This is a genomic window from Deinococcus rhizophilus (assembly GCF_030271215.1).
GTDB classification, from domain to species: domain Bacteria; phylum Deinococcota; class Deinococci; order Deinococcales; family Deinococcaceae; genus Deinococcus; species Deinococcus rhizophilus.
Genome location: NZ_JASNGB010000007.1, coordinates 1 through 44,517 on the forward strand (window position 1 = coordinate 1; position 44,517 = coordinate 44,517).

The window sequence follows — 44,517 nt, forward strand, 5'->3', positions numbered from 1 at the left end:
CCGTGGAGGCGGTGACCGCCTGGGCGCGGGAGGCGCGGCTGCCCGCCGGGCTGGTCTGGAGCGACCTGCTGGGCGTGGGGTGGGAGGTCCGGCTGGAGCACCGGGTGCGGGCGGTGCCCGACGCGGACCTGGGGGCCTTCGGGTCGCACGTGCCGGGCGCCGCCTGGGCCGACGCCGCCGACTCCTCGCCCCCGCTGCTGGACGCCATCCGCGAGCAGGGGCTGCTGGAAGAGGCCTTCCGGCCTCGGCCCCGGTTGCGCGGGGTGGTGCGGGCGCGTCCGCTGGAGGAGGTGCCTGCCGCCGCCCGCACGGTGACCGTGCTGCGGGCCTCCGCCGGGCCGCCCCCCACCCTGACCCCGAAGGGCCGGGAGGCCTGGGCGTGGCTGGCCGGGCAGGGTCCCCAGCCCACCCTCGCGGCGTGGGCGCGGGGAGCGGGCGTGGGCAGCGGCGTGGTGAACGGGGTGCTGAACGCGGGCGGGGCGGCGTATGTCCGGGAGGAAGCTCCCCCGCCCCCCGCCTGGACCTGGCTACGTGAGCATGGTCCGGTGGACNACCCTGACCCCGAAGGGCCGGGAGGCCTGGGCGTGGCTGGCCGGGCAGGGTCCCCAGCCCACCCTCGCGGCGTGGGCGCGGGGAGCGGGCGTGGGCAGCGGCGTGGTGAACGGGGTGCTGAACGCGGGCGGGGCGGCGTATGTCCGGGAGGAAGCTCCCCCGCCCCCCGCCTGGACCTGGCTACGTGAGCATGGTCCGGTGGACTCGCTGAGCGCCTGGGCCTCCCTCGCCTCGGCGGACGGGGTGGGGCTGACTCCCACGGCGGCGGGCACCCTGGCCCTGCGCGGCTGGGCGGACACGGTGCAGGAGGTCGCGCCGCCCCCCAGCCTGACCCCTCCGGTCCCGGCCCCCGGGCACGCCGACCCCGACCGCCTCCCCGAAGCTCCCGCCTGGCGGCTGCACGGCGGGCGCCCGGCCTCGCGCTTCCGCACGCTGGCTCCCCGCATCGCCCGGTTGCTGGGGCAGGGACGCGGCGTCCTCGTCCTCGCGCCCGACCACGCCACCCTGCGCCGCGCCTGGGAGGGCCTCTCGGGGCTGGCCCAGGCGGCGGGGACGCGGGCGGTGCAGGTGAGCGGGGCGCTGAACCCCGAGGGACGCGAGCACACCTGGCACCTGATCCGCACGGGCGCGGCCCGGCTGGTGATCGGGAGCTACCTCGCCCTGGTGACCCCGCTGGAAGACCCCGCCCTGATCGTGGTGCTGGAGGAGGGCAGCGACGCCTACAAGCTCCAGTCGGGCTCGCGGGCCTTCGTCCCCGACGTGGCCGCGCGGGTGGCGGCCGCCCACGACGCGGCCCTGGCGCTGGTGGGGGCGGCCCCCGCCGCCGAGAGCGTGCCCCTGCCCGGCGCGGTGCTGCCCCCGCCCCGGCTGCGGCTGCATGTGGTGGATTACGCCCACCCGCCCGAGCAACCCGAACTGGGGCCGCTGTCCTCGGTTCACCTCACGCCCGGCGACCTGGGGTATCCCCTGAGCCACGACCTCGTGCGGCTGCTGCGGCAGGTGCAGGAGCGCGGACGGCAGGCAGCGCTCCTGGCCCCCCGGCGGGGCTACTCGGCCCTGCTGCGCTGCCCCAGTTGTGACCACACGCCGGGCTGCCGCAACTGCGACGTGCCGCTGCGCTTTCACCAGGGCACCCGGCAGCTCACCTGCCACCAGTGCGGCTACCACGAGAGCGTCCCCGACCGCTGCGACGAGTGCGGCGAACAGATGTGGAAGGCCCGTGGTCCCGGCACCGAGTGGATCGCCGCCGAGGTCGCCCGGCTGGTGCCCGGCCTCCCGGTCTACCGCTGCGACCGCGACCGTCAGGACGACCTCTCGCCCCTGCACTCGGGGGGGAGCGGCGTGGTGGTGGGCACCCAGCTGCTGCTCTCGGGCGAGGCCCCGCCGAACCTCGCCCTGATCGGGGTCACGCTGGCCGACACCTGGCTGAATGTCTCGGACTTCCGCGCCTCCGAGCGCTACCACCGCCTGCTGCGGCAGCTGGGCGAGTGGCACGCGGGGCGTCCGCCGCTGCTGGTGGTGCAGACCTTTCAGGCCGAGCACCCCGCCCTGCGGGTGATGGTGGACGGCAAGGACGCGCTGGCCTACCCCGCCGCCGAGGAACGCGCCCGTAAGGCCCTGGGTTACCCGCCCCACGCCCGCCTCGCCCAGGTGGAGGTGGCCGCCCGGGAAGCCCGCCGCTCGAAAGAGGTCGCCGCCGAGGTCTTCGACGCCCTGCACGGGGCCGGAGCCGCCGAGGGTGAGGTGCTCGGCCCGGCCCCCAGCCCGGTCGCCCGGCTGCGCGGCGTCTACCCCTACCACCTCTTGCTGCGGGCGCGGAACGATGCCCGCCTCTCCGAACTGCTCGCCACGCTGGACCGGCCCTGGCGGGCGCGGGTGCGGGTGGACGTCAATCCCCGGGGGGGGCTGTAGCCCAGGGGGTTCTGCCGCTCCCCCCATTGGGGGGGTCCTCATTTGCGCTGCCCAGCTGAGAACAACCTGAGACACTGCTGATGTGAGATTAAGAAGCCCACAGCGAGGTTCCTGGCGTCCGGTGCTTTTGGCGCTGGCGCTGGTCCTCCCCGCGCTGCCGCCTCTGTCGTTCGGTTCGGTGGCGCTGGCAGCGACCCAGACTGAGCAGTCGGTGCAGGTGCAGGGGCAGGCGCCCTTCACCGGGAATGTGGCGGCGGCACGGCAAGCGGCCATCAATGACGCGGTGCGGACGGCCATCGAGCAGGTGCTGGGTGCCTACATCAGCACGTCGAGCACCCTGCGCAGCACCGACGAGTTCGAGCAGTTCCAGCAGCGTCTGATGAAGCGCTCGGATGGCTTTGGTCGCGTGACGCAGGTGCTGGCCGAGGGTCAACAGGGCAGCCTCTACACTGTGACCGTCCGGGTGGTCGTGGCCCGCCCCAGCCTCGAACAAGAACTCAAGGTCTTTCTGGCGCAGAAGGGCGACCCGCGCATCATCGTGGCAATTCCCGAGGAGATCCTGCGCCGGGTCGTCCCTGACCCCGCCGCCGAGACCGAGGTGCAGCGGGCCCTCATCGCCGCCGGGTACCGGGTGGTGGACCTCAAGCAGACCGAGCTGAACGCCCTGCGAGACGTGCTGCGCGGCGGCAGCCTGAGCAGTCAGGCGCTCGGCGACCTCGCCACCCGGTTCAAGGCCGACCTGCTGATCACCGGGGAAGCCTTCGCGGAGGAATACGGCACCGTGCTCTCGCAGCGGGCCTACACGTCCCGACTCGAACTCAAGATCGTGGACCTTGCCACCGGGCAGATCATCTTCAGCGACGCTTTCACGGGGACGGGGACGGCGCCCACCGACGCGGTGGCCGGCAAGGCCGCACTGCAGAACGTCGCCAAGACGGCGGTGCCCGCTCTGCCCGGTGCCCTGCTCGGGTGGCTCAGCGGCAGCGGCAAGGCCGCCGGGCGCACTTTCAGCGTGCGGCTGGTCGGCGTGCCCAGTTTCCGTGCCCTCAACGACACCCTGGCCTCGCTGCGGGCCACGGCCGGGGTGAGTGCGGCCCTGAACCGCCACTTCGACGCGGCGGGTGCCCAGGTGGAAGTCGAGTACAGCGGCTCCCCTGAGGACCTCGCTGGCCTGCTCGAGGACCTCGGCCTGTCTGTCACCGGCCTCAGCGCGGGCGAGATCACCGTCTCGTACCGCTAATACGGATTCCGATTGAACAATTCTAAAAACTGTTCAATCCGGGCACAGCGAGCAGGAAATCGCATAAACCCTCACCCCAAGGAGAACCCATGCAGAAGGTGCTGATCACCGCCGCCCTGTGCGCCGGGCTCGCGCAGGCGCAGGCCGCCGACACGCCCGTCACCCCCCAGCAGTTCGTGAACACCGAGGGCGTGCAAGCTGCCTACACCGTGCGGGGCGACCAGCTCAGTCCGGTGGACGCCCTCGCGCTGATGCGGCAATGCACCCTGTCCGGCGCCTCGCCCGTGGACACCAACCGTGACGGTCGCAACGACACCCTGCGCGTCTACGGTTTCGGCATCGTGCCCGCGCAGGTGTATCAGGCGCGGGGAGTGACCGCGCTCGCTCCCGCCATGCAAAAGGCGGAGCTGCGGGCCAATGGCGCCGCCGCCGAGTTCTTCGGGGGCCTGCGGACGGCGGTCGCGCGGGGCCTGGACACCCAGGACACCACCGCCAGCGTCGTGGACGGCGGCGACCTGAAGCTCTCCAATCTCGCCGTGGAAACGGTGCGCGAGAGCATCCGTACGGGCGCCCAGGCCGTGCTGCGCGGCGGCCGGGTGACCGGGCACCGTCTCGTCAGCCTGGGGACCCAGGGGCTATGTGTGGTGGCCCGTTACGAACTGCCGCTCGATCAGCGCTCCGCTGCCGCCGCCTCGCCTGCCCCACGCGGTGCCCTGCCGGGTGGTCCGGCCCCGGTCGGTTCGGGCTTCCTCCTGCCCCCGCCCGGCACCAGCGGCGACTTCTGACCGTTTCTGTCCCTCGCCCTCTCAACTTCAAGGAGCCTCTCATGACCCACCTGCGCCTGCTCGCCCTGACCCTCGCCCTCGCCGCGCCCGCCGCCGCTCAGACCACGGCCACCCCGGCGGCTCCGGCCACGCCCGCGCCGGTCACTGCCGCCCCCGCCCTGCCGCAGGGTCAGGTCAACATCGCCGTGGGAACCTTCCGCTGCAAGGCGGCCAGGTGCTCGTCTGATCTGGGCGACGGCATCTCCGACGCCCTGACGACCGCGCTGCTGAACACCGGCAAGTTCGCCGTCTACGAGCGCGAGAACACCGGGCAGCTCACCGAGGAAGCGTTCCTGAGCGGCGGCGCGGCCTTCGAGGGCACCGATCTCCTGATTTTCGGCTCGATTACCCAGTACGAGCCCGAAGCGTCCTCGGGCGGGATCAGCTTCATGGGCCTGTCCCTGGGGCAGAAGAAGAGCACCGTCGCCATGGACCTGCGAATTGTGGACGTAAAGACCCGGCGCATCATCGGCGGTACCCAGGTCAAGGGCGAGGCGCAGGGCAGCAGCTTCAACCTGAGTGGCATCCTGCCCATGAACCTTGGTGGCAAATCCAGCCCGCAGATCGAGGCGGCCATCAGCGCGATGCTGAACGACGCCGTGCAGCAGCTGCTGCTCAAGGTGCCCGCAGGCTACTACCGCAACTGAGCGAGGGGCCTGGTCAGGCTGGGGAGTTGGGGACGCTGCGGTCCCATGTCCCCGGCCTGACCCTTTTCTTGACCTTTTTCCGGCCCATCTGCCCCGCCGGGCTAGACTGCCCCGCATGATCCGCCTCGCCGTGCTCTCGGACCTGCACGCCAACCTGGAGGCGACGCTGGCCGTGCACGCCGACGTGCAGCGACGTGGCCTGAACGAACTCTGGGTGCTGGGCGACCTCGTGGGCAAGGGGCCGCGCCCCCGCGAGGTCGTGGAATGGACGCAGGCCCACGCCACCCGCGTCATCCAGGGCAACTGGGACGCCCGCGTCGCCGGGGCCACCAACCGGCCCCAGGACCTCTGGCCGCGCTCCCGCCTGACGCCGGAGCAGCTCGCCTACCTCGCCGGGCTGCCCTACGGCATCGAGGAACAGTTCGGGGGGGCGTGGTGGCGCTTTGTCCACGCCTCCAGCAAGGGCCTGTTCCACCGCCTGTATCCGCACTCCAGCCTCGCCGAGCAGCTCGACGCCTACCTGCCCAACCCGCAGTTCGCCCTGCGCCAGCACGCCGACGCGCTGGTCTACGCCGATGTCCACGAGACGCTGATGCTGGACGTGGAGGGCCGCCCGCTGATCAACACGGGCTCGGTGGGCAATCCGCTCGACAGCACGCTGCCCAGTTACCTGATTCTGGAGTTCGACCCCAACGGTCCTGCCCACAGCGCCACCTTCGTGCGCCTGACCTACAACCGCGACGCGGAAATCGCGGCGGCCGAGGCCAGTGGTATGCCCTTTACCCGCGAGTACATCGCGGAGCTGCTGACCGGGGCGTACCAGAAACGGCGGGCGCGAACGGGGGAGTAGGGCGAGGAAGCAAGGGGCACCCTGGCAGGTGGACCGTGGAAAGAGCAGACCCCGCACGCGGCGGGGTGTGTGCGGTTCTCTCTGGTCTGCGTTCCGCGCTTTACGCTCCCAGCTCCCCCCGTTCCCGCATCGCTTCGCGCAGCTTGGTCGGCTCCAGCAGGCTCGCGCCCGCCCCGTAGCGGCGCTTCACGGCGCTCTGCACCAGCCACAGCGCCAGGGCCACCCCCGCGAGGCTGATGACCAGTCCCGGCACCCGCATGATCGCGTTGACCTCGGCGACCTGCGCGTTGAAGGCGTCCGAGCCGAACCCGGCGGTCACGCGGGCATAGTTGACCACGCTGTTGACCACCCCGCCGATCAGGTCCACCACCGCAAAGGCCACCGTCGCCCCGACCAGTCCCCGGTGCACCAGGGGGTCGCGCATCGCCTGCTGGCTCGCGGCCCGTTCCTCCGGCTTCTCGCCCAGGCTCGCGGCGTCCAGAAACACCCGGAAGAGGGGCACCCGCGTGCCCGCGCTGATCAGGAAAAAGAGGCCGACGAGGTACGACCGCGCACTGTCTTTGATCGCGTACCAGAAGCCGTCCACGTACCAGAACGCCAGCGCCCCCGAGAAGATCGCCCCCGCCCCGCCGATCAGCGCCACCGGGCTGACATTGCGGTTCACGAACAGGTCGACGAGGACATACACGACCGGAATCAGCGCCGCGATCACGTAGGCCTTGATGTTCCCCGCTGTGCCCCCGCCCAGCAGTTCTGCCACGCTGATGCCAGTGGTCAGGATGTTCGGACTCAGGATCAGGATGGGAATGACGAGCGTGAAGACGAGGTCCCAGACAGTCTTGGGAACCCCGGTGCGCGGACGGGCGGCGGGGGAGGGCGCGGTCATGGTCGCTATTGTCTCACCCGCACATGTGGCGTGTGGCCTGCCGCACGTGGGAGGCAGGAGCGCAGGCTGAGACTCGGGCCCCTTCAGAGCATGGGGCAGAATGACGGCCCCCGGGGCACAGCACCCCAGGCTGCCCCATACTCCTGTCCCATTCCCTCGCTTCGCTCGGCCAACGAATGCGGAACGGCACCGCATTCTTATGGCAAATGCGCTAGTGGTCGTGCCCGTGCCCCGTCTGCCCCCGCTTGCCGCTGACCTCCTCACGCACCTCCGCGACCAGCAGGGTGCAGGCTTCCGCGCAGGGAATCGCGCCGGGAACGCCGCTGAAGACTGTGCTGCCCAGGCGCTCGCCCGCCCACAGCCGGGTCTTGAGGCACCTGCTGCACACGTCCCTCGCCACCTCTTCCACCTGCTCGGGGGTGGCGCGGATGACCTTGGTGTAGATGCCGGTCTGGCGGCGGGCGGTGGTGGGCCACGGGGTCGCCCGCAGGTTGTGGGTGTGGTGGGCGTAGCTCTCCTCGACCACGGCGGGGTAGAGGTTGTGCACCGCGCGGGGCAACTCGGCTTCCGTCAGGATGGCCCGCCAGCCGCGCGGCAGATTGCGCAGGGTGTGGACCGGGCGGTGGTGCCCGCCCTCGTCGCGGCGGGTGTGGTCGCGCAGGCCCTCGACCGTCACCAGCGTCTGGAGGTCGGCGGCATGACGGCCCTCGTCCAGCGCGTGCCTCAGCTCGAACATGCCCGCCTGCGGGGTGATCAGCGCCTCCCCGATACGGGTGCCCCGGCGGGCCAGCGCGAGAAAGGCTTCCCACGCCTGAGCGTGCGTCCGGTCCTCGTCGCCGCCCGCGCCTGACGCTCCCCGCGCCTCCTGCGCGAGCTGCAGCACGACCTCCGCCACGTCGGGGTGGGTGCCCACGGGCGCGGCGTAGTAGACAGTCTGCGGGGCGTTCGGCGTGTCGGCGAACTCGGTCACCTGCCCGGTCAGGCCCATGTCCTCGGGAATCGTCTCCAGCGTGTGCCACCCCTCCGAGGCGAAAAAGGGCACGACCACCACGCGGGAGGCCTTCACAGCTTCCGGCCAGGTGCCCACCCTGGGGTCCTCGTCCAGAAAGAGGGCGTGGACCTCCGCGAAGTGGCCGGACTCACGCAGGCGCCCCGCATTCTCGTAGACCACCCGGTTGGAGTTCTGGTTGCGGGTGGTGCCGTGCCCCAGCACGATCAGGGCGGTGTCCTCGGGGTTCAGGTCGGGCAGCGCCTCGCGGGCGCGGGCCAGGATCACGTCCGACATGGCCGGGTGAACCCCATAGGGCAGCGTGTAGCGCACGGTCTTGCCGCCCAGGACGCGGCCCACGCCCTCCGGCGGCACCGGGCCCTGGTGGCCCAGCCCCAGCTCGCGCGGAATCACCGTCTCGGTAAAGTAACCCTCCGAGATGAACATGGGAATCACGGTCACGTCGGTGCTGCGAACCGTTCTCAGCACCTGCCGCAGCGAGGGTTCTTCCTTCCAGTACCCCTCCACCACCTCGTCGTACAGGCCGCGTTCCCGCAGCAATTCCGCGTAACGGTAGACGGCTCCGGCGGACTCGCCGTTGAGGTGCGAACCATGGCCGATCAGGACGAGCGAACGCATACGGCGGGCACTCTAGCAGCGCTCCCGCCGCGCGATTGTCCCCACGGCTCAGGTCTGGCCTCGCCCCGGCCCGCAACGTGACCCCGGCATGAATCTTTCCAGCAGCCCCCCTCACGCACGCCCGGCTCCGGCTGCTTAGGGTGGGGAGGCAGCCCAGATCCTTTTCCCCCCCCATTCCCAGGAGGTAATCCCATGTTCTTCCAGCAACGTGACCGCCACGAGCAGATGGCCCGCCTTGACCCCCGCGACACCAACATGGACGGCGTGGTCAGCCCGCAGGAAGCGGCGGCGTACATCCAGGACTACATGCGGGACGCCTCCCCGCAGGAGCGCGACCAGATCATGCGCGAGTACTTCTCGCAGATGAGCCCGCAGGATCGTCAGCAGATGGGCGACGCGATGGTCCAGAGCCCCTACAGCCCGGTGCAGAACGTGCGCTACGACGACCCGGGCGACCTCGCGGACGCCTACACCCGCACCGCGCAGGCCCCCGCGCAGGACGGCCGCAGCCCGCTGGAAGCCGCCTTCGGGCAGGGCGGCGCCCTGGGCAACCCCATGGTCAAGGCGGGCCTCGTCGGCCTCGCGGCGATGATCGGCTCCAAGATGCTGCGCCGCTGAGGGAGTCATGTTCCCCCGCGCCTCTGGCCCCAGTGCCGGGGGCGTTTTGACGTTGGGCTCCTGAGTGCGGACGGTTCCTGAGTGCGGACGCCTCCTGGGTGCGGGGCAGTTCATGAAGGCCGCCGGGAGGCCAGCACACCGCCCGCGCCCGCTACAATCGCCCGCGACATGCCCCTCTCGTACCTCACGCGCATCGCGCAGACGCCCGCGCCCACCTTCGACGAGGGGGAGCGGGGGGCGCTGATAGCGGCGCTGTGGCAGGAGCTGGGCTACCGCACCGAGCGCGACGAGGTGGGCAACGTCCTGACCCGCCTGACCCCGCCGGGCACCGAGGGCAGGCCCGCGCTGCTGCTCGCCGCGCACCTCGACACCGTCTTTTCCCGCGCCACCGACGTGACGGTCCGCGAGGAAGGCGGCAAGCTGATCGGCCCCGGCGTGGGCGACAACAGCGCGAGTCTCGCGGTGCTGACCGCGCTGCTGCGCGACCTGCGCGGGGGGGCCGGGGAGGGGCTGCGACGCCCGCTGTGGGTCGCCGCCAACGTCGCGGAGGAGGGTTTGGGCGACCTGCGGGGGGCCAAGCACCTGCTCGGGGCGCACCGCGAGCGGCTGGGGGCCTTTGTCGCCGTGGACGGCTACCTGGGGGTCGCGGTCACCCGTGCGGTGGGGGTGCGGCGCTACCGCGCGACCTTCGTGGGGCCGGGGGGCCACTCCTGGGGAGATCAAGCGCCGAGTGCGCTGCACGCGCTGGGCATGGCGGTTCACGACCTCTACGCCCTGCACCGCCCGGTGTCGCCGCGCACCACCCTGAATGTGGGACTGGCCTCGGGGGGCACCAGCGTGAATTCCATCGCTGGAAGCGCCGAAGTGCTGCTCGACCTGCGCTCGCTGGACCCGGAGCTGCTGGCCGACCTCGACCGCCGGGCGCAGGGGGTGCTGCACGCGGCGGCCCGTGCGGTGGGGGTAAACCTGCGGCTGGAACGGGTGGGCGACCGCCCCGGCGGCGAGCTGGGGTCCGGGCCGCTGCTTGACCTCGCCCGTGAGGCCGCCCGCGAGGGCCGCACCGAGTTGCGGCTGGCGTCGAGCAGCACCGACGCCAATGCCGCTGCCCCCCACGGCCTGCCCGCCATCGCCCTCGGCGTTTACCGGGGCGGCAACGCCCACCGCGAGGACGAGTGGGTGCAGGCCAGCAGCCTGGGGCCGGGGCTGCGCTTCCTGTCGCGGGTGGTCTCGCTGTACCAGCGGCGCCCGGTGGCCTGAGGCGGTCCCGCCCCGGGCCGCTTTTTTTGTGACCTGCACGGCATTCCCGCCCCACCAACTTCCCATCTGCTCGGGGCAGAATGGGGGGACCCATGAACGCCAACCTGCGCCGCGCCCCGGCTTCCGGCCTCACGGCCCTCCGTGCCCTCACCCTGATGGTGGCGGCCTCGTTTGCCGCTCCCGCGCTCGCGCAGGCCGCGCCGGTCTCGCCCGCGCAGGACGCCTTCGACCGGGTCAACCGCCTGATTCTGGAGGAGTACGGCGGCCTGTCCACCGTGGACCGCGCGGCGCTGGGCCGCGAGTACCAGGCCCGGCTCGACGCGGTGTGTGCGCCGACGCCCCTGAACTGCCCGGTCGCCAAGGCCTACCCGGTGATCGAGGCGCAGCTCACGGCGCTGGGCGACGAGCACAGTTTCTTCCAGACGCCGGAGGACTTTCAGGACTTCCTGGCGAGCGCGACCGGCGGCAACCGCTTGCAGTTCGGCGTCAAGCTCACCCGGCTCGACGGCGAGAACCGGGTGGTGCTGGAGGTCGTGCCCCAGAGCGCGGCCGAGGAAGCGGGCCTGAGGCGCGGCGACCTGCTGCGGACGCTCGACGGCAGGCCCTACACCTACGCGGCGCTTCAGCAGGCCCGGCGCGACGGCCGCGCGATCCGGCTGGAGGTGGAGCGGGCCGGGCAGCCCCTCACGCTGACCCTTCAGTCGCGCGAGAGCAGCACCCGCGACCTGCCCCGACTGAGCTTCGCGGGGGCGGCGAACAACGTGGCGGTGCTGCGGATTCCCACCTTCCTGTCGGGCGGCGGCATCGCGCAGCGGGTGCACGACCTCGTGCGCGATGCCCGCGAGGGCGGGGCGACGGGCCTGATCGTGGACCTGCGCGGCAATCCGGGCGGCAGCCTCGCGGAGTGCGACAGCGCCGTGAGCGCCTTCGTGCCGTCCTTTGCGCGGGTGGCGCGGGGGGCGCAGGGCGAGAGCCGCACGGTGGTCAGCCGGGGTCTCCGCCTGGAAAACGGCCGGAACGTGGGCGGGGTCCGCACCCCGCAACTGTGGACCGGGCCGCTCGCGGTGCTGGTGGACCGGGGCAGCGCCTCGTGCAGCGAGTTCTTCGCCTTCGAGATCCAGCACGCCGGACGCGGCCCGGTGATCGGCGAGACGACGGCGGGCGTGGGCAACACCGCCACCCGCGTCTTTCCGGTGGGCGAGGACGCCGCCCTGCAACTCACCATCCTGAACTACGCCAAGCCCGGTGGGGACGCCTACCCTGACCGCGTGAAGCCTGACCAGCCCCGCGAGCAGAGCGAGGAGGACGTGCGCCTGCTCACGCGCGGCCAGGACACCCTGCTCGCCGCCGGGGTGCAGGCCCTGGTGACGGCCCCGCCGCTGACGCTCGACCCCCAGACCGCCCGCTGACTTGTCTTCCGTGGCCCTCCCGGACGCTTCACAGCCGCCGGGAAGGCTTTCCCGTGGCCCAGCCCAGGAGCAGGCCGAGCAGCGCCGGGAGGGTGAACAGCAGCAGGAAGCCCAGCGTGTCGCTGTCTCCGATCAGGTTGCCCAGCGGTCGGCCCAGCGCCACGTTCAGCGGGCTGCCCAGCCACGCCAGAGCGGTCCATACCCCGCCTTCCAGTCCCCGCGCCTCCACCGCGTTTTCCAGCCAGCGCACCCCCAGCAGCCCCAGGGTCTGGAGTGCGAGGGCAGGCAGCAGCACCAGCACCGCGCCGGGTCCCCGCACCGCCCGCCCCGCCAGGAACCCCAGCAGCAGCGGCCCCAGGACCGGCAGCCAGCCCACCAGCAGGGCGACGAGCAGCAGCATCCCCACGTGGATCCAGAGCATGGCCCCAGTGTAGTCCAGCCGCCCTGATCCCCGCCCGGACGCTGGCCCCCTTGCCGTGAAGAGGGCGCGCCCCCCCCGCGCTTAGCCTGCGGCCTGCTCGGTCTGCTCGCGGGTGGGCACCTCGCGCAGCGCCCAGCGCAGGCCCAGGGCGGTCAGGACCCCCACGCCCATCAGCGAGAGCCAGGGCAGCAGCGGCAGCCCGATCCGGGCGCTGAAGTCGATCAGCCCCCCGCCCACCACGTTGCCCACCGCGCCCCCCAGTCCCAGACTGATCGCCGAGAAGCCGAAGTAGCTGCCCGTCAGCCCGGCGGGGGCCAGCCGCGCGGTCAGGGTCTGCTGGGTGGGGTAGACCACCATCGTTCCCAGGCTGTAGAGGGCGACGCAGGCCAGCAGTTGCCCAAAGGTCACCGCGAAGCCCATCAGGCCCAGGCTGGTCGCCACCGCGAGCACCGCCGCGACGAGCGCCACCCGCGTCCGGACGCGCCGCTCCACGAACCTGAGCAGCGGGTATTGCAGCACCACCGCCAGCCCCGCCGAGAGGCCGTACAGCGGTCCGGTCGCCCCCGGCCCCGCGAGCGAGACCGCCTTGAGCGTGACCGCCACGTTGAGCTGTGTGCTGAGCAGGAAATACCCCACCAGCACCAGCGTGAAGCGGCGGAAGCGGCGGTCCCGCGCAGCGGTCCTCAGGCCCGCGAGTCCCCCGGCCACAGCCCCCTCGGGCTTGACGTGGGGCAGGGTGACGGCGAGCACGGCGGCGGCGACCAGGTACACGCTCCCCGCCGCGAACGCCGCCGTGCGGAAGCCCAGCCCCAGCAGTGCCGCGCCGATCAGCGGCCCGGTCACCATGCCCAGGTTGCCCGAGATGCTGGTCAGGCTGAACATCCGGGTGCGGTGCTCGGGCCGGGTGACGGCGGTGATCGCCGCGTTCTTGGGCGCGTCGAACAGCCCGCCTCCCAGCCCCGCCAGCACCGAGGCCGCCAGCAGCACCGGCAGCGTCTCCGCGAAGCCCATCCACGCAAAGCCCAGCGTGCGAATCAGGCACCCCGCCAGGATCAGCGGCTTGGGGCCGATCCGGTCCGCCCACGCCCCCCCGAACACCGTCAGCCCCTGCTGGGTCAGTTGCCGCAGCCCCAGCACCAGTCCCACGCTCGCCGCCGCCCACCCCAGCTCCTCCACGAAATGCACCGTGACGAGCGGAATCACCGCGAAAAAGCCGCCCCACATCAGGAAATTGGCGGCGATCAACCCGAGCTGCGCCCCCGAGGGCCGGAAGGGGAGGGCGGGGGCGGGCACGGTCACGCGGGCGAGTGTACGCCCGGGCGGATGGGGGCGCCCCGCTGCGCCCTACCCTGTCCCCATGCCCCCCCAGCTTCAGCCCCTCGGCCCTGGCGTCCTCTCCCTGCCCGGCGCGGTGAACAGCGTGGTCGTGGAGGGGGAGGGGGGCCGCGCCCTGCTGGTGGACACCGGTCTGGACGGCGCCCACACCCGGAGGCTGCTGCGGGCGCTGGAGGGGGCCGGGCTGACCCCGGCCGCGATCCTGAACACCCACAGCCACGCCGACCACCACGGGGGCAACGCCTTCGTCCTGAGCCGCTTTCCGGAATTGCCGGTGTACGCCCCGCCGCTGGAGGCCGCGATCATCCGCCACCCGGTGCTGGAGCCTCTGTCCCTGTGGGGGGCCGCGCCGCCCGCCGAGCTGCGAACCAAGTTCCTGCTGGCTCCCGCGAGCCCCGCGCAGGAGATCGGCCCCGGCGTGCAGTTCCCTGGCGGGGTGGAGGTGGAGTTGCTCCCCGTCCCCGGCCACGCCGCCGGGATGTACGCGGTGCGGGTGGGGGCGGTACTGTACGCCGCCGACGCCCTGTTCGGGCCGGAGGCGCTGGGCAAACATCCATTGACCTTCTGCGCGGACTCGGCGGGGCAGAAGGCGTCGGCGGCGGCGCTGGGTGAACTGGAGGGCGTGCGCGTGGTCCTGCCCGGCCACGGCGACCCCATCCCCGACCTCGCCGGGCTGGTGTCGGCCAACCTCGCCGCCTATGCCCGCACGACGGACGCGGTAGCGGCGGCGCTGGCGCAGGGTCCGGCCACGGTGGACGAGCTGCTGGCGCGGGTGGGCGCTGGGCTGGGCGTAACAGTGACAACCCCCGGCGCGTGGGTCCTCAACCGGGCCGTCGTCAGCGCCCACCTCACCGAACTGCTGGGCCTGGGAACCGCCGCGCTGGACCTGGCGGGCGGCGTGCTGCGAGCGCGGCAAGCGTGAAGAAAGCCCGTATGGGTGCCTCCCGGCCGGGAGCGTAGCGTGGCCGCATGACCAGAAAGAGTGCCGGAACCAAGGCCGCCGCGGGCAGCAAGGGCGCAAGCCGCAGCAAGGGCACCGACGCCGGGGCCATGCCGCAGGGCGAGGCCAAGGCCGACGCCGCCCACCTGAACACGCCGCACAACCAGCTCGTGGACCACGGCTACCTCTCCGAGGAGGAGTTCGGCACTGTCAGCGAGACCCTGCAGCGCAACCTCGCCACCACCATCAGCCTGTACCTCAAGTTCAAGAAGTACCACTGGGACATCCGGGGCCGTTTCTTCCGTGACCTGCACCTCGCCTACGACGAGTTCATCGAGGAGATCTTTCCCGGCATCGACGAGCAGGCCGAGCGGCTCGTCGCGCTGGGGGGCAGCCCCATCGCCGCGCCCGAGGACATCGCCCGCTTCAGCATCGTGCGGGTGCCGCAGGAGACGGTGCGCGACGCCCGCACCCAGGTGGCCGACCTCGTGGGCGACCTGACCCGCGTGGCCCGGGGCTACCGCGACGACTCGCAGACGGTGGACGAGGCCAACGACCCCGCCACCGCCGACCTGTACAACGGGTACGCCGCCACCACCGACAAGATCCGCTGGATGCTTCAGGCGATGATGGACGACGACCGGATGAACTGACGGCTGAGTGACGGCTGAGCCGCCGGAAGCCGCAGGAGACCACCGGGCCGCCCCGGTGGTTTTCTCCAGACCGAGAGAGGAGCCCCCATGCCCCGCCCCAAGTTCGACTACTCGCTGAACTACGCTGAACTCGATCTGCGGGCCCACCCCGAGCTGTACCGGGTCGGAATCGGCGAGCAGGGCGTGCTGCTGGTGCAGCCGTACAAGTCCGAACTGCTTCCGCACTGGCGCTTCGCCACTCCTGAGGCCGCCCGCCAGAGCAGCGAGACCATCCACGCGATGTTCCTGGAGTACCTGCGGGCCGGGGACTTCGTGGGGGCGGACATGGCCCGCAAGTTCCTGCAGATGGGCTTTACCCGCTCGCGCCGCTACGCCAACCACCGGGGCGGCAAGAAGTACGACGGCCCCGTCCCCGAGGACAGGAAGGGCCAGTCCGGGGCCCACGGCCGCGCCGAGTTGCCCCGCCAGCCCGAGGACCCCGTCAAGGCCGAGTCCGCCCGCATCTTCAAGGCGAAGTGGGACGAGGCCGAGGCGAACGAGGAGTATGCCCGCCTGAAGCGCGAGCACCGGGAGCGGTACGGTTGACGAATACCGCATACCGCGCTAGATTGGTTCCATCACCGCCCGAAGAGGCGGCTTTTTTATTGCCCTGTCTTTATTGCTCTGTCCCGGCCTCCAGCGCCGCGAGGTCGGCGGGCGTGTTCACGTTGTGGAGGGCCTGCGGGCTGACCCGCGTGGCAGCCTCATGGGGAAGGGTTACCGCGTCCCGCGCGGCGAGGCGCAAGCGGCGTTCGCCCCCGTCCAGCAGGGCGGTGACGTGGAGCAAGAGGTCCGTGTGATACAGCGCCCCCAGCGGTTGCGCTCGCCCCGCCGCGTCCAGGGTGAGGACCGACCGGGCCTCCGGCGTCCGCGCCCCGGCCAGCAGCGCCCAGTAGGCTGGGGTCAGGCGGGGCAGGTCCACCCCCGCGAAGGCGACCCAGCCCGGACCCATGTGCCGCTCAGCCGCGAGGAGGGCGGCCTCCAGCGCCGCCAGCGGTCCATCGCCGGGGCGGGTATCGGGAACCGGGCGCCAGCCGGGGAGGGCGTACCGTCCGGGTGGCGCGACCAGCAGGCGCAGCGGGCGGTCCTCCAGACTCGCGGCGACGTGCTCCAGCAGGGTTCGCCCCTCCAGCCGGGCGAGCGCCTTGTCCGTCCCAAACCGGCTGGAGCGGCCCCCGGCGGTGAGCGCCCCGACGAGGTCCAGCCTCCGGGTCGTTCCTGGGGTCATCCCTCCAGCCGCCGCATCGCCCAGGCCACGAAACGGGGCAGCGGGCGGCCGTAGGGCGGGTACAGGAAGCGCACGCCGCTGCCCCGGCCCTCGTGCAGCACGGCCCGCTCGTGGCTGAAGGTCCGGAAGCCGTACTCGCCGTGATACCGCCCCATCCCGCTGGGCCCGACCCCCCCGAAGGGCAGGTGCGGGTTGCTGAGGTGGACCACCGTGCCGTTAACGACCAGGCCGCCGCTCGTCGTCTCGCGGCGAACCCGCTCCACCGCCGCCCCGTCCCCCGCGAAGGTGTACAGGGCAAGTGGGGGGTCCAGCCGCCGCACCAGCGCGAGCGCCTCACCGAAGTCGCGGTAGGTCAGGACCGGCAGGACCGGGCCGAACAGTTCCTCCGCCATCAGGGGCATGTCCGGAGTCACCCCCGTGACCACCGTGGGCGAGATGAAGCGCGAGGCGGGATCGAACTCGCCGCCCAGCTCCACCCGCGCCCCCATCGCCACGCTGTCCCGTGTCAGGCGCGAGAGCCGCTCCACGCTGCGGCCGTCCACCATCCGCCCGTAGTCGGTGCCCATTCGCAGCCGCTCGGCCTCCCCGAAGCGGTGGGGGATGACCTCGCGCAGCCGGGCCAGCAGGCTGGTTTGCAGCACCTCCGGCACCAGCACGTAGTCGGGGGCCACGCAGGTCTGCCCGGCGTTCAGGTATTTGCCCCAGGCCAGCCGCTCGGCGGTGAGGTCCAGGTCGGCGCTCTCGTGGACGATGGCGGGGCTCTTGCCGCCCAGTTCCAGCGTCACGCCCGTCAGGTTGGGCGCGGCGGCGGCGAGCACCTTTTTCCCGATGGCCCCGCTTCCGGTAAAGAAGATGTGATCGAAGGGCAGCTCGGTCAGCGCCCCCGCGACCCCGGCATCCCCCTCCACGACCGCGACCAGCCGGGGCTCGAAGACCTCCTCCAGCAGCCTCCGCAGGGCGCGGGCGGTGGCGGGGGCCTTCTCGCTGGGCTTGAGGATCACCGTGTTGCCCGCCGCGAGGCTGGCGATCAAGGGGACCAGCGCGAGGTTGACCGGGTAGTTCCACGCGCTCAGGACCAGGGTGACGCCGCGCGGCTGAAAGTCCACCTCGCTGCGGGTGCCCAGCAGGGTGCCCGGCGTGCGGACCCGGCGGGGGGCCATCCAGCGCGGGAGGTGGCGCACGGCGTGGTTCAGCTCCTCCATCGTGGCGTGCAGTTCGGTGATCTCCGACTCGGCGCGGCTCTTGCCCAGGTCCAGCGCGAGCGCGTCGGCCAGGGCAGTCCGGTGGCGCTGGATGGCCGCTCCCAGCCGCCGCAGCAGGGCCTGCCGCTCGGCGGCGCTGGCCTGCCCGGCCCGCCAGCGGTGCCTGCGCTGCGCGTCGAACAGGGCCTGAAGGTCGGCGGACGTGGGCTGCGGCATGGGACCCCTCCCGGAGTGCGAGAAGCAGAGCGAGACGACGAACCTGGACCGGGTCCAGGGTAAAGCATCCGGCGGGGCGGGTGATGCCGGGTTGCCCCGCCCTTCACCGCCGCCTCAGAGTGCAGTGTGGGCGACACTCTGGCCCGTGCAAGCGGCCCCACAGTGGGGCCTGCCCGCCCCAATTCGCCCTGTCGTTCGGAGGTTTCCCATGAAGACGCGCTTCCTGCTGGCCCTGTCCCTGCCGTTCGCCCTCGCCTCCTGCACCATGATGCTGCCGGGCAGTCCCTACGCGCTGGGCAAGCAGCCTGCCGCCGATGCCGCCGGGGTCAATCCCAGCGGGACCGTCCGGGCCACGGTCTCGGGCACCACAGTGATGACCGAGGCGCGGGTGATGGGCCTCGCGCCCAACCAGAACTACGTCGCGCACTACCACCTGCAGGGCACGGCGAGCACGGCCCCCTGCGCCAGCAACGGCGCTCCCATCCTGAGCACCGCGATGGTCGGCCGGAGCGACGCGAGCGGCATGCTGACGCTCTCGAGGAGCGTGCCCCGCGCCGACGTGATGAACGCGACCTATTACAACGTCCACACGGCCGCCGACGCTGCGGGCACCCCGGCCGACGCGGGCGTGGCCTGCACCGCCGTGCGTATGACGGGGATGTAAAGCCCCCCTTTCCCCGCGCACCCTGCCCCCCGGTCTGCCGCGTCCAGGGGGCAGGGTGCGTTCCTGCGTTACCCTGCCGGGCGATGAGTGTCCGCATTCTGGCTGGCAGCGCCAAGGGCCGCGCCCTGAAGGTGCCCGCGAGTGCCCGGCCCAGCGGGGCGCGGGTCCGCAAGAGCCTCTTTGACCTGCTCGCCACCCGCGCCCCGGCTGGCACCTTCCTCGACCTGCACGGCGGCAGCGGCGCGGTGGGGCTGGAGGCCGCCAGCCGGGGCTACGCGGCCACCCTGATCGAGCGGGACGCGGCGGCGGTGCGGGCGATCGAGGGCAACGCGCGGCTGCTGGGCCTGCCCGTGCGGGTGGTGCGGGGCGACGCCTCGGCGCTGCTGGGGCGAGTGGGCGAGTTCGACGTGGTGTTCAGCGACCCGCCCTACGCGCAGGACATCCCGGCGCTGACCCGCCGCCTGCTCGCCTCGGGCGTGGTGGCCTCGGGCGGCCTGCTGGTGTGCCAGCACCCGGTGCAGGTGCGCCTGGGGGACGCGCCCGGCTGGGAGCGCGAGGAACGGGTCTACGGGAGCAACGTCCTGACCCTCTACCTGCGGGACGGGGAGAGCCGGGAGCCGGATAAGATCGGGACCACATGAACGCGGTCTTTCCCGGCTCCTTCGACCCCATCACCAGCGGCCACATGGACGTGCTGACGCGGGCCTCGCGCATCTTTGATCACGTGACCGTCACCGTGATGCACAACGCCCGCAAGCAGGGCAAGCACCTGTTCACGCTCGACGAACGGCTGGCGATCCTGCACGAGGCGACCGCGCACTTCGGCAACGTCAGCGTGGACACCTTCGGCGGCCTGCTGGTGGACTATATGGCCCAGCAGCAGCAGGGGCTGATCCTGCGCGGGCTGCGGGCGGTTTCCGACTACGAGTACGAACTCCAGATCGCGCACCTCAACCGCCAGATCGGGGAGGTCGAGACGGTGTTCATCATGGCGGCCACCCGCTGGAGCTTCGTCAGCTCCACGATGGTCCGCGAGATCGCCAGCTACGGCGGCGACATCTCCGAGATGGTGCCCCGCGCCTCGGCCTCGGCCCTGAGGCGCAAGTTCGCGGACGTGTACGCGGCGCGGGAAGCCGGGCAAGCGGCGGAGGTGGAATAGCACAACCCCCACGGCCCTGACGGGTGCGTGGGGGAGAGGCGGGCGCATTTTGGCTCAGGCGGTCGTCACACCCTGCGCCGCCGCCCGCAGCGCCTCCACCTTCCCGGTCTGCTCCCAGGGGAACTCGGGGCGCCCGAAGTGACCATAGGCGGCCGCCCGCGCGTAGATGGGCCGCAGCAGGTCCAGCTCGGCGATGATCGCCTGCGGACGGGCGTCGAAGTGCTCGCGGACGAGTTCGGCCAGCCGCTCGTCGCCCAGGGTACCCGTGCCGTACGTGTCCACCCGCAGCGAGACCGGACCCGCCCGCCCGATCGCGTAGGCGACCTCCACCAGTGCCCGCCGGGCCAGCCCCGCCGCGACGAGGTTCTTGGCGATAAAGCGGGCGTAGTACGCCGCCGAGCGGTCCACCTTGGTGGGGTCCTTGCCCGAGAAGGCCCCGCCCCCGTGCGGCACCGCGCCCCCGTAGGTGTCCACGATAATCTTGCGCCCGGTCAGGCCGGTGTCGCCGTGCGGCCCGCCGATCACGAAGCGGCCGCTGGGGTTGATGAAGTACTTGGTGTCGGGGGTCAGCAACTCCGCCGGGATGACGGCCCGCACCACCTGCTCCAGCAGGTCCGCCCGGATCTGCTCCTGGGTCACGTCCTCGCTGTGCTGGGTGCTGATCACCACCGTATCCACGAAGGTTTCCCGCGCCTCATGCGGCTCGCCGTCGCGGACCACCGTGACCTGCGCCTTGGCGTCGGGGCGCAGGTAGGGCAGGGTCCCGTTCTTGCGCAACTCGGCCAGCCTGCGCGTCAGCCCGTGCGCCAGCGAGATGGGCAGCGGCATCAGCTCGGGCGTCTCGTCGGTCGCGTAGCCGAACATCAGGCCCTGGTCGCCCGCGCCGATGCGCGAGTATTCGTTCTCCGGGCGGGCGCGTTCCTCCTCCGTCATCGCCCGCCACTCCTCAGACTCGTTGACCCCCCCGGCGATCTCGGGCGACTGCTCGTGCAGGGCCACCAGCACGGCGCTGTACTCGGCGTCGAAGCCGTAGTTGGCGCGGGTGTAGCCCACCTTCATCACGGCGTCGCGCACCGTTTTCTGCACGTCCACCCGCGCACTCTGCGCGGTGACCTCGCCCGCCACGACCGCCATGCCGGTGGTCAGCAGTGTCTCCACCGCGACCCGGCTGCCCGGCTCCTGGCGCAGAAACTCGTCCAGGATGGAGTCTGAGATAAAGTCCGCGAGCTTGTCCGGGTGACCTTCCGAGACCGATTCCGACGTGTAGTACTTCCGCATGCATACTCCTTCGTGCGGGGGGGCGTCTCACAGAACCGCCTGGAGAGGGATGTCGCTGCGGTCCCCGCACGGTGGCCGCCCTCCGGCGCGGGAGGAGGCGGCACCGGGGCAGCCTACTCCAGCAGTGCCGGGACGGAAAAGGGCATCCGGCTCCCGGGCAGCTTCAGAGCAGCGCCGCCGCGATCCCCTGCGGCAGTTCCCCCGCCAGCCGCTCCAGCGTGCGCTCGGCCGCTGAGCGCACCATCTTCTCGAAGGCGGCCCCGCCCCAGCCCTCGGCCTCCGGGAGCCGCAGGTGGGCGCGGAACTGGAACTCGAAGGCCATCTCGCCCGCCGCGTCCACCCGCGCCTGTCCCGCCACCTCGACCCAGGCCCGCTCGCCCGTGACGGGTTGGGGGCGCAGTTCTGCCCCGTCCGGCGTGGGCTGCAGGAGGCTGAAAAAGGGCAGGTCCACCTCGCCCAGCAGCGGCACGGGCACCACCAGTTCGCCGTGCACCCCCGCCGCGTCCCCCCGCAGGCCGCGCAGAAAGCGCACCCGCGACAAGGACACGCCCGCGTCGCGCACGAAGGCGAGCGCGGCCCCGTGTCCGCCGGGATGGGTCAGCGTGAAGGCTTGCCGGGCTTCAAACAGCACGGGGGCTCCGGTGGTCGGAAGGTGGCGGCTGACGGCTGACGGCTGACCGCTGGCTCAATCCACCCACTCGATCACCACCCGGTTCTCGCTGAGCGCGGCCTGAAGCTCGGCGTCGTTCGCGCTGCGGAGCCGGGGCAGGTGCGCGAAGCGGGGCGTGGCCGAGGCGTAGCCCAGCCGCACGACCACCTCGTCGCTGACCTCGTCCTTGCCGACGCGCCACACAAGCTGCCCGCCCAGCGCGTCAAGCTGCCGGATCACGTCCGGGGGCAGGGACGCCGGGGAGGGGTCAGGGGGAGAGCCGCCGGTCATGCGGGCCATTGTACGCGGGCGGGTGGGGCGCGGTAGAACGGTTCGTATGTCCCCCCACCCCCTCTCCTGGCGTGCCCTGGAAACCCGCGTCGGCCTCGACGCCCTGCCCGATTTTCACCGCGCCTTCCTGACCTGGCGCGGGGTGGAGGGGGCCGCCGGGATGCCCCTGCGCCGCGTGGGGCAACGGGTGGAGGCCGAACTCAACCGGCTGGTGCAAGCGGGCGGGGCCACCCGCGACGGGGACGACTGGCAGCTCTCGCCGGGGGCACTGGCGGGCTTTGACGCGGCGCAGGCCTACCTGTCGCCCGACCTGTCGGAAGGGGCCTGACCGGGCGCGACCTCGACCACCTCGGCCCGCCAGCCCTCGGTGAGCCATTCCTGCGCGGCAGCCTCGGCCTCGTCGGCACCGGGAAAGACCCGGCGCCCCCCCGCGTCGGTCTCCAGCCAGTGGGGTTCGTCGAGCAGGGCATCGTCCCCCGTGGGCATCCTTGTGGACGTATTGCAGGCGAACGGCGTAGGGCATCGCGGTCAGGCTACAGAATTCGCTGCCCGAGCAGGCTGGCGGCCATGCCCACCATCACCTCGGCGGTCTGGTTGCGGGTGTCGAGGACCGGGTTGACCTCCACGATGTCGAGGCTGGTCACCCGGCCCGACTCCGAGAGCAGCTCCATCAGCAGGTGCCCCTCGCGGTAGGTCAGGCCGCCGGGCACCGGGGTGCCCACGCCGGGCGCGACCGAGGGGTCGAGGGCGTCGGCGTCGAAGGAGACGTGCAGGCGCTCGGTGCCGGAGAGGCGCTCCAGCGTCTCCTCCGTGATGTGGGTGATGCCCAGCTGGTCGACGTCCTTCATGGTGTAGGCCTTGATTCCGGCTCCTCGCAGCAGCTCGCGCTCGTGGGCGTCCACGCTGCGGATGCCGATCATCACGATGTCCTCGGGCTGAAGGTGCCAACCCCCGCCCAGGCCGGAAAGCCGCGGGTCGCCCAGTCCGGTCAGGTGCGCGACGGGCATCCCGTGGATGTTGCCGCTGGGGCTGCTGTGGGGGGTGTTGTAGTCGGTGTGGGCGTCCACCCAGATCAGCCCGGTGCGCCGGGGGGCAGCGCCGCGCAGGGCGTTGCCCGTCACCGTGCCCATGCTGACCGAGTGGTCGCCGCCCAGCGTGACCGGAAAGGTGCCCTCCGGCAGCGCGGCCACCCGCTCGGCGGCGCTGCGGCAGGCGGCGATGATGGGGTCGAGGAAGATCAGGCCGCCTTCCGCGTGCTTGTCCACCGTCTCGGGGAGGGGCACTTCCACGTCCCCGAGGTCCGTGACCGTATGCCCCAGCCCCCGCAAGGTGCCCGCGAGATGCGCGTTTCGCAGCGCCGACGGCCCCATGTCCACCCCCCGGCGTCCCGCGCCGAGGTCCATCGGAATGCCCAGAATGCTCAGGTCCATACCCCCCAGGCTAAGGGCCGGGACGGGGTATGCCTCACGGCTGCAAGATTATGCCCCCGGCCACAGCGCCCCGCGCCCGGCACGCTACACTCGGCCGGTTCCTGTGCCTGCCCCCGCCGCCCTGCCCCCTGCCCCGCCGCGCCGCGTGATGGTGCTGGCCGACATGGTGCATCCCTTCGTGTACCGCGAGGGCTTCGGGAGAACGGCCCCGGCGGTGGACCTCGTGCTCGCGGCGGGCGACCTGCCGGGCTATTACCTCGAATTTCTGGCGAGCGTCCTGACCGTGCCCATCCTGTATGTCCACGGCAACCACGGCGACGAGTCGGTGGACGAGGGCGACGGCCCCATTCCCCCGCGCGGGGTCATCGCCGCGCATGGCCGGGTGGTGACGGCGGCGGGGCTGCGGGTGGCGGGCTGGGGCGGGGTGCCGCGCTACCGGCCCGGCGGCGAGGGCCAGTATTCCCCGTCGCAGGCCCGGCATGGCCTGGGGTGGCTGGCGTGGCAGGCCCGCCGGGGGGTGGACGTGCTGCTCACGCACGCGCCGCCGCTCGGGCCGCATACCGGCAGCGACTACGCCCACCGGGGCTGCCCCGAGATCACCCGCTTCATGGCCCGCCGCCGCCCCCGCCTCGTCGTCCACGGCCACGTCCACGAGTACGAGGGCCGCAAACCCGATTATGTGGACGAGGCCAGCGGCGCCTGCGTGGTCAACGCCTACGGCTACCGGGTGCTGGAACTGTGACGGCAGACTGTGAGAAGCCACGCGATTTTCCGGCGCCAGCACGCCATTTGTCTTAAGGGCGGGTGACCACTTGGCACATGTGGACGGCGGATGCGGGCGGCATACTTTCCCCTGGCTCCGGGAGGAGCCGGAGGGAGACGCCCACCTCCGATTCAACGGGCGCGCGAGCGGGCCGGAGGCCGGTCCCCCCGATTGGTTCAAGTCCAGTCACCCGCACCATCAGAGGGAGAGTTCACACGGGCTCTCCCTTTCCCCTTGGACCTCTTTTCAGTCCCTTTGGCCTAGCATCGGCGGGTGCCTGAATCGCCCACGACCAACGCCCAGCGCGTCACCCAGCTTCACCGCGCCTTCGGCTTCACCGTGCCGGAGCAGCCCACGGTCCCCCGCCCCGACCTGCTGAAGCTGCGGCGGACCTTCGTCCGGGAAGAAACGGCTGAACTGGAAGCCGAGTTCACGGCCCTGCTGACGCGTCTTCAGGGGGGCGAGGCCGTGCCTGCGGGCGACCTGACACCGCTGGCGCACGAACTCGCCGACCTGCTGTACGTGACCTACGGGGCCTTCACGGTCCTGGGCATCGACGCCGACGCGGTGTTTGCCGAGGTCCACCGCGCGAATATGGCGAAACTCGGCGGCCCCAGACGCGAAGACGGCAAGCTGCTCAAGCCTGAGGGCTGGCAGCCTGCCGATGTGCGGGGGGTGATTGAGGGGCAGGAGAGAGGCTAGGGCGGGGTCGCTCCTCGCCCCACTCTTAAGCGGTCAGAACGGCGTTTCCTCGTCGGCCACGGCGGCTGCCGCAGGACGGGCCTGAGGCTGGGCGCGGCTGGCAGGGGCCGGAGCAGGCCGGGGGTTGGCGGCGGCGGGGCGGCTGCCGGGGGTCGCGTAGCGGTCCTGCCGCTTGCCGCCCCGGAAGATCACCAGGGTGACGTATTCGAACTCGCCGTCGGCCTTCTCGCGCACGTGGTCGGGGTCGGTGTTCTTGGCGCCCCGGCTGTACTTGACGGCGGCGGGCAGCCTCATCTTGCGGCTCTCGACGGCCTCCAGCTCGCGGCGGCGGTAGGCGTGGCCCCGGTGGATGACCAGTTCCTCGCCGTCGGGGCTGGTCCACTTGCGGGCACCGATCAGGTTCCAGTCGAAGTCGACCTCGTTGTCGAAGGGGAACTGGTAACCCCCGCTGGGGACGTCGCCGGTCGTCCATCCCAGGCGGCCATACTGCCGCTGAACGTCGAGCAGCTTGTCGGCGCTCTCCACGTCCACCGTGACCCTCGCGCCCAGATCGGTGATGAATTCGATGTGCAGCATGCTGCCTCCTTACGTAAATAACATAACACAGGTCAGGTGGCTGTGCAGCCCCGTCACCCGTCCTGGGGCGTGATCCGCAGCAGCAGCCCCCGCAGCGTGGCCCGCTCGTCGGGCGTCAGGTCCCTCAGCAGGGCTTCCTCGTGGGCGACGTGGGCTTCCAGCAACCTGTCCACGGCGGCGCGGCCCTCCGGGGTCAGGGCGGCGCGGACGCTGCGGCGGTCGCGTGGGTCAGCGAGGCGGGCCACCCACCCCCGGCGCTCCAGCCCGTCCACCCGTTTGGTGACGGCGGGCGGGGTCACGGCCATCAGCGTGCCGAGTTCGCCCAGCGTCAGGCCCCCCGGCGGGGCCGAGCGGCGCAGGGTCGCCAGCACGTCGAAGGCCGAGGGGGTCAGATCGTGCCGGGCGAAAAAGGCGTCGAGGGCGGCTTGCAACGTCTGGTTCGTCCGCTGCAGGGCGATTACCGTGAGCATGGGGCCGGGGTCCAGGTCCGGCCGCTCCCGGCGCCAGTCCTGCCCGATGCGGGCCAGCAACTCGGCGGTCTTCACCGGGGCCGCCCCGCCGCCCGCTGGCGGTCCCCGGCGAGCAGGGCGACGGCGGCGAGCAGCAGCAGGGCGCTGAGGCCCTCGGCGGCGGAGGGAAGCCGCTGCGCCTGCCCCAGCCAGCCCAGCGCGGGGAGCGCGAGCGCCACGAGCAGTTGCCCCAGCGTCGCGGCCACCGTCCCCACGCCCACCCCCAGCCGGGCCGCCCCGATCAGGTTGAGGGTGACGTAGGTGGCCCCCAGCAGCCCGCCCGTCAGCATCCACAGCGGCGGCAGATGCGCCGGACCCTCCCGCCCGACCCCGGCCAGCCACAGGAGGGCCAGCAGCACCCCGCCCACCACGAAATTCACCAGGGTGGCCGCCAGCGGGGTGCCCAGTGCCCGCGCCAGCCGCACGTTAAAGGCCAGCCCCGCCGCGAGGCCGATGCCCGCTCCCAGCGTGCCCAGCAGCAGCCCGAGGTTCACGCTGCCCCCCACAGCCGCAGCCCCAGCGCGGCGAGGACCAGCGCCAGCGCCCCCGCCCGCGCCGGGTTGACCCGCCGCCGCTCCAGCCCCAGTCCCCCCAGGTGGTCGAGCCCAATCGCCGTGACGACCTGCGCGGCGATCACCAGCGTGGTCGCCACGGCGGTCCCCAGCGCCTGCGTGAGCACCACGCTGCCCACCACGTAGGCGCTGCCGACGACGCCTCCCAGCCAGCTCCAGCGCGGGGCCTGCCGGGCCGCCGTCCAGTCGGGGCGTTGTCGGCTCAACCCCAGCAGGACCAGCAGCCCCAGGGTGCCCGCCGCGTAGGACAGCGTGCCCGTCAGTGTCACCGACCCCAGATGGTCGGCCAGCGCCCCGTTGACCGCGAATTGCAGCGGAAGCAGCCCCCCGGCCAGCACCGTCAGGACGAGGGCGGGCCAGAACGCCCTTGGCTCTCTCCTCTTCCCGTGCATCTCGTTCATAGGGAAATAGTTTACCAGAAAAAGAGTCTCGCCTGGTTCCGATTCGGCTCACAGGAGGGCGCTGCTAGACTCGCCGCAGATGCCCAGCGCGATTGCCCGTCTCCGTGACGCTGTCAACGACATTCAGGGGTGGCTGGCGACCTCCCCCAATCCCGGTGAGGCGGTGGTGCGGCAGGCCATCGTGCTGCGGCTGTTGCAGGCGGCAGGCTTCGACATCTGGAACCCGGCCGCGGTGGTGCCGGAGGAAACGAACGCGACCGGGAACCGCGCCGACTTCCTGATACGGGCCGGGGCGGGTAAGTTCGCGCTGGAGATCAAGGGCATGGGCGTGACGTTGGGGGCGGTTCACTTCCAGCAGGCAGCCACCTACGCCGTCAACGAGGGCACCCGCTGGGCCCTCGTCACCAATGGCCGCGTCTGGATCGTGATCGACGAGCACCTGCCGGGCAAGTGGGAGAAGAGGGTCGCCCTGCGGGTCGAACTCGGGCAGGAGGGCGACACCTTCGCCGCCGACCTCGCCACCCTGCTCGACGCGGAAACGTGGCGGGCAGACGCCTTTGCCGGGGCAGTGGCCGCCGTGCGCCAACGCCAGCAGCAGCGGCTGGACGAGGCCCGCATCCACAAGGAGAAGCGTCCCATCGTGGAGGCGATTCAGGCCAGGTACCAGATTCCCACCTTCGACCTCGCCGCCGAGAACGCGGTGGAGGCGGGCAAGATTACCGAGGCAGAGCGGGACGTGCTGCTGTGCAAGCCTGGAAAACAGGTGGCGTCCAGCCCGAACGCGGGTCAGTCGCCCGTCACCCCCGCACCAGAACTCCACTTCACCTACCGGATTCTGGAAGCCGAGGCGCGGGCCATCTACCGCCCCGGTGACGGGACATGGACGGTGCTGGCGGGGAGTACGGCCCTGAACCGGGTCCTCGGTCAGGATGGGAGCAACGCCCAAGGCATAGAGAAACGCAGGAAACAGCTCAGGGAAGGCGGCCAGCTTGCCGTCAAGAGCGGGACGCTGCTGGAGTACCTCCAAGATGTGAAGTACCACAGCGCCAGTACTTCTGCGGTGGATATCGCCGGGGCCTCCCGGAACGGCTGGATTTGCTGGAAAGATTCCGAGGGCCACCCCGCGCAGGAGTACCGCCCCACCCATCAACCCGACTGACCCCGCACCCGCCGCGAGACCGTCCCCAGAAACAGCGCCAGCACCGGCCCCTGCTCCCCGCGCCGGACCTCCACCCGGTAGGTTGCCAGGGTGCGGCCCACCCGCTCGGGCGTGGCGACGGCGATCAGCTCATCGCCCGGCCGCGCGGCCCGGAAAAAGCTCAGGTGCGTCTCGACCGCGACCGCCTGCGCCTCCAGGTTGCTGATCGCCGCGAACGCCTCGTCCGCGAGGCTGAACAGCAGGCCGCCGTGCGCGGTGCCGTGCATGTTCAGCCCGCCTTCCGTGACGGTCAGCGCGACGCGGGTCAGGCCCGGCGTGGCCTCCAGCAGCCGCATTCCCAGCGTGTCGGCGTAGCTCATGCCTCAGCGTAAGGGGAGAGTGCGGACGTAAGCTTGTCGTGCAGTTCACCCAGGCGGCGGAATCCGGTGGCGAGGTGGGAACCCTGTCCCTGAATGGCGGGGTATTGCAGGGCGCCCAGTGTGCGGGCCTGTTCCTGAAGAAGTTGGGCAGCGTGGTCCTCACCGATCAGGTGTAAGGCGTGCGCGGCGTCGGCCTTGCGGCGGGTGCCGACACGGAGGCCGAAGTGAATCAGCAGTTGCTGAATGTCCTTACTCAGGCGGTCCTCCACTCGGTCAGCCAGGGCTTCCAGTCCTGCTCGGCCGCCCAGCGTCCCGGGAGGAACGGGAAGGTCGCAGCCATTCAGCCATGCCGCCGCATATGGCAGAGACTGGCGGAGGGCATCCAGCGGAGTCACCGACCGGACACGCTGGAAGTCCGTTCGCATGGCGTAGGCCTCGCCGTACCCGATCTCTTCTGCCTTCCACGCCCGGCAGAACGCCTGGACAGGCAGCGTCGCCCACGGGTGCCCCTGCGGGTCATGCATGATGATCTCTTCGTGCTGCACGTCCAGCACCGTGACGAAGTGGTCGGCCCCACTGGCGCGGTCGCTGCCCGGTTGATGAAGTAGCAGGCCCATATCCAGCGGGCCGACCACCACCGGGCCGTCCCGCACATGTCGCCTGAGAACGGACATGGCTTCATTCGCGCTCCCGGAGGTGTGCTTGCGGCAGGTGTATCCCAGCAGGTCAAGCGCCTGATCAAGGCCCAGGTCCGGGTCCCACCCGAAGGGGTCAAACAGGGGGACTCGCCCTGCCAGCCACTGAAACCCGAAGGGCGAGCCGGTCAGGGTCTCCACGATGGCAGGACTGGGCGCGTCCGGCCCCAGGGCGGAGATCAGCGAATTGGTAAAGCAGTACGGTCCACTGCCGAAATAGGGGAGAATCTGTGTCATTGGGAGTCCCCCGGCACGAAGGGGCAGGCGACCTCGCCCGCCGGGTCGCCGGGTCCCGCCGCCTCCCACCCGTAGGGATAGACCTCGCGCACGGACAGGGCGCTCCGGGTGCCATGGGCGCGGATGTAGCGGTTCACGGCGTCGTAGGCGGCCATCAGTTCGTGGTACTCGAAGTCAGCCTTGCAGACGGTCACAAAGGCTTCCGTATGGGCGGGTTCCTCGCGGGCGGTGAGGTCGCCGCCCGGCTGGACCTGTCCCCGGTAGGGCACACCCACCTCGACCGGGCCGTCGGAGTCGGCGCCCACCTCACCGTGGTAGATCACGACGGGCGGGCCCGCTGTCTCGGCGCCCTGCTGGCGCAGCTCGGCGTGCAGGCGCTCCAGAGAGCGGCCGATCAACGCGCTGAGGTCGGGCAGGAGGACGCGGCGCTGAACAGTCAGGACCGTCTGGGCGGGCACGTCGCGGGACTGGACTTCGTAGGTGGTGGGCATGGGATCTCCTCGGAGGGTGTGGATAAGGTGCCGCGCGACGGCGGCCCGCTGAAGGTGAAGGGCCTGCACCTCTGCCCAGTGCGCCTCCACCCGTCCGGCCCGCTCGTGCAGTGGGGCGCCGAGCAGAGCGCGGATGTCGGCCAGCGGCATCTCGACCGTGCGCAGCAGGCCGATCAGGCGGGCCGTCCCAATCTGGGCGGGCGTGTAGAAGCGGTAGCCCGTGTCCGGGTCCACCCGGGCGGGGGGCAGCAGGCCGAGGTCGTCGTAGAGCCGCAGCGCCCTCTGGCTCAGGCGCGAGGCGCGGGCAAAGGCGCCGATAGAAAGGGGGTCCGTCGAAAGGGGGTCCTGGGTGTCGGTCATGCGGCCTCCGGAGGTGAGGGCAGCATGCGGCCTGCCCCTGGGGGAGGGTCAAGCGCCCGCTATCCTCCGCCCATGTCCCCCGACCTCGCCGCCACCGTGGACCTGCTGCTGCGACTCATGAATACCCCCAGCCCCACCGGATTCACCGAGGGAGCGATCCGGCTGCTGGAGGCCGAGCTGGACACCCTGGGCGTGCCTCATGCCCGCACGAAGAAAGGCGCCCTGACCTGGGAAGTCGCCGGGACGGGCGCGGGCCACACCACCTTCAGCGGGCACGTGGACACGCTGGGGGCGATGGTCAAGGAGATCAAGGACAATGGGCGGCTGCGCCTCGCCATGCTCGGGGGCTACGACTGGGCGACCGTCGAGGGCGAGTACGTACAGGTGCATACCGGGAGCGGCGCGGTCGTCACGGGCACCGTCGTGAACACCCTCCAGAGCACCCACGTCCACGGGCCCGCCCTGCGCGAGCTGAAGCGCGAGCAGGCCGTGATGGAGGTCCGGCTGGACGCCCGCACCGCCTCCCCCGAGGAGACGCGGGCGCTGGGGATCGAGGTGGGCGATTTCGTGAGCTTCGAGCCCCGCGCCGTGCTCACCGACGCCGGGTACATCAAGGGCCGTCACCTCGACGACAAGGCGGCTGTCGCCGTCTTCGTGGGCGTGACCCGCGCCCTGCTGGGGGCGCCGCCCGCCCGCACGGTCGCCTTCCACATCACCACCTACGAGGAGGTCGGGCACGGGGCCGCCACCGGCATCCCGCCCCGCACCGACGAGCTGATCGCGGTGGACATGGCCGCCGTGGGCGAGGGGCAGACCAGCAGCGAGCACCACGTCACCCTCTGCGTGGCGGACAGCGGCGGGCCGTATGACCACGCGCTCGGAGGCCGCCTGCGCGAGTCGGCGCGGCGGGCGGGGCTGGAGTTGCGGGTGGACCTCTACCCCTACTACGCCTCGGACGGCACGGCGGCGTGGCGGGCGGGCGGCGACTACCCGGTCGCCCTGATCGGTCCCGGCGTGGACGCCAGCCACGCCTACGAGCGCACCCACACGGACGCGCTGGAGGCCACCGCCCGGCTGATGCTGGCGCACGTGCGGGCTGGATAACCCCACACAGTACGCGGCGCACACCCGCGCTAGCATCGGCCCTGGCTCCCGTCCCACGCGGGATCAGTCCACGCGGGACCGGGGCCGACCTCTTTCGGGGCGGGGTGAGACTCCCCACCGGCGGTGACCCAGCTCCTGGCTGGTCAGCCCGCGAAGCCCGCGCAAACTGCACGACGCGGGGGCCCGATCCGGTGCGATTCCGGGGCCGACGGTAAGGGGGACGTGACGGGCCGAATGGCAGTCACTCCCGAAGTCCGGATGGAAGAAGGAGGCCGCTTTGCCCGCCACCCCGGCGGGCGGCGACACTGTATGTCTGGAATGAACAGTCCTGGGACTGGCGCCCTGTCCGTTGGAGAGGGGCCACGCCCGGAAGACGCAGAGCACATGGCCCTCGCGCTCGCCCAGGCCGCGCGGGGTCTGGGCCGCACCGCCCCCAATCCCCCGGTGGGCTGCGTGATCGTGCAGGGCGAGGAGGTGGTGGGCCTGGGCTTTCACCCCCGCGCCGGGGACTCCCACGCCGAGGTCTTCGCGCTACGGGAGGCGGGCGAGCGGGCACGCGGCGCCACCGCCCACGTCACCCTCGAACCGTGCAGCCACTTCGGGCGCACCCCTCCCTGCGCCGACGCCCTGATCGCGGCGGGGGTGGCGCGGGTGGTGGTCGCGGCCCTCGACCCCAATCCGCAGGTGGCCGGGCGCGGCGTGCGGCGGTTGCGCGAGGCCGGGCTTGAGGTCACGGTTGGCGTGGGCGAGGCCGAAGCTTTGCGCCAGCAATCCGGCTTCCGCTCGCTGGTCACGCGCGGGCGGCCCTGGGTGGTCTACAAGTACGCGGTGACGCTGGACGGCAAGGTCGCGGCGGCGGGCGAGGCGAACGGGGCCGTCACCTCCGCTGAAGCGCGGGCGCGGGTGATGCGCTGGCGCGACGAGGCCGACGCCATCGGGGTGGGCATCGGCACCGTCCTGGCCGACGATCCCCGGCTCACCACGCGCGGGGTGGAGGGAGGGCGCGACCCCCGCCCGGTGATCTTCGACCCCCGCGCCCGCACCCCCCTGACCGCACGGGCGCTGCGCCCCGGCACCATCCTCGTGACCGCCCCGGAGGCCGACACCCGCGCCCTGGAGGAACGGGGAGCCGCCGTGCTGCGGGCCACCGGCCTGCCCGACGCGCTGCACCAGCTCGGCCGCCTGAACCTCTCCAGCCTGCTGCTGGAGGGCGGTCCCACCCTGGCGAGCGCTCTGTTCGCGGCCGGGCTGATCGACGAGGTGCGGGCGCTCGTGGCCCCCAAGCTCCTCGGCGCGGGCCTCTCGCCGCTGAGCGGTCCCGCGCGGGGCATGGCCCAGGCTGCCGCCCTGCGCGACCCCCACGTCGAACCCCTCGGCCCGGATGTCCTTATCTCGGGCCTGCTGCATGACATTCCCCGCCTGAGCGCGGGAGGAGAGAACTGATGTTCACCGGAATCGTGGAACAGGTCGGCCGCGTCACACACGCCGCCGAACACAACGGCACCCTCACCCTGACAGTCACGCCGGAGCGGATGTGGCCGGACCTCGTGCCCGGCGAGTCGGTCGCCTGCTCGGGCGCCTGCCTCACCGTGACGGGGTGGGACGGCGCAGGCTTCAGGGTGGACCTCAGCCGCGAGACGCTCGCCAAGACCGCGCCGCACTGGGGGGTCGGGGCCCGGCTCAACCTCGAACGGGCGATGACCGCCTCGGGCCGCTTCGGGGGCCATGTGGTGAGCGGGCATGTGGACGGCACGGGCGAGATTCTGGAGATGCGGGAGGAACCCGGCGCGTACACCCTGCGCGTCCGCGCCGCGCCGCACCTCGCCCGCTACCTGGTGCCCAAGGGGAGCATCACCGTGGACGGCGTCTCGCTCACCGTCGTGGACATGGGCGGTCCCGGTGGCAGCCGTGCGGACCTTGCCCCCGACGAGTTCACCCTCTGGCTGGTGCCGCATACGCTGGAGGTCACCACCCTGGGCGACTGGCGCCCCGGCACGGTCGTCAATCTGGAGGCCGACCAGATGGCGAAGTATGTCGAGCGGCTGCTGCTGATGCGCGATTTCGGGCGGGCGGAGGTGGCGCGGTGACGTCCACTTCTCCCTCCCCACAACCCACCGCCCTGGCTTCCATCCCCGACCTGCTCGCCGAGCTGCGGGCCGGGCGCCCCGTCATCCTGGTGGACGACGAGGGCCGCGAGAACGAGGGCGACCTGCTGATGCCCGCCGAGACCGCGACGCCCGAGTGGGTCAACTTCATGGCGCGGGAGGGCCGGGGCCTGATCTGCGTGACCCTGCCCCCCGAACGGGCCGCCGAGCTGGACCTCGCGCCGATGGTCCGCTCGGGCACCGATCCCAACGGCACGGCCTTCACGGTCAGCGTGGACCATGTCAGCAACTCCACCGGGATCAGCGCCTACGACCGCGCCGCGACGATTGCGGCGCTGGCCGACCCGGCAGCGGCCCCCGCCGATTTCCGCCGTCCGGGGCATATCTTCCCGCTGGTCGCCCGTCCCGGCGGGGTGTTGCGCCGCGCCGGACACACCGAGGCGGGCTGCGACCTCGCGCGGTTGGCGGGCTTCGCGCCCGTCGGCGTGATCTGCGAGATCATGGGCGACGACGGCGAGATGAGCCGCCTGCCCGACCTCCTCGCGTTTGGGGAGCGCCACGGCCTGAAGGTCGGCTCCATCGAGGCCCTGATCGCCCACCGACTGGAACACGACCCCTTTCTGCGGATCGTCGCGGAGGCGAAGTTGCCCACCGAGTACGGCGAATTCCGGCTGGTGGGCTTCGAGGACGGCCTCTCGGGGGCCGAGCACGTCGCGCTGGTGATGGGCGAGGTCGGGGAGGAACCGCTGCTGGTGCGGGTGCATTCCGAGTGCCTGACCGGGGACGCCTTCCACTCGCTGCGCTGCGACTGCGGTCCCCAGCGCGACGCGGCGATGCGGGCGATCGCCCGGGAGGGCCGGGGCATCCTCGTCTACCTGCGCCAGGAGGGCCGGGGCATCGGCCTGCTGAACAAGATTCGCGCCTACGCCCTGCAAGACGCCGGGGCCGACACGGTGGACGCCAACCTGCAACTCGGTTTTCCCGCCGACGCCCGCGACTTCGGGATCGGCGCCCAGATGCTGCACCTGCTGGGCGCCCGGCGGCTGCGGGTCCTGACCAACAACCCCCGCAAACTGCACAGCCTGGGCGGCTTCGGGCTGGAGGTCGTCGAGCGGGTGCCGCTGCACGTCGGCCAGAACGCGCACAACGCGGGGTATCTGGCGACGAAGGGAGCGCGGCTGGGGCATCTGCAGTAGGAGGGCAGGGGAGAGGGCGGCGGATACACAAGTCCGCCGCCCTTTCTGCCGACCCGGTTACAGCGTCACGCCGTACAGCGCCCCGTACTTCTCCCGCAGGTACCCCAGATACGGCTCGACCGTCATGCCCTGCCCGGTCGCCCGCTCCAGCAGCTCGTTCGGGGTATAGCGGCGGCCGTGGGCGTAGACGTTCCCCCGCAGCCAGCCGTGCAGCCGCCCGAAGTCGGCGCGGGCGATATCGCCCTCCAGGCCGGGGTTGGCTTTTTCTGCGGCGGCGTAGAACTGCGCGCTCAGCACGTTGCCCAGCGTGTAGCCCTGAAAGGCCCCGCCGATGCTCCCGAAATACCAGTGAACGTCCTGCAAGACGCCGTTCACGTCGCTGGGGGCGCGCAACCCCAGGTTCTGTTCATAGGCCGCGTGCCAGGCGTCGGCGAGGTCGCGCACTGCCAGCCGCCCCGACAGCAGCTCGCGCTCCAGCTCGAAGCGGGTGATGACGTGCAGGTTGTAGGTCAGCTCGTCGGCGTCGGTGCGGATCAAGGAGCGGGCGACCACGTTGGAGGCGCGGTGCATCTCGTCCTCGGTCACGTCGGCGAGTTGCTCGGGGAAGGCGTCGCGGAACTTCCCGAAGTACGCCGCCCAGAAGGCCCGGCTGCGCCCCACGAGGTTCTCCCACAGCCGCGACTGGCTCTCGTGGACCCCGGCGCTCACGCCGCCGCCCAGTGGGGTGCCCAGCAGGTCTTCCGCCACGCCCTGCTCGTACATCGCGTGGCCCGACTCGTGGAGGGTGGAGTACAGCGCTTCCGTCGGGTCGTTGTCCTTGACGCGGGTGGTGATGCGCACGTCCGCGCCACCCAGCCGGGTCATGAAGGGGTGGTGGGTGAGGTCCTGCCGCCCCCGCGTGAAGTCGTAGCCGTAGTCGCGGATCACGCTCTCCCCGAAGGCGAGTTGATCGGCACCGGGGTAGTGCCGGGCCAGGAAGTCGGTGCGGGGCGCCTCGGCCCCACTCACGGCGTCCACCATGGGCACCAGCGCCTCCCTGAGCGCCGCGAAGACCTCGCCAACCTGCGCGGCGGTCATGCCCTCGTCGGACTGGTCGATGAAGTAGTCCATCGGGTCCGCGAACTCCGGGAAGTAGCTCGCCGCCTGCAGGCTGAGGTCCAGCGACTTCTCCAGGTAAGGCACCATCCGCGCGAAGTCGTTGCCGGGCCGCGCCCCGGTCCACGCCGAGTAGCTCTCGCCGCCGTGCCCGCTCCACTCGGCCACGAAGGCGGCGGGAAAGCGCGTCGCCTCCTCGAAGTCCTTGCGGGCGACGGCGATCATGCGCGACTGGATGGGGGAGAGGTCGCCGCGCCCGCCCAGCGTGTCCAGCAGCCGCCCGTAAGCCGGGTCGGTCGCCCGCTCGTGGCGCAGGCGCGAGAGCAGCGCCCGTTGCCGCGAGCGCCCGGCGGCGGCCCCGGCGGGCAGGTAGGTGCTCTGGTCCCAGCCCAGCAGGGAGCCGATGCTGCCCAGGTCGGCGAGTTCCTGAAACCGGGTCTGGAGTTCGGCCCAGGCCGGGTCGGTACGGGTTGTGGTCATGGAACTCAAGGTAGCGTGCCGCACCAGGAGAAGCGGCAAATCTGCTTGCCTTCTCCGCGAGGTGTGTATTGAATGAGCGGCGGAGGAAAACCATGAAAAAGATTGTGATGCTCGCTGCTGTCGCCGCACTTGGCCTCTCTGCCTGCGCCCCCAAGTACAGCCCCACCACCCTCAAGCCTGTCTCGGACATGAGCTGCGCGGAGATGCAGGAGGACTACACCAAAGCCCTTGCCGTCCGCGCCCAGGCCGAGGACAAGAAAGGGCTGAGTACCGAGAATGTCCTCTGGACGCTGTTTTTCTTCCCGGGTGCGGTCGTGAACGAACTGGACAACCGCGATGTCATCGAGAAGGCGGATGGCCGTATCGCAGAGCTGCGCAAGGCCGCTCCCCTCAAGGGCTGCGAACTGAAGTCCTGAACCCGGAGCGACAGGGAGGCGGCGTGAGGCTTGTGCCTGACGCCGCTTCACCTTTCCGGGCAGGCGCTCTGCTGTGCTGGCCCCATGACCGACGAGCAACTCTCCCGCCGACTCTCCTACCTGCTGCGGCACGCGCCGGACAAGATGAATGTGACGCTGGAGCCGGGCGGGTGGGCCCCCGTGGAGGCCGTGCTGCGGACCCTGCGGGTGCCCCGGCCCCGGCTGGAGCGGGTGGTCGCCGCCGACCGCAAGGGCCGCTACACCCTCCAGGAGGGGCGCATCCGCGCCAACCAGGGCCACAGCGTGGAGGTGGACCTGCGGCTGCCCCTGACCGTGCCGCCGCCCCTGCTGTACCACGGCACCCACGCGGGCGTGCTGGACGCGATCCGGCAGGAGGGCCTGAGGCCGATGGGCCGCCACCACGTCCACCTCTCCCGCGACCAGGAGACGGCGCGGCAGGTCGGGGCGCGGCGCGGGAGGCCGGTCGTGCTCACCGTGCAGGCCGGGCGGATGTACGCGGCCGGGCACCCCTTCTACCGCAGCGAGAACGGGGTCTGGCTGGCGGAGGCGGTGCCGCCGGAGTTCCTCACCTTTCCCTGAAGCCCCGCCGTATCCCTCGCGCGGAGGGCTGAGGCAGGCTGGAGGGAATGGCAAAGCATGAAGTCGGTTCGGACCTCCGTCAGGCGGGAGCGCAGGCCGCGCAGCAGGTGCAGGCCGGGGTCACGGGGGGCGTGCGCCGGGCGGCCCCATGGCTGGAAGCGCTGGCCCGCTTCGGCTACGCCAGCAAGGGCGTGGTGTACGCGGCGGTCGGCCTGCTCGCGCTGGGCACGGCGCTGGGAGGGCGAACAGGTACGGCCGACAGTCAGGCCGTCTTCACGCGGGTGCAGGATCTGCCGCTGGGGGGCGTGCTGCTGTGGCTGCTCGCGGTGGGCTTGCTGGGCTACGCGGCGTGGCAACTGGTGCGGGCGCTCCTCGACCCGGAGGGCCAGGGCACCCGGCCGGGTGGGGCCGCGCGGCGGGCCGGGTACCTCGTCAGCGGGGTGGTGAATGTCGGCCTGGCCCTCGCGGCGGTGCGGTTGGGGACCGGCGGGGGGAATCCGGGGCAGAACCTCGCCCGGCAGGTGCTGGAGTGGCCCGGCGGTCCGCTGCTGCTGGGGCTGGCGGGGCTGGCGCTGCTCGGAGCCGGGGCCGCGCAGCTTGTCTCGGCCGCGCGGGGCAAATTCATGGAGGGGGTGGCCCTGCGTGATCAGGCCGCCCGGCACGCGGACCTCGTGCGGCGGGTGGGGCAGTTCGGCATCGCGGCGCGGGGGCTGGTGCTGGGGGGCGTCGGAGCCTTTCTGCTGAGTGCCGCCTTCCGTGACAACGCGGCGCGGGTGCGCGACACGGGCAGCGTTCTCGACTGGCTGCGCGACCAGCCTGCCGGGCCCTGGCTGCTGGGGCTGGTCGCGCTGGGCACCCTCGCTTACGGGCTGTGGTGCTTCGTCCAGGCGGCCTACCGCCGCATCCGGGTGGGCGTGTGACCCTGGAGGAAGCCCGCGCCGCCCTCCACACCGCCCGCCGTGTGGCCGTCCTGACCGGCGCGGGCGTCAGCGCCGAGAGCGGGATTCCCACCTTCCGCGACGCCCAGACGGGGCACTGGGCCCGCTTCCGCCCGGAAGACCTCGCCAGCCCCGGCGCCTACCGCCGCGACCCGAACATGGTGTGGGAGTGGTACGCGGGCCGCTACCGGGACGTGACCCGCGCTCAGCCGAACAAGGCCCATCACCTTCTCGCCCTGCTGGAACGCGAGAAGGGGGACGGCTTTTTCCTCGCCACCCAGAACGTGGACGGCCTGCACGCACGGGCGGGCAGCGAACGTCTGGTGGAACTGCACGGCAACCTCAGCACCGCCCGTTGCGAGGCGTGCGGGACCGTCGCGCCCCTGCCCGCGCCGGACACCTTCACCCCCCCGCCGACGTGTCCCCTCTGCGGCTCCCGCATGCGCCCCAACATCGTCTGGTTCGGGGAATTCCTGCCCGAACTCGCGCTGGAGGCTGCCACCCGCGCCTTTCAGGAAGCCGAGGTGGCCCTGATCGTGGGCACCAGCGGCCAGGTCTACCCGGCGGCGGGTCTCGCGCTGGAGACGCGGCGGGCGGGCGGCGTGGTCATCGAGGTCAACCCCGATGAGACCGAACTCACGTCCTCCCTGACTCACAGCGTGCGGGACGTGGCGTCAAAGGGACTGGCGGCGCTGATGGGCGAGGCTTGACCACCCCAACCGGGACGCCTGTCACACCCTCCCCTCCGCCCCACCTGTTAAACTTCCCCGTTTGACCGGGGCCACTGGTGTCCCGTACAGGGGGATGACGTGACCGCAGCCGAAGCCATGCCGCAACTGAACGAGGTGTTTCCCGCACCGATCAAGACCGTGGAACCGGGCAGCCCCGCCGAGCGTGCGGGGGTCAGGCCCGGCGACCTGCTGATCCGGGTGAACAGGCAGAGCGTGACCGACGTGCTGGCCTACCGTCACCTGCTCGCGCAGGGGCGGGCCACGCTGGAGATCAGCCGCCCGGTGGAGCGCCCCTCGGTCCTCTCCGGCGTCCTCGGCGTGGCGCAGGACCACCACCGCCTTGAATACGACCCGGCGGCCCCCACCTTCACCTTCGACGTGGAATGGGAGGACCCCGGCCTCGACTTCGAGGAGGTTCTCTTCGACGGCATCAAGAAGTGCGCCAACAAGTGCGACTTCTGCTATGTCCATCAGATGCCGCGCGGCTTTCGCAAGAGCCTCTACATCATGGACGACGACTACCGGCTGTCCTTCCTCTATGGCTCCTTCGTCACCCTGACCAACCTGACCGAGGGCGACATCAACCGGATTCTCATTGAAAACCTCTCGCCGCTGTACGTCTCGGTTCACACGGCGAACCAGGACCTGCGCCAGGACCTGATGAAGTGGTGGAAGCTCAAGGTCAAGGACCCCCAGGCCGTGCAGATTCGCGGGATGATCGAGCGGCTGGAATCCATCGACCTCTACACCCAGATCGTCCTGGTGCCGGGCCGCAACGACGGCGAGCACCTCGACGACACGGTGGAGTACCTTAGCAGCCGCCCCAACGTGATCTCGGCGGCGGTCGTGCCCATCGGCCTGACCGGGCACCGCAAGAACCTCCCCGACGTGCGGACCTTCACGCGGGAGGACGCGCAGGACACCCTGGCCCGCCTGAACCGCTGGCGGCGGCAGTTCCTGGCCGAGCGCGGCACCCGCTTTGTCTTCCCCTCCGACGAGCTGTACCTGCTGGCGGGCGAGCCGCTCCCCACCGAGGAGGAATACGAGGGCTTCCCCATGCTGGAAAACGGCGTGGGCATGATCCGCGACTTCCTGACCGAAGGGCTGCCCGAGCTGCCCGCCGCGCTGCCCGCGCCCCGCAAGGTGATTCTGGGCACGGGGCTGCTGTTCGCCGGGTCGCTCGACCGCGCCGTGGAGCCGCTGCGCCAGATCGGGGGCCTGGAGATCGAGGTCCGGCCCGTGGAGAACAAGACCTTCGGGCGCGTGACGACGGTGGCAGGCCTGCTGACGGGCCGCTGCTTCCGTCACGCCGTCAAACCCGGCGAGGCCGACCTGCTGATCGTCCCGCCCACCACCCTGCGCTACGGCACCGAGCTGATGCTGGACGACACCAGCCTGACGGAGCTGCGGACCGAGTTCCGCATGGACGTGCGCCCCGGCGGCGCGACCCTGGGCGAGCTGGCCCGCGTCATTCTCGACGGCGTGCAGAGCAGCGGCCACCAGTGGGGCATGAGCGCCCACGCGGTCAAGGAAAGCCGGGGGCAGGCGTAACGGGGCTGTCAAATGTGACCTGATCTGCGGATCGCGTTAGGCTGAGCCATGTTTCAGGGCTTCCGGGATTTCGTGTTGCGCGGCAATGTCGTCGATCTGGCCGTTGGTGTGGTTATCGGAGCGGCCTTCACGGGTATCGTGACGGCCTTTTCCAATGGATTCATCAACCCATTGATCAAGGCGATCACCGGGGGCGGGGCGCAGGTGGGCGGCACCTTCAGAGTGAACGGGGCGGTGTTCGACTACGGCGCCTTCATCACGGCGGTCCTCAACTTCCTGATCGTGGCGGCCATCCTGTATTTTCTGGTGGTGCTCCCGGTCAACCGGCTCAACGAGCGTCTCAAGCGCGGCCAGCAGGCCCCGGTCGCCGAGCCCAGCAACCAGGAAAAACTGCTCGCCGAGATTCGTGACGAGCTGCGCCGCAGACCCTGACCGGGGCAGGCTGCCCTATCCTCTGACCATGCCGATGAATCCCGCCGAGCTGCACGCCCGCACCTTCCGGATGCACCGCGAGGCCCTGATGGACCTCTACGCCGAACTGCCCGAGGAGCACGGTACCTTGGCCGCGTGGGAAGGCGGCATGAGCTTTATCGGGCAGGCCGACCACCTCGCCGACAGCAGCGTGATGATGCTGGGCATGATCGCGGGGCAGGCTCCCCAGCGCCCTGCCCCTGGCGGCGGCAGTACCAGCGTCGCGGACGTGCGCGAGCGCCTGCGCCAGACCACCGAGCAGGTCGCCTCAGCGGTGGCCGCCCTCAGCGCAGATGACCTGGCCCGTACCGTGCCCGCCTTCGGGGGCCGCCCCCTCCCCGTCGCGGCCCTGCTCGACATGCTGATCGGCCACGAGGCCCACCACAAGGGCCAGGTCTGGGTCATGGCCCGGCAGGTGGGGGTCAAGCCGCCGATGTTCGTGAAGATGGGGTAATTCCGGGCGCCGCCCCGAGCGAAGCGAGCAGGAGAAGGGCGGTGTTCCCCGCAGCAGACGACCTGGCGGCGCTTTTCCGGGAGGTCGGGAGTGGAGAGGAAGGTCGCCTGTCGCCAGGAAATCAGAGAGGCGGAAGGCTCAGGCCCGAGCGTTCCGCCTCTTTTCTCGCTGGTCGCTAATTCACCAGCTTCGTCTTATTCGTCACGAAATCCATCAGCACGTACTGGCCGATGTTCTGCGGCGTCGTGAAGTAGGCCTTGCCGCGCGTCATCTCGGAGACGCGGCGCACGAAGCCGACAAGTTCGGGGTCGCGGGCCAGCATGAAGGTGTTGACCTGGATGCCGGAGCGGCGGCAGTTGGCGACCTCGCGTAGGGTGGCGCCCAGCACGTAGGGGTCCAGCCCGTAAGCGTTCTTATAGATGCGGCCGTCGGGCAGCGTGAGGGCCGAGGGCTTGCCGTCGGTGATCATCACGATCTGCTTCATGTCCTTGTTCTCGCGCTTCAGCAGCTGCTGCGCCAGCCGCAGGCCGCCCGCCGTGTTCGTGTGGTACGGCCCGATCTGCGCCTGCGCGAGCTTGGAGACCGGCACCTCCTCGGCGGAGTCGTGGAACAGCACGAACTTGACCGTGTCGCCGGGGTACTGGGTCCGGATCAGGTGCGCCAGGGCGAGGGCGACCTGCTTGGCGGGCGTAAATCTATCCTCGCCGTACAGGATCATGGAGTGCGAGCAGTCGAGCAGCACGATGGTCGCCGCCGAGGAGTTGTACTCCGCCTGCCGGATGACGAGGTCGGATTCCTCGAGCTGGTCGAAGCCCTTGCCCATGATGTTGCCCAGGGTGGCCGTCGTGTCGAGGTTGAGGGTGTCCCCGAACTCGTAGTTCTTGAGCTCGCCGGTCATCTCGACGCCGGAAGCGTACTCGCGGGTGTCGTGGGCGCCCGCGCTGGAGCGGCCCAGGCCCCCCATCAGGTCGCGCAGGCTCTTGTAGCCCAGAAAGTCGATGCTCTTGTCGGTGAGCTGAAAGCGCGACTCGCCGCTCTGGCCCTGCCCGCCCTGGCCCTCTTCCTCGTCGAACTCCTTGCGAATAAAGCCGTCCTGCTGGAGCCGGTCCATCAGGCGCTCGATCTGCTGGCCCAGCGGCGTCTCCCGCACGTCGTCGGCCTGCAGGGCCTCCAGAAGCTGCTCTTCCGGAATCATGCCCCGGTCGGCGAGCGCTTCCAGAATCGCGTCGAAGAGGTCGTCCATGGAGGGACGCGCGTTGGGATCGGGGTCGTAGGGGTCATTCATGCCCTGCCCCAGCAACGCTTCCTGAATCATCTGCATCAGCTCGCTGGAGTCGAGCTGGTCGAGTTCGCCCTCGAACTTGCTGTACCGCGTAACACGCGCCATACCGGTGACCTCCGTGGGGGGCAGCATGGCGCGTCCCGCCGCCCAGATTTGTAATGCCCCGCGCTAGGCCGTCAGCTTGACTGCGCGGCGGCCCATCACGCCCGCCCCAGCAGCGGGCTCATCTGCCCCTTGTCCCGGTGATTCACGCCTGAAGATGCCCGGTCCTCGAGTCTGCCCCGCCCCCGAAGGAGCCCCAGGAGTTATCGCCCCGGTGCCCTCCCGGTTCGGTAACGGATTGGACGGAAGCCGTATCACCCCTCTGGACAGGCTCTCCTGGCAGGGCCTGTCCCTTTTCCACTTTCCCCGGAGTGCCGCCCTACAATTCCCCCTGTGTCTCCCCACTCGCTCGGTCTGCTGCTGCTTGTGCTCGTCACGCTGCTGTGGGGCAGCACCTTCGCGGTGGTCAAGGAACTCGGGGAGTTGCTGCCGCCCGCCGTGCTGATCGCGTGGCGCTTCCTGATCGCCACGCTGGCGCTGCTGCCTGTGCTGTTGCTCACGCGGCGGCAGGAGGCGGAATCCTCTCCCCCGGGACGCCCCCTGTGGCGCGACGGCCTGATCCTGGGCGCGTGGCTGATCGCGGGATACGGCACCCAGACGATTGCCCTGCAAACGACGGGGGCCAACCGCGCCGCCTTTTTCACGGCGCTGAGCGTGGTGCTCGTGCCGCTGTGGCTCACGGTCGCGCAGCGCCGCCCGTTGCCCTGGGGGCTGTGGCTGGCGCTGCCGCTGGCCGTCGGGGGACTGGCCCTGCTCTCCTGGGAGGGCGGCAGTCTGGTCGTGGGAGACGCCTGGGCGTTGGCCTGCGCGGTGACCTACGCGGGCTTCATCATCGCGCTGGAGCGCACGGCGAGTCGGCACGGGGCGCTGCGCTTCACGATGGCGCAACTGCTGGCGGTCACGGCGCTCGCCTGGGTATGGGCGCTGATCGCCGAGCCGGGGGCGCTCTGGCCGCCCGCCGCCGCGTGGGGACCGCTGCTGTACCTCGGCGTGGCGGCGACCGCCGTGACCACGCTGCTTCAAACGGTCGGGCAGCGCCGGGTCAGCGCCGCCGAGGCCAGCCTGATCTATGCGCTGGAGCCGGTGGCCGCCGCGCTGTTCAGCTTCCTGCTGATCGGGGAGCGCATCGGCCTGCGCGGGGCAGTCGGCGGGCTGCTCGTCGTGGTCGCCACCCTGCTGGGGCAGCGGGCGGGCGAGGCGCACCCGGAGACGCCCACCCCGCAGGCCGAAGTCTCCTGATACGGGTTCGGTCTGTCTCGTCAGTACACCGGGACAGCACCGGTTGGCCCACTCCACGCCCGGAACCCGTGTCTCTCCCACTCGCGCTGCTCGGCTTGAATCACTGCGTCAACGGGTCAATCGGAGTCCATATGAAGCCCTAGAGCATTGGACAGACTGACGGCCCCCGGGGAAGGGCGCCCCAGGGGCCTCCCCGAATGCCCAATGCTCCTCTTCAATTCGCTCGCTCTGCTGCGCAGCTTTGCAAGTCCGCTCGGCCAACGAATGCGGAAACCCACCGCATTCTTATGGCAAATGCTCTAACGTCGGTCGGGCACCAGCAGGGTCCGCAGTGCTGGAGAGGCGCTCCAGACGTCCATCAGGCCCTCGCGGAAGGTCGAGCGGCGCACGGCGGCCTGCAGCGGGGCAGGCAGGTCGGCCGACGGGTAGACCCCCGTACGTCCCTGGGCCCCCACCCGCACGCCCAGCGGAAAGCCCAGGGTCAGGGCTGCCACCAGCAGGCCGCCCAGCAGCCAGCCGCCCAGCGCCCCGGCCCCGCTGTGCCACAGCGGCGTGGCCCCGGCCTGCGACATCCCGAGGCGCCGCAACCCCACGTTCAGGGCC

At 71.3% G+C, this 44,517-nt stretch carries 50 protein-coding genes, 1 pseudogene and 1 riboswitch; of the genes and pseudogenes, 30 read left to right on the forward strand and 21 right to left on the reverse strand.

Going from position 1 to position 44,517, the window contains the following annotated elements; translation table 11 throughout:
- Nucleotides 1-2 precede the first annotated feature (2 nt).
- The 5 genes and pseudogenes from priA to QOL99_RS01830 all read left to right on the forward strand — a co-directional run bounded on the left by priA (nucleotide 3) and on the right by QOL99_RS01830 (nucleotide 6,024).
- A pseudogene (gene priA / locus QOL99_RS01810) lies at nucleotides 3-2,463 on the forward strand (replication restart helicase PriA).
- Nucleotides 2,464-2,584: 121 nt separating this feature from the next.
- The gene (locus tag QOL99_RS01815) at nucleotides 2,585-3,703 is read left to right on the forward strand and encodes a flagellar assembly protein T N-terminal domain-containing protein (RefSeq protein ID WP_407650132.1); all 1,119 of its coding nucleotides are present in this window, start codon (nucleotides 2,585-2,587) and stop codon (nucleotides 3,701-3,703) included.
- Nucleotides 3,704-3,792: 89 nt separating this feature from the next.
- Nucleotides 3,793-4,488, forward strand: a complete 696-nt coding sequence (locus QOL99_RS01820) for a hypothetical protein (protein WP_285520909.1) — start codon at nucleotides 3,793-3,795, stop codon at nucleotides 4,486-4,488.
- A 41-nt stretch (nucleotides 4,489-4,529) separates the two neighbouring features.
- Nucleotides 4,530-5,174, forward strand: a complete 645-nt coding sequence (locus QOL99_RS01825) for a CsgG/HfaB family protein (protein ID WP_285520910.1) — start codon at nucleotides 4,530-4,532, stop codon at nucleotides 5,172-5,174.
- Nucleotides 5,175-5,289: 115 nt separating this feature from the next.
- On the forward strand, nucleotides 5,290-6,024 hold the full coding sequence (locus QOL99_RS01830; protein ID WP_285520911.1) for a metallophosphoesterase family protein: 735 nt from the start codon (nucleotides 5,290-5,292) through the stop codon (nucleotides 6,022-6,024).
- A 100-nt stretch (nucleotides 6,025-6,124) separates the two neighbouring features.
- Here QOL99_RS01830 and QOL99_RS01835 read toward each other — a convergent pair whose 3' ends face one another.
- Both QOL99_RS01835 and QOL99_RS01840 read right to left on the reverse strand, forming a co-directional pair.
- On the reverse strand, nucleotides 6,125-6,910 hold the full coding sequence (locus QOL99_RS01835; RefSeq protein ID WP_285520912.1) for a VC0807 family protein: 786 nt from the start codon (nucleotides 6,908-6,910) through the stop codon (nucleotides 6,125-6,127).
- Nucleotides 6,911-7,121: 211 nt separating this feature from the next.
- A complete protein-coding gene (locus tag QOL99_RS01840) occupies nucleotides 7,122-8,537 on the reverse strand; it encodes a DR2241 family protein (protein WP_285520913.1) in 1,416 nt (471 codons plus the stop codon).
- A gap of 192 nt (nucleotides 8,538-8,729) precedes the next feature.
- On the opposite strand from QOL99_RS01840, the gene QOL99_RS01845 reads away from it, so the two are divergent.
- The 3 genes from QOL99_RS01845 to QOL99_RS01855 all read left to right on the forward strand — a co-directional run bounded on the left by QOL99_RS01845 (nucleotide 8,730) and on the right by QOL99_RS01855 (nucleotide 11,821).
- Nucleotides 8,730-9,155, forward strand: coding sequence for an EF-hand domain-containing protein (locus QOL99_RS01845; protein WP_285520914.1), 426 nt, complete (start codon nucleotides 8,730-8,732; stop codon nucleotides 9,153-9,155).
- A 168-nt stretch (nucleotides 9,156-9,323) separates the two neighbouring features.
- Nucleotides 9,324-10,412, forward strand: a complete 1,089-nt coding sequence (locus tag QOL99_RS01850; RefSeq protein ID WP_285520915.1) for a M20/M25/M40 family metallo-hydrolase — start codon at nucleotides 9,324-9,326, stop codon at nucleotides 10,410-10,412.
- A gap of 92 nt (nucleotides 10,413-10,504) precedes the next feature.
- Nucleotides 10,505-11,821, forward strand: a complete 1,317-nt coding sequence (locus QOL99_RS01855) for a S41 family peptidase (RefSeq protein ID WP_407650133.1) — start codon at nucleotides 10,505-10,507, stop codon at nucleotides 11,819-11,821.
- A gap of 28 nt (nucleotides 11,822-11,849) precedes the next feature.
- Here the strand turns inward: QOL99_RS01855 and QOL99_RS01860 are convergent, their stop codons facing one another.
- Together QOL99_RS01860 and QOL99_RS01865 are read right to left on the reverse strand one after the other, a co-directional pair.
- On the reverse strand, nucleotides 11,850-12,242 hold the full coding sequence (locus QOL99_RS01860) for a hypothetical protein (RefSeq protein ID WP_285520916.1): 393 nt from the start codon (nucleotides 12,240-12,242) through the stop codon (nucleotides 11,850-11,852).
- An 81-nt stretch (nucleotides 12,243-12,323) separates the two neighbouring features.
- A complete protein-coding gene (locus tag QOL99_RS01865) occupies nucleotides 12,324-13,541 on the reverse strand; it encodes an MFS transporter (protein WP_285520917.1) in 1,218 nt (405 codons plus the stop codon).
- 58 nt (nucleotides 13,542-13,599) lie between these two features.
- On the opposite strand from QOL99_RS01865, the gene QOL99_RS01870 reads away from it, so the two are divergent.
- The 3 genes from QOL99_RS01870 to QOL99_RS01880 all read left to right on the forward strand — a co-directional run bounded on the left by QOL99_RS01870 (nucleotide 13,600) and on the right by QOL99_RS01880 (nucleotide 15,755).
- Nucleotides 13,600-14,499, forward strand: a complete 900-nt coding sequence (locus QOL99_RS01870) for an MBL fold metallo-hydrolase (protein ID WP_285520918.1) — start codon at nucleotides 13,600-13,602, stop codon at nucleotides 14,497-14,499.
- A gap of 47 nt (nucleotides 14,500-14,546) precedes the next feature.
- Nucleotides 14,547-15,170 carry a Dps family protein gene (locus QOL99_RS01875; RefSeq protein WP_285520919.1) on the forward strand — a complete coding sequence of 208 codons (624 nt, stop codon included), beginning with the start codon at nucleotides 14,547-14,549 and terminating at the stop codon, nucleotides 15,168-15,170.
- Between the two features lie 87 nt (nucleotides 15,171-15,257).
- Entirely contained in the window at nucleotides 15,258-15,755 is a 498-nt protein-coding gene (locus QOL99_RS01880; RefSeq protein ID WP_285520920.1) for a DUF4385 domain-containing protein, read from the forward strand.
- A gap of 70 nt (nucleotides 15,756-15,825) precedes the next feature.
- Here QOL99_RS01880 and mobA read toward each other — a convergent pair whose 3' ends face one another.
- Entirely contained in the window at nucleotides 15,826-16,437 is a 612-nt protein-coding gene (mobA, locus tag QOL99_RS01885) for a molybdenum cofactor guanylyltransferase (RefSeq protein ID WP_285520921.1), read from the reverse strand.
- The gene (locus tag QOL99_RS01890; protein ID WP_285520922.1) at nucleotides 16,434-17,855 is read right to left on the reverse strand and encodes an aldehyde dehydrogenase family protein; all 1,422 of its coding nucleotides are present in this window, start codon (nucleotides 17,853-17,855) and stop codon (nucleotides 16,434-16,436) included. Before QOL99_RS01890 ends, mobA begins: the two co-directional genes overlap by 4 nt.
- Before the next feature lie 208 nt (nucleotides 17,856-18,063).
- On the opposite strand from QOL99_RS01890, the gene QOL99_RS01895 reads away from it, so the two are divergent.
- The 3 genes from QOL99_RS01895 to coaD all read left to right on the forward strand — a co-directional run bounded on the left by QOL99_RS01895 (nucleotide 18,064) and on the right by coaD (nucleotide 19,678).
- Nucleotides 18,064-18,519 (forward strand): superoxide dismutase, encoded by a 456-nt coding sequence (locus QOL99_RS01895; protein WP_285520923.1) that lies wholly within the window; start codon nucleotides 18,064-18,066, stop codon nucleotides 18,517-18,519.
- 83 nt (nucleotides 18,520-18,602) lie between these two features.
- A complete protein-coding gene (locus tag QOL99_RS01900; protein ID WP_285520924.1) occupies nucleotides 18,603-19,160 on the forward strand; it encodes an RsmD family RNA methyltransferase in 558 nt (185 codons plus the stop codon).
- Nucleotides 19,157-19,678, forward strand: a complete 522-nt coding sequence (gene coaD, locus QOL99_RS01905; RefSeq protein ID WP_285520925.1) for a pantetheine-phosphate adenylyltransferase — start codon at nucleotides 19,157-19,159, stop codon at nucleotides 19,676-19,678. The genes QOL99_RS01900 and coaD overlap by 4 nt, the downstream gene beginning before the upstream one ends.
- A 54-nt stretch (nucleotides 19,679-19,732) precedes the next feature.
- On the opposite strand, the gene metK is transcribed toward coaD, so the two are convergent.
- The 3 genes from metK to QOL99_RS01920 form a co-directional block, all read right to left on the reverse strand.
- On the reverse strand, nucleotides 19,733-20,956 hold the full coding sequence (gene metK, locus QOL99_RS01910; protein ID WP_285520926.1) for a methionine adenosyltransferase: 1,224 nt from the start codon (nucleotides 20,954-20,956) through the stop codon (nucleotides 19,733-19,735).
- 163 nt (nucleotides 20,957-21,119) lie between these two features.
- Nucleotides 21,120-21,587, reverse strand: a complete 468-nt coding sequence (locus tag QOL99_RS01915) for a DUF3809 domain-containing protein (RefSeq protein ID WP_285520927.1) — start codon at nucleotides 21,585-21,587, stop codon at nucleotides 21,120-21,122.
- Between the two features lie 54 nt (nucleotides 21,588-21,641).
- A complete protein-coding gene (locus tag QOL99_RS01920) occupies nucleotides 21,642-21,896 on the reverse strand; it encodes a DUF3248 domain-containing protein (RefSeq protein WP_285520928.1) in 255 nt (84 codons plus the stop codon).
- A 46-nt stretch (nucleotides 21,897-21,942) separates the two neighbouring features.
- On the opposite strand from QOL99_RS01920, the gene QOL99_RS01925 reads away from it, so the two are divergent.
- Nucleotides 21,943-22,224 (forward strand): hypothetical protein, encoded by a 282-nt coding sequence (locus tag QOL99_RS01925; protein WP_285520929.1) that lies wholly within the window; start codon nucleotides 21,943-21,945, stop codon nucleotides 22,222-22,224.
- Here the strand turns inward: QOL99_RS01925 and QOL99_RS01930 are convergent.
- Entirely contained in the window at nucleotides 22,191-22,382 is a 192-nt protein-coding gene (locus QOL99_RS01930) for a hypothetical protein (RefSeq protein WP_285520930.1), read from the reverse strand. The two genes, QOL99_RS01925 and QOL99_RS01930, sit on opposite strands and share 34 nt — an antisense overlap.
- Before the next feature lie 47 nt (nucleotides 22,383-22,429).
- Nucleotides 22,430-23,326, reverse strand: a complete 897-nt coding sequence (gene rocF / locus QOL99_RS01935; RefSeq protein ID WP_285520931.1) for an arginase — start codon at nucleotides 23,324-23,326, stop codon at nucleotides 22,430-22,432.
- Nucleotides 23,327-23,474: 148 nt separating this feature from the next.
- Here rocF and QOL99_RS01940 point away from each other — a divergent pair, with 148 nt between their 5' ends.
- Both QOL99_RS01940 and QOL99_RS01945 read left to right on the forward strand, forming a co-directional pair.
- Nucleotides 23,475-24,068, forward strand: coding sequence for a metallophosphoesterase family protein (locus QOL99_RS01940; protein WP_285520955.1), 594 nt, complete (start codon nucleotides 23,475-23,477; stop codon nucleotides 24,066-24,068).
- A gap of 294 nt (nucleotides 24,069-24,362) precedes the next feature.
- Nucleotides 24,363-24,791: a pyrophosphohydrolase domain-containing protein gene (locus QOL99_RS01945; protein WP_285520932.1), complete on the forward strand. Its 429-nt coding sequence runs from the start codon at nucleotides 24,363-24,365 to the stop codon at nucleotides 24,789-24,791.
- Between the two features lie 33 nt (nucleotides 24,792-24,824).
- Here the strand turns inward: QOL99_RS01945 and QOL99_RS01950 are convergent, their stop codons facing one another.
- Genes QOL99_RS01950 through QOL99_RS01965 form a run of 4 tightly spaced genes read right to left on the reverse strand, consistent with a single transcriptional unit; the run spans nucleotide 24,825 to nucleotide 26,849 of the window.
- On the reverse strand, nucleotides 24,825-25,367 hold the full coding sequence (locus tag QOL99_RS01950) for a single-stranded DNA-binding protein (RefSeq protein ID WP_285520933.1): 543 nt from the start codon (nucleotides 25,365-25,367) through the stop codon (nucleotides 24,825-24,827).
- Between the two features lie 53 nt (nucleotides 25,368-25,420).
- Nucleotides 25,421-25,912 (reverse strand): MarR family winged helix-turn-helix transcriptional regulator, encoded by a 492-nt coding sequence (locus tag QOL99_RS01955; protein WP_285520934.1) that lies wholly within the window; start codon nucleotides 25,910-25,912, stop codon nucleotides 25,421-25,423.
- On the reverse strand, nucleotides 25,909-26,370 hold the full coding sequence (locus tag QOL99_RS01960) for a DMT family transporter (protein ID WP_285520935.1): 462 nt from the start codon (nucleotides 26,368-26,370) through the stop codon (nucleotides 25,909-25,911). The genes QOL99_RS01955 and QOL99_RS01960 overlap by 4 nt, the downstream gene beginning before the upstream one ends.
- A complete protein-coding gene (locus tag QOL99_RS01965; RefSeq protein ID WP_285520936.1) occupies nucleotides 26,367-26,849 on the reverse strand; it encodes a DMT family transporter in 483 nt (160 codons plus the stop codon). The genes QOL99_RS01960 and QOL99_RS01965 overlap by 4 nt, the downstream gene beginning before the upstream one ends.
- Nucleotides 26,850-26,928: 79 nt before the next feature.
- Here QOL99_RS01965 and QOL99_RS01970 point away from each other — a divergent pair, with 79 nt between their 5' ends.
- The gene (locus QOL99_RS01970) at nucleotides 26,929-28,008 is read left to right on the forward strand and encodes a DUF4357 domain-containing protein (RefSeq protein ID WP_285520937.1); all 1,080 of its coding nucleotides are present in this window, start codon (nucleotides 26,929-26,931) and stop codon (nucleotides 28,006-28,008) included.
- On the opposite strand, the gene paaI is transcribed toward QOL99_RS01970, so the two are convergent.
- From paaI to QOL99_RS01985, 3 genes are read right to left on the reverse strand one after another with little or no spacing between them, the layout of a single operon-like run.
- Nucleotides 27,996-28,367 carry a hydroxyphenylacetyl-CoA thioesterase PaaI gene (paaI, locus tag QOL99_RS01975; RefSeq protein WP_285520938.1) on the reverse strand — a complete coding sequence of 124 codons (372 nt, stop codon included), beginning with the start codon at nucleotides 28,365-28,367 and terminating at the stop codon, nucleotides 27,996-27,998. The genes QOL99_RS01970 and paaI overlap by 13 nt on opposite strands.
- The gene (locus tag QOL99_RS01980) at nucleotides 28,364-29,299 is read right to left on the reverse strand and encodes a hypothetical protein (RefSeq protein WP_285520939.1); all 936 of its coding nucleotides are present in this window, start codon (nucleotides 29,297-29,299) and stop codon (nucleotides 28,364-28,366) included. The genes paaI and QOL99_RS01980 overlap by 4 nt, the downstream gene beginning before the upstream one ends.
- A complete protein-coding gene (locus QOL99_RS01985) occupies nucleotides 29,296-30,150 on the reverse strand; it encodes a MerR family transcriptional regulator (RefSeq protein WP_285520940.1) in 855 nt (284 codons plus the stop codon). Before QOL99_RS01985 ends, QOL99_RS01980 begins: the two co-directional genes overlap by 4 nt.
- A gap of 72 nt (nucleotides 30,151-30,222) precedes the next feature.
- On the opposite strand from QOL99_RS01985, the gene QOL99_RS01990 reads away from it, so the two are divergent.
- From QOL99_RS01990 to QOL99_RS02005, 4 genes are all read left to right on the forward strand, one after another.
- On the forward strand, nucleotides 30,223-31,254 hold the full coding sequence (locus tag QOL99_RS01990) for a M42 family metallopeptidase (protein ID WP_285520941.1): 1,032 nt from the start codon (nucleotides 30,223-30,225) through the stop codon (nucleotides 31,252-31,254).
- Between the two features lie 86 nt (nucleotides 31,255-31,340).
- A riboswitch (FMN riboswitch) is annotated at nucleotides 31,341-31,528 on the forward strand.
- Nucleotides 31,529-31,638: 110 nt separating this feature from the next.
- Nucleotides 31,639-32,697 (forward strand): bifunctional diaminohydroxyphosphoribosylaminopyrimidine deaminase/5-amino-6-(5-phosphoribosylamino)uracil reductase RibD, encoded by a 1,059-nt coding sequence (ribD, locus tag QOL99_RS01995; RefSeq protein WP_285520942.1) that lies wholly within the window; start codon nucleotides 31,639-31,641, stop codon nucleotides 32,695-32,697.
- Entirely contained in the window at nucleotides 32,697-33,341 is a 645-nt protein-coding gene (locus QOL99_RS02000) for a riboflavin synthase (RefSeq protein WP_285520943.1), read from the forward strand. The genes ribD and QOL99_RS02000 overlap by 1 nt, the downstream gene beginning before the upstream one ends.
- On the forward strand, nucleotides 33,338-34,555 hold the full coding sequence (locus tag QOL99_RS02005; protein WP_285520944.1) for a bifunctional 3,4-dihydroxy-2-butanone-4-phosphate synthase/GTP cyclohydrolase II: 1,218 nt from the start codon (nucleotides 33,338-33,340) through the stop codon (nucleotides 34,553-34,555). The genes QOL99_RS02000 and QOL99_RS02005 overlap by 4 nt, the downstream gene beginning before the upstream one ends.
- A 57-nt stretch (nucleotides 34,556-34,612) precedes the next feature.
- Here QOL99_RS02005 and QOL99_RS02010 read toward each other — a convergent pair whose 3' ends face one another.
- Complete coding sequence (locus QOL99_RS02010; protein WP_285520945.1) at nucleotides 34,613-36,130, reverse strand: carboxypeptidase M32; 1,518 nt, start codon at nucleotides 36,128-36,130, stop codon at nucleotides 34,613-34,615.
- Between the two features lie 92 nt (nucleotides 36,131-36,222).
- On the opposite strand from QOL99_RS02010, the gene QOL99_RS02015 reads away from it, so the two are divergent.
- The 7 genes from QOL99_RS02015 (at nucleotide 36,223) to QOL99_RS02045 (ending at nucleotide 41,291) form a co-directional block, all read left to right on the forward strand.
- On the forward strand, nucleotides 36,223-36,546 hold the full coding sequence (locus QOL99_RS02015; RefSeq protein ID WP_285520946.1) for a hypothetical protein: 324 nt from the start codon (nucleotides 36,223-36,225) through the stop codon (nucleotides 36,544-36,546).
- An 84-nt stretch (nucleotides 36,547-36,630) separates the two neighbouring features.
- Nucleotides 36,631-37,146 (forward strand): RNA 2'-phosphotransferase, encoded by a 516-nt coding sequence (locus QOL99_RS02020; protein ID WP_285520947.1) that lies wholly within the window; start codon nucleotides 36,631-36,633, stop codon nucleotides 37,144-37,146.
- A gap of 47 nt (nucleotides 37,147-37,193) precedes the next feature.
- Nucleotides 37,194-38,066, forward strand: a complete 873-nt coding sequence (locus QOL99_RS02025) for a DUF1206 domain-containing protein (protein ID WP_285520948.1) — start codon at nucleotides 37,194-37,196, stop codon at nucleotides 38,064-38,066.
- Nucleotides 38,063-38,794: an SIR2 family NAD-dependent protein deacylase gene (locus QOL99_RS02030; RefSeq protein ID WP_285520949.1), complete on the forward strand. Its 732-nt coding sequence runs from the start codon at nucleotides 38,063-38,065 to the stop codon at nucleotides 38,792-38,794. The genes QOL99_RS02025 and QOL99_RS02030 overlap by 4 nt, the downstream gene beginning before the upstream one ends.
- Before the next feature lie 117 nt (nucleotides 38,795-38,911).
- The gene (locus tag QOL99_RS02035) at nucleotides 38,912-40,366 is read left to right on the forward strand and encodes a DUF512 domain-containing protein (RefSeq protein ID WP_285520956.1); all 1,455 of its coding nucleotides are present in this window, start codon (nucleotides 38,912-38,914) and stop codon (nucleotides 40,364-40,366) included.
- A 48-nt stretch (nucleotides 40,367-40,414) separates the two neighbouring features.
- The gene (gene mscL, locus QOL99_RS02040) at nucleotides 40,415-40,798 is read left to right on the forward strand and encodes a large conductance mechanosensitive channel protein MscL (RefSeq protein ID WP_285520950.1); all 384 of its coding nucleotides are present in this window, start codon (nucleotides 40,415-40,417) and stop codon (nucleotides 40,796-40,798) included.
- 28 nt (nucleotides 40,799-40,826) lie between these two features.
- Nucleotides 40,827-41,291, forward strand: a complete 465-nt coding sequence (locus QOL99_RS02045) for a DinB family protein (protein WP_285520951.1) — start codon at nucleotides 40,827-40,829, stop codon at nucleotides 41,289-41,291.
- Nucleotides 41,292-41,466: 175 nt separating this feature from the next.
- Here QOL99_RS02045 and QOL99_RS02050 read toward each other — a convergent pair whose 3' ends face one another.
- Nucleotides 41,467-42,678 (reverse strand): vWA domain-containing protein, encoded by a 1,212-nt coding sequence (locus QOL99_RS02050; protein WP_285520957.1) that lies wholly within the window; start codon nucleotides 42,676-42,678, stop codon nucleotides 41,467-41,469.
- 330 nt (nucleotides 42,679-43,008) lie between these two features.
- Between QOL99_RS02050 and QOL99_RS02055 the strand changes: the two genes are divergently transcribed.
- The gene (locus QOL99_RS02055) at nucleotides 43,009-43,914 is read left to right on the forward strand and encodes a DMT family transporter (protein ID WP_285520952.1); all 906 of its coding nucleotides are present in this window, start codon (nucleotides 43,009-43,011) and stop codon (nucleotides 43,912-43,914) included.
- Between the two features lie 299 nt (nucleotides 43,915-44,213).
- Here QOL99_RS02055 and QOL99_RS02060 read toward each other — a convergent pair.
- Nucleotides 44,214-44,517: hypothetical protein (locus QOL99_RS02060; protein ID WP_285520953.1), on the reverse strand; the 304-nt coding region annotated here is incomplete at its 5' end.

Coding starts and splice junctions, on each gene's coding strand:
- QOL99_RS01820 (WP_285520909.1), top strand. CDS start 3,793: ATGCAGAAGGTGCTGATCACCGCCGCCCTGTGCGCCGGGCTCGCGCAG.
- QOL99_RS01825 (WP_285520910.1), top strand. CDS start 4,530: ATGACCCACCTGCGCCTGCTCGCCCTGACCCTCGCCCTCGCCGCGCCC.
- QOL99_RS01830 (WP_285520911.1), top strand. CDS start 5,290: ATGATCCGCCTCGCCGTGCTCTCGGACCTGCACGCCAACCTGGAGGCG.
- QOL99_RS01835 (WP_285520912.1), bottom strand. CDS start 6,910: ATGACCGCGCCCTCCCCCGCCGCCCGTCCGCGCACCGGGGTTCCCAAG.
- QOL99_RS01840 (WP_285520913.1), bottom strand. CDS start 8,537: ATGCGTTCGCTCGTCCTGATCGGCCATGGTTCGCACCTCAACGGCGAG.
- QOL99_RS01845 (WP_285520914.1), top strand. CDS start 8,730: ATGTTCTTCCAGCAACGTGACCGCCACGAGCAGATGGCCCGCCTTGAC.
- QOL99_RS01850 (WP_285520915.1), top strand. CDS start 9,324: ATGCCCCTCTCGTACCTCACGCGCATCGCGCAGACGCCCGCGCCCACC.
- QOL99_RS01855 (WP_407650133.1), top strand. CDS start 10,505: ATGAACGCCAACCTGCGCCGCGCCCCGGCTTCCGGCCTCACGGCCCTC.
- QOL99_RS01860 (WP_285520916.1), bottom strand. CDS start 12,242: ATGCTCTGGATCCACGTGGGGATGCTGCTGCTCGTCGCCCTGCTGGTG.
- QOL99_RS01870 (WP_285520918.1), top strand. CDS start 13,600: ATGCCCCCCCAGCTTCAGCCCCTCGGCCCTGGCGTCCTCTCCCTGCCC.
- QOL99_RS01875 (WP_285520919.1), top strand. CDS start 14,547: ATGACCAGAAAGAGTGCCGGAACCAAGGCCGCCGCGGGCAGCAAGGGC.
- QOL99_RS01880 (WP_285520920.1), top strand. CDS start 15,258: ATGCCCCGCCCCAAGTTCGACTACTCGCTGAACTACGCTGAACTCGAT.
- mobA (WP_285520921.1), bottom strand. CDS start 16,437: ATGACCCCAGGAACGACCCGGAGGCTGGACCTCGTCGGGGCGCTCACC.
- QOL99_RS01890 (WP_285520922.1), bottom strand. CDS start 17,855: ATGCCGCAGCCCACGTCCGCCGACCTTCAGGCCCTGTTCGACGCGCAG.
- QOL99_RS01895 (WP_285520923.1), top strand. CDS start 18,064: ATGAAGACGCGCTTCCTGCTGGCCCTGTCCCTGCCGTTCGCCCTCGCC.
- QOL99_RS01900 (WP_285520924.1), top strand. CDS start 18,603: ATGAGTGTCCGCATTCTGGCTGGCAGCGCCAAGGGCCGCGCCCTGAAG.
- coaD (WP_285520925.1), top strand. CDS start 19,157: ATGAACGCGGTCTTTCCCGGCTCCTTCGACCCCATCACCAGCGGCCAC.
- metK (WP_285520926.1), bottom strand. CDS start 20,956: ATGCGGAAGTACTACACGTCGGAATCGGTCTCGGAAGGTCACCCGGAC.
- QOL99_RS01920 (WP_285520928.1), bottom strand. CDS start 21,896: ATGACCGGCGGCTCTCCCCCTGACCCCTCCCCGGCGTCCCTGCCCCCG.
- QOL99_RS01925 (WP_285520929.1), top strand. CDS start 21,943: ATGTCCCCCCACCCCCTCTCCTGGCGTGCCCTGGAAACCCGCGTCGGC.
- QOL99_RS01930 (WP_285520930.1), bottom strand. CDS start 22,382: ATGCCCACGGGGGACGATGCCCTGCTCGACGAACCCCACTGGCTGGAG.
- rocF (WP_285520931.1), bottom strand. CDS start 23,326: ATGGACCTGAGCATTCTGGGCATTCCGATGGACCTCGGCGCGGGACGC.
- QOL99_RS01940 (WP_285520955.1), top strand. CDS start 23,475: ATGGTGCTGGCCGACATGGTGCATCCCTTCGTGTACCGCGAGGGCTTC.
- QOL99_RS01950 (WP_285520933.1), bottom strand. CDS start 25,367: ATGCTGCACATCGAATTCATCACCGATCTGGGCGCGAGGGTCACGGTG.
- QOL99_RS01965 (WP_285520936.1), bottom strand. CDS start 26,849: ATGAACGAGATGCACGGGAAGAGGAGAGAGCCAAGGGCGTTCTGGCCC.
- QOL99_RS01970 (WP_285520937.1), top strand. CDS start 26,929: ATGCCCAGCGCGATTGCCCGTCTCCGTGACGCTGTCAACGACATTCAG.
- paaI (WP_285520938.1), bottom strand. CDS start 28,367: ATGAGCTACGCCGACACGCTGGGAATGCGGCTGCTGGAGGCCACGCCG.
- QOL99_RS01980 (WP_285520939.1), bottom strand. CDS start 29,299: ATGACACAGATTCTCCCCTATTTCGGCAGTGGACCGTACTGCTTTACC.
- QOL99_RS01985 (WP_285520940.1), bottom strand. CDS start 30,150: ATGACCGACACCCAGGACCCCCTTTCGACGGACCCCCTTTCTATCGGC.
- QOL99_RS01990 (WP_285520941.1), top strand. CDS start 30,223: ATGTCCCCCGACCTCGCCGCCACCGTGGACCTGCTGCTGCGACTCATG.
- ribD (WP_285520942.1), top strand. CDS start 31,639: ATGGCCCTCGCGCTCGCCCAGGCCGCGCGGGGTCTGGGCCGCACCGCC.
- QOL99_RS02000 (WP_285520943.1), top strand. CDS start 32,697: ATGTTCACCGGAATCGTGGAACAGGTCGGCCGCGTCACACACGCCGCC.
- QOL99_RS02010 (WP_285520945.1), bottom strand. CDS start 36,130: ATGACCACAACCCGTACCGACCCGGCCTGGGCCGAACTCCAGACCCGG.
- QOL99_RS02015 (WP_285520946.1), top strand. CDS start 36,223: ATGAAAAAGATTGTGATGCTCGCTGCTGTCGCCGCACTTGGCCTCTCT.
- QOL99_RS02020 (WP_285520947.1), top strand. CDS start 36,631: ATGACCGACGAGCAACTCTCCCGCCGACTCTCCTACCTGCTGCGGCAC.
- QOL99_RS02025 (WP_285520948.1), top strand. CDS start 37,194: ATGGCAAAGCATGAAGTCGGTTCGGACCTCCGTCAGGCGGGAGCGCAG.
- QOL99_RS02035 (WP_285520956.1), top strand. CDS start 38,912: ATGCCGCAACTGAACGAGGTGTTTCCCGCACCGATCAAGACCGTGGAA.
- mscL (WP_285520950.1), top strand. CDS start 40,415: ATGTTTCAGGGCTTCCGGGATTTCGTGTTGCGCGGCAATGTCGTCGAT.
- QOL99_RS02045 (WP_285520951.1), top strand. CDS start 40,827: ATGCCGATGAATCCCGCCGAGCTGCACGCCCGCACCTTCCGGATGCAC.
- QOL99_RS02050 (WP_285520957.1), bottom strand. CDS start 42,678: ATGGCGCGTGTTACGCGGTACAGCAAGTTCGAGGGCGAACTCGACCAG.